Genomic DNA, 57450 nt, shown 5'->3' with positions numbered 1-57450 from the left:
GCGTTCGCCGGTGCCGGTGCTGCCGGCGTGGGCGGCGACACCTGCGAGGCCGCGTGCGCGAGGTTGGAGAGACCCCAGGTGGCTTGCGCGTTCGGCAAGTTCGCGACCGGCACGCCCTCGTGCGCCGCCTTCATGAAGCGTGTCCAGACTTCCACCGGCAGGCCGCCGCCGGTTGCCTTCTTGGTCGGCGAGTTGTCGTCGTTGCCGAGCCAGACGCCGGTGACGAGGTTGGCGGTGTAGCCGATGAACCAGGCGTCGCGATAATCCTGGCTGGTCCCGGTCTTGCCGGCGGCCGACCAGCCGGGAATCTCGGCCTTCTTGGCGGTGCCCGATATCAGCGTCTCCCGCATCATCGCGTTCATCATGCCGACATAGCGGGGCTCGATGACCTGGTTGCGCTCTTCAGGCTGGCGCATGTAGAGCAGCTTGCCGCCGAGCGTCCTGATCCGCGTCACGACGTGCGGCGCCACCGCGAAGCCGCCATTGGCGAAGGGCGCATAGGCGCCGACCAGCTCGACCACGGAGACCTCCGACGTGCCGAGCGCGATCGAGGCGTTGGGTTCGAGCTTGGAGGAGATGCCGAGCCGGTGCGCGGTGCGTACCACGTTCTTCGGCCCGACCTCGAGGCCAAGGCGGATCGCGACCGTGTTGAGCGACATCGCCAGCGCCTGCGTCAGCGTCACCGCGCCGAAATATTCGTGGGTGTAGTTCTCGGGTCTCCAGCCCTTCACCTCGATGGGCGCGTCCTGGCGCATCGTATCGGGCGTCAGCCCCTGCTCGAGCGCGGTGAGGTAGACGAACGGCTTGAACGAGGAGCCCGGCTGCCGCTTGGCGGTCACCGCCCGGTTGTACTGGCTGTCCGAATAATTCCGCCCGCCGACCATGGCGCGCACGGCCCCGTCGGGCGTCATCGCCACCAGCGCGCCCTGGCTGACATTGAACTTCACGCTCTTGGCCGCGAGCTCGTCGATGATCGCGGCTTCCGCCACGCTCTGCAGCTTCGGATCGATCGTGGTTTCGACCTTGATGCTCTCGTCGATCTGGCCGACCAGGTCGTCCAGCACCTCGCCGATCCAGTCCGCGACGTAATTGACCGTGCCGGCGCCGGCCGGCTTCACGTTGTAGGAGGGATGGCCGATCGAGGCCTTGGCCTGCGCGTCGGTGATGAATTTTGCATCCGCCATCGCCCCGAGCACGATTTGCGCGCGCGCTTCGGCGCCTTCCGGATTGCGGTTCGGCGCAAGGCGGGACGGCGACTTGACGAGGCCGGCCAGCATCGCGGCTTCCGCAAGGGTGACGTTCTTCGCCGACTTGCCGAAATATTTCTGCGCGGCGGCTTCGACTCCGTAGGCGCCGGAGCCGAAATAGACGCGATTGAGATAGAGCTCCAGGATTTCGTCCTTGGAGTGCTTGCGCTCCAGCCAGATCGCGAGCTCCGCCTCCTGCAGCTTGCGCTGCATGGTGCGCTCCTGGGTCAGGAACAGGTTTTTCGCGAGCTGCTGCGTCAGGGTCGAGCCGCCCTGCGACACGCCGCGATGGAGCACGTTGGTGACGAGGGCGCGCAGGATGCCGACGGGATCGATGCCGAAATGCGAATAGAAGCGGCGGTCCTCGATGGCGATGAACGCCTTCGGCAAGTATGGCGGGAGGTCCTTCAGCGACACGTTGGCGCCGGCCATCTCGCCGCGCTGCGCCAGCATGCTGCCGTCCATGCCGACGATCTGGATCGTCGGTGGCCGCTTGGGGATCTCCAGCGATTGAATCGGAGGCAGATGGGCGCCGACATAGACCACGACGGCGATCACGGCGATGCCGCCCCACAGGCTCAGCACCGCGCCCCAATAGACGAGGCGGCCGAGACTGAAGCCGCCGCGCGACTTCGAGCGGCGCTTGGCACCGCTGCGGCTGGCAGGTGCCTTCCGTTCGCGGGGCGGCTCGTCGCCGGCATCGCCGCTCTTGCGCTTGGCGGATGTCTTCGCAGATTTCTTCGGCTTGTCGTCGCCGCCGGGAACGCGGTCCGCAGCGGTCAGGCGCAGGTCGGCGAGCGCCGCGGGCAAGCCGAACAGCGGCTCCTTTCGCGTACCCTTTTTCTTTCCCCACGCCATACGCAATACGCCCGGTCAGCCCGCCCCGCCGCACGCTAGCGGTCGCTGTTTAAGGCCCGGTTACCCCTGACGTTAACACGTGATTAGGAGGTGGGGCATTCGCCCGCCGCAGTTCCGCTCGCTTGGTGCCGGGGCTAGGATTGACCGCATAAACAATGAGGGAACTCGCATGGGCCACATCGATCCGACCAAGCAGATCTTCGCGCAATTCCGGGAGAACTACCGCCCGGGCCCGATCCACATGCTCAATCTGGTGCGCTTGCGGAAAGAGGCGGCCTATCCCGATGGCCGCAAGGCGAGCGGCGCGGAGGCCTATGCGGCCTATGGCCGCGAGAGCGGCCCGGTGTTCGAACGCCTCGGCGGCCGCATCGTCTGGCAGGGCAAATTCGAGCTGATGCTGATCGGCCCGCAGGAGGAGCGCTGGGACCATTGCTTCATCGCCGAATATCCCAGCGTCGCTGCCTTCGTCGAGATGGTCCGCGATCCCGTCTATCGCGAGGCGGTGAAGCACCGCCAGGCCGCGGTGGAGGATTCGCGGCTGATCCGGCATGCCGTGCTGCCGGTGGGGAAGAATTTTGGCGAGATACCCGTCTGAATGTCACGCGGCGAATTTCTCTCCATCGTCATGGCCGGGCTTGACCCGGCCACGACGTCGTTGAGGCAGACGCGTCCTGGCTTCGCCTAACCCGACGGGCCGGTGTCCTCGATGATCGGTCCGAACAGCTCCCAGCGTTCGCCGTTGAACTTCATCATCTGCATCTGTTTGTTGACGCGATAGTCGTTCGGCCCGGTGGTGATCTTGATGCCGGGCAGCGCCAGGCTCGGCGTGTAGCCCTTGATGTTGGCGACCTGTTTCATCACGTTCTCGCGCGTGACGTCGTCGCCGCATTGCTTCAGCACCTGCACCAGCAGCTCGGCCACCGAATAGGCATAGGTGTTGATGGTGTTGAGCTTGTCGCCCTCCGGGAAATACTTGTCCATGAAGGCGAAGAAGGCCTTCACGCCCGGATCGTCCTTCCACTGGGGATCGCCGGGGTCCTTGCCGTAATTGGTCGAGATGATGCCCTTGGAGATGTCGAGGCCGGCCGGCTTCAGCGTTGCCGACACCGGGCTCGCATTGATGTCGAGGATGTGCACCGGGGTCCAGCCGAGATCGGCAAGCTTCTTGATCGCCTGCGCCGCGAATTTCGGCGTCGAGGCATCAAAGAACAGATCGACCCCCATCGACTTCAGCTTGACCACCTGGGAATCGACGGTCGGGTCGGTGACTTCGTAGGAGACCTCGCCGACGATCATGCTGGCGGCCTTGTCGCCGAGGCCGCTCTTGAGGCCCGCGAGATAGTCGCGGCCCATGTCGTCGTTCTGGTAGAGCACGCCGATCTTGGCGTTGGGATGCTCCTTGAGAATGTACTTGGCGTAGATCCGCCCCTCGGACACGTAATTGGGATTGTAGGCGATGGTCCAGGGATAGTTCTGCGGATCGTTGAAGCGCGCGGCGCCGGTCGAGGCGAGGAGTTGCGGGACCTTCTTGCCGTTGAGGTACTTCTGCACGGCCGCGTTCGCGGCGGTGCCGATCAGCTGGAAGGTGAACAGCACTTCGTCGCCTTCAACGAGCTTGCGCACCTGCTCGACGGTCTTCGGTGGCGAATAGGCGTCGTCATACTGGATCAGGTTGATCTTGCGGCCGTTGATGCCGCCCTGATCGTTGATCATCTTAAAATAGGCGGCCTGGGTCTTGCCGATATTGGCGTAGACGGAATAGGCGCCGGAGAACGGCACGGTCTGGCCGATCTTGATCTCGGTGTCGCTTGCGCCGATGTCGTATTTCTTCTGGGCGAGGGCCTGGCTGGCCGAGACCGCGAAGGCGAAAGCCGCCGTGGCAGTTATGAAGGCTCTGCGATTATTCATCTTGGGTTGTTCCTCCTGACGGAATTTTCGGCCGACGGTCTTTCTCCGTTGATTGCAACGGCCGCCATCGCTGCCGAAGATTGTGGAGGAAGGTTCGCCGCGGCGCAAGGATCGCGGCGCTGCGCCGTAGCGCCTCAGGCTGGAGAGTCTTAGGTCAGGCGTGTCAGGCCAGGAACAACGCAACCAGCGCGACCGCCGCCGGCAGCGCCTGCACCATCAGGATGCGGGTGCTGACGGTCGCGGCGCCATAGACGCCGGCTACGATCACACACAACAGAAAGAACGTCTTGATCTGGAGCGCGAAGGCGGGGTTGCCGTGCACGAGGCCCCAGACCAGGCCGGCAGCGAGGAAGCCGTTATACAGGCCCTGATTGGCGGCCAGCACTTTCGTGATCTCGGCCTTCTCCGGCGAATTCCGAAACACTTTCAGGCCCAGCGGCCTGTCCCAGAGAAACATCTCCAGGATCAGGAAGAAAACGTGCAGTGCCGCGACCAGCGCCACCAGCACATTGGCGATCAGGATCAAGGTGAGCTCCCCCAAAAGCGTCAGCTTTCGGGTGGACGTTAGCACGGCCGGCATGGCAAGTGCGACGGGTGTGTTTCGATTGCCTGGTGCCGCGATGCCCGCTCGATCAACCAACCCGTCCGTACGCTTCGGCCTCGATCGCCTGACGACGCCGATCGGGATCGCGCTGCTCGTGACCGATGTCGACGGCGCGCTACGCGCGCTCGACTGGGAGGATTACGAGCACCGCATGCGCGAACTGTTGCGCCTGCATTACGGTGCCGTGGATCTGAGAAATCAGCCTGCGCCCGCGGATATGCGGACGGCGTTGTCCGGCTATTTCGAAGGCGAGCTCGGTCAGCTCTCGGCCATCGTGTGGCGCATCGCCGGCACACCGTTCCAGCAGAAGGTCTGGACCGCGCTTGCACAAATCCCGGCGGGTACCACGCTGAGCTACGGCGCGCTCGCCGCAAGGATCGGCATGCCCAAAGCCATTCGTGCGGTCGGCCATGCCAACGGCTCCAATCCAATCAGCGTCGTGCTGCCCTGTCACCGACTGATCGGCGCGGATGGCTCGCTGGTGAAGTACGGCGGCGGCCTGGAGCGCAAGCGCTGGCTGCTGCGGCATGAGGGGGTGGAGATTTAGGTCTCTCCCCATCGTCATTCCGGGGCGCGCGAAGCGCGAGCCCGGAATGACGGGTGGAGAGACACGCGCGCGGCCCTCACGCCGCCGGCTGCACCGCCTTGTCGCCGGCCATGACATGGGTCAGCGCGCTCTTGATCGCGGCCTGCCGCGTCGGGGCGTTGATCTGCGCGCCCAGGAGGTCGGTGACGTAGAACACGTCGCGCGCGCGCTCGCCGAAGGTCGCGACATGAGCCGAGGCGATGTTGAGATTGAGCTTGGAGATGGACGTGGTCAGCTCGTAGAGCAGGCCGGGCCGGTCGAGGCCCGAGACCTCGATCACGGTGTAACGGTCGGACCACTGGTTGTTGATGGTCACTTCCGGCTCGATCACGAACGGCTTCGCCTTGCTGCGTACGGTGCGCCGCGCCACGGCTTCGGGCAGGCGCAGCTTGCCCTCCAGCACGTCTTCGATCATCTCGCCGATGCGCGTGGCGCGCCGACCCTCGTCCTCGTCGCGGTCGTATTCACGGGAGATTGAGATCGTGTCGAGCGCGCGGCCGTCGGTCGTGGTGTAAATCTGGGCATCGACGATGTTGGCGCCGGCCGAGGCACAGGCGCCCGCGATGATCGACAGCAGCCAGGGATGGTCGGCGGCAAAGATCGTCAGCTCGGTGACGCCGCGCACCTCGTCGAAGCCGACATTGATCGCCAGCTTGTGGCCGGCCTGCTCGCTGGAGCGGACGAAGCGGGCGTGGCGGATCTTGCGCGGCAGCTCGACCTTGAGCCAGTAGGCGGGATAGTGCCGGGCGATATAGGCGTCGAGCTCGTCCTTCGGCCATTCGGCGAAGGCCATGCGGAATTCGGCGTGCGCGGCCGCAAGACGTTTTCCCCGGTCGACCTCCGAGAACCCGCCTGTGAGCACCGGTTCCGTCTCATAATATAGAGAGCGCAAGAGCTGCGCCTTCCAGCCGTTCCACACGCCCGGGCCGACGCCGCGGATGTCGGCCGTGGTCAGGATGGTCAAGAGCTTCATCTGCTCGACCGACTGCACCACGGCGGCGAAATTCTCGATGGTCTTGCGATCCGAGAGGTCGCGCGACTGCGCGACCGTGGACATCGTCAGATGCTCCTCGATCAGCCACGCCACGAGCTCCGTGTCGGCAGGGCTGAAGCCGAGCCGCGGGCAGAGCCGCCGGGCCACCTTCGCCCCGGCGATCGAGTGATCTTCGGGCCGACCCTTGGCGACGTCGTGCAGCAATGTCGCGATGTAGATCACCGCGCGGTGCTCGGGCCGGCTCTTGCGCATGAGATCGCTGGCGAGGGTGAACTCCTCGATGCCGCCGCGCTCGATGTCCTGGAGGAAGCCGATGCAGCGGATCAGGTGCTCGTCGACCGTGTAGTGATGATACATGTTGAACTGCATCATCGAGACGATCTTGCCGAAAGCGCGGATGAAGTGGCCGAGCACGCCGGTCTCGTTCATCCGCCGCAGCACGATCTCCGCGTTTTCGGAGGTCAGGATCTCCATGAACAGCCGGTTGGCCTCGGGGTTCTCGCGGAGTTGCGCGTTGATCAGGCCCAGCGACCGCGTCACGTCGCGCATCGCATCCGGGTGGAAGGCGAGGTTGTTCTTCTGCGCGAGTCGGAAGATGCGGATCAGGTTGACCGGATCGTGCTTGAAGACGTCGGGCGCGGCGACGTTGATGCGGTTGTTGTCGACGATGAAGTCGTCGCTGTCAGGGACGCGCCGCTTCGCCGCGGTCGGTCGCAAGCGCGCCATCATCCGGCTCAGCACCGGGGCGGGCTTGGCCTGCTGGTCCTCGAGCTTGGCGCAGAGGATGGCGGTGAGGTTGCCGACCTCCTTGGCGACCAGGAAGTAGTGCTTCATGAAGCGCTCGACGTCCTGCATGCCGGGATGCGAGGTGTAGCCGAGCCGCACCGCGATCTCGCGCTGGAGGTCGAAGGAGAGGCGCTCTTCGGCGCGGTTGCAATGGAAATGCAGATTGCAGCGGACCGACCAGAGGAAATCGGCGCAGCGGCGGAAGGAGCGATACTCCTGCGCATCGAACACGCCGCGCACGACCAGCTCGTTCGTATCGCGGACGCGGTAGACGTATTTGGCGATCCAGAACAGCGTGTGCAGGTCGCGCAAGGCCCCCTTGCCGTCCTTGACGTTGGGCTCGACCAGATAGCGCGACTGGCCGCCGCGGCGGTGCCGCTCCTCGCGCTCGGCGAGCTTCGCGGTGACGAATTCAGACGCGGTGCCCTGCACGACTTCCTTGTCGAAGCGCTCGACCAGTTCCTCATAGAGCGGCTTGTCGCCGGTGAGGAAGCGCGTCTCGAGGATCGCGGTGCGGATCGTCATGTCGCCGCGCGCCTGCCGGATCGATTCGTCGACCGAGCGCGTGGCGTGACCGACCTTCAGCCCCATGTCCCAGAGGCAATAGAGGATCGCTTCGGCGACCTGCTCGCCCCAGGCGGTCTGCTTGTAGGGCAGGATGAAGAGCAGATCGATGTCCGATTCCGGCGCCATCAGGCCGCGGCCATAGCCCCCGGTCGCCACGACTGCCATGCGCTCGGCGCCGCTCGGGATCGGCGACCGGTAGAGATGGCGGGTCGCCGCCGAATACAGGATGCGGATGATCTCGTCCTGCACGTGGCAGAGCCGCTCGGCGCAGCGCCGGCCGTGGCGGTCCTTCAGCAGGATCGCCTGCGCGGCGTCGCGCGCTGCGATAAGTTCCGCCTTGAGCAATTGCGCCATAGCCGTGCGGAACGCGTCCTCGCGTCCCTGATACTGTTCGGCAAGCGCATCGACCGCGGCGGTGATCCGCGCGGTGTCGAAACGATCGTCCACCCCGGCCTTCTGCTCAGTCGCGATGCTGTCCATGTCTCTCCGGATATAAGAGGTGACAGGCGCTGTCACGAGACATTCGCAAGCCAGCGACCGACGAGCTCGGTCATGCAGATCGGACAGTCTGTGGCGCTGCTCGTGAATTCAAGCGTAACATCATGAAAATACGTTTGTTTTTTGGCTCGATTCCGGTCGCTCATGGCAGATCCCATCAATCATGAGCTGACACGAAGCCGGCCGCCTTCTATACCGCTCGTGAGAAACGACATGCCGGGAGAGAACAAGATGGACGCTGTCCAACTGCGCCAGATGCAGGCCCCGATCAAGGAGCGCTACAAGACCGATCCCAAGGCCGCGCTGATCACGCTGAAGGCCAAGGGCTCCACGGATGGCGAAGGCATCGCCTGCAAGGTCGAGACCAGCCGCGCCATCGCGATGGCCGGTCTGCATCCGGGCACCGGCGGCTCCGGCCTCGAGCTCTGCTCCGGCGACATGCTTCTGGAAGCGCTGGTCGCCTGTGCCGGCGTCACGCTGAAGTCGGTCGCGACTGCGATCGAGGTGCCGCTCAAGACCGGCAACGTCTACGCCGAAGGCGATCTCGACTTCCGCGGCACGCTCGGCATCGACAAGGAGACCCCGGTCGGCTTCGCCGAGATTCGCCTGCGCTTCGAAGTCGACACCGACGCGCCGCAGGACAAGCTCGACCTGCTGCTCAAGCTCACCGAGCGTTATTGCGTGGTCTATCAGACCATCAAGAACGGCCCGAAAGTGTCGGTGTCGATGCAGCGGATGTGATTCTTCTGACCCTCCCCTGGAGGGGCAGGGTCGATCGCGCTCTGCGCGAGCGGGGTGGGGTGATCTCTCCACGCGGGCACTGCTTACGTCGAGAGACCGTCACCCCACCCCGTCTCATATTTCGCTACGCTCCATATGAGCCGACCCTCCCCCTCCAGGGGAGGGTAAGAAGCCAAAAATGTCCCTCGACCCCCATTTCATCCTCTTCCTCCTCCTGCGCATGGCGATCGCGGCGGCGTTCGTGGTGTCGGCGTCGATCATCACCGAACGCGCAGGGCCTGTGATCGGCGCGCTGGTTGCGACCCTGCCGGTGTCGGCCGGTCCCTCCTACGTCTTCCTCGCGATCGATCATGACGCCGCCTTCATCGCGCAGGGTGCGCTGGCGAGCCTGCCGGTGAATGCTGCGACGATCGTCCTCGCGCTCACCTATGTGGTGCTGGCGCAGCGACATGGTCTTCTGGTGAGTTGTGGAAGCGCAGTCGCGGTCTGGATCGTGCTTGCATCGATCATCCGCCAGTTCGACTGGTCGCTCGCCGCGGGGCTTGCTGCCAACCTGATCGCGTTCGGCATCTGCATCCCGCTCCTGGCAGGCTATCGCCACGTGAAAATGCCGCTGGTGACGCGCCGCTGGTATGACATTCCGATGCGGGCTGCGCTGGTTGCGACCCTCGTCGCCATCGTGGTCTCGACGTCGAGCTGGGTCGGCCCTCGCATCAGCGGCATCATCGCGCTCTATCCCGTGGTGTTCTCCAGCATCATGGTGATCCTGCATCCGCGGATTGGTGGACCGCCGACCGCCGCCGTGCTTGCCAACTCCGCCTGGGGCCTGCTCGGATTTGGCATGGCGATCGCAGTTCTGCACGTTGCAGTCGTGTGGTTCGGCTCCGCGGTCGGCTTGTGCCTCGCGCTCGGGACCTGCGTGGTGTGGAACCTGACGCTGTGGGGAATTGGCAGGCGCGCGGTACGCAAGGCGCGGCCGATTCCGTGAGACTACGGATATGCGCGACACGACGTCGCGAAAGCCGATGCGGCACGCTCAACTCACGCTAACTCATAAGTGACGAGGCGTCCTCCCCAAGCCGTTGAATGAGAAGCATCATTTCAAGTCCCGCTGTACTCTTCAGGTCTGAGCTCCGGCGTCCCTCGCTTGGATGCGCTCATCCGCCGCCGTCGAATTCCCGTCAGTAAAATTAGAACTTTCTTCGAGCTTTTCCCGTACGGAATCAGGCTGCGCACTCGCTTCCGTTACTGTCCGCACGAATATCGACGGACCTGCACGCAAGTCATCGGATCTGCGGGGCGCCGGTTTTGGAATACGGCAGCACTGCCGCACGATTAGTTACTTGATCCCGACGGGCATATCCCCGTTGGCGCCATTTCGAGATGGAGATTTCCAGATGTTTGGTCGCAAGTCCCGCGGTGATACCGACGCAATGCTCGCGGCCATTGATCGTTCACAAGCCATGATCGAGTTCGCGATGGATGGCACGATCCTGACGGCCAATCAGAACTTCCTCAACGCGCTCGGCTACTCCCTCGACGAGATCAAGGGGAAGAAGCACGCCATGTTCGTGCCGGCCGATCAGCGTGATAGTGACGCGTACAATGCGTTCTGGGCGCAGCTGGGTCGCGGCGAGTTTCAGGCCGCCGAATTCAAGCGGGTCGCCAAGGGCGGCCGCGAAATCTGGATCGAGGGGTCCTACAATCCGGTGCTCGACGAGGCCGGCAAGCCCGTCAAGGTCGTGAAGATCGCGACCGACATCACCGCGAAGAAGATCCGCGGCATGACCGAAGCATCCAAGATCGCCGCCATCGGCCGCGCCCAGGCCGTCATCGAATTCAAACTCGACGGCACCGTGGTCACGGCCAACGAGAATTTCTGCAAGGCGCTCGGCTATTCGCTGGCCGAGATCGAGGGCAAGCATCACAGCCTGTTCGTCGCCCAGGCCGACCGCGATGGCGTCGCCTATCGCGAGTTCTGGGCCGCGCTCAACCGAGGCGAATACCAGGCCGGTGAATACAAGCGCATCGGCAAGGGCGGCCGCGAGGTGTGGATCCTCGCGTCCTACAATCCGCTGCTCGACGAGAACGGCAAGCCGTTCGGCGTCGTCAAGTTCGCAACCGATGTCACGGCGGAGAAGCTGAAGAATGCGGATCTCGCCGGCCAGATCGCGGCAATCGACAAGGCCCAGGCGGTGATCGAGTTCAACATGGACGGCTCGATCATCACCGCCAACGCCAACTTCCTCGGCACGCTCGGCTATTCGCTGGCCGAGATCAAGGGCAAGCATCACAGCATGTTCGTCGATCCCTCGGAGCGCGACGGTGCCGCCTATCGCGAGTTCTGGGCCGCGCTCAATCGCGGCGAATACCAGGCGGCCGAATACAAGCGTATCGGTAAGGGCGGCAAGGAGGTCTACATCCAGGCCTCCTACAATCCGATCCTCGATCTCAACGGCAAGCCGTTCAAGGTGGTGAAATACGCCACCGACACCACGAAACAGGTGCTGGTCCGCATGGGCAATGAGCGCGTCCGCGGCATGATGGAATCGGTCGCTGCCGGCTCGGAGGAGCTCAACGCCTCGGTGCGGGAGATCTCCGAGGCGATGACCAAATCCCGCGAAACCGCGATGAGCGCGGTTGACCAGGTCTCCTCCGCCGACGCGCAGGCCCAGCGCCTCACTGAAGCTGCGCAGGCGATGAGCGGCATCGTCGAGATGATCAACAACATCACGGGACAGATCAACCTGCTCGCGCTCAACGCCACGATCGAGTCGGCCCGCGCCGGTGAAGCCGGCCGCGGCTTCGCGGTGGTCGCTTCCGAAGTCAAGAGCCTCGCCAACCAGGCCAAGCAGGCAACCGACAAGATCGGCGAGGAGATCGGCAGCCTCAACAGCATTTCCGGCGACGTCGTCAGCGCGCTCGGTTCGATCAAGCAGGCGATCAACAATGTCAGCGAGTACGTCACGTCCACCGCCGCGGCGATCGAGGAGCAGAGCACGGTGACGAACGAGATGTCGACCAGCATGCAGCGCGCGGCCGCGGAAGCCGCGGCGATCGCGGCGCGGGCGTAGCCAGGCGTTTCTCTTTCGGCGCAGAAACTATCGTAGCCCGCATCAGCGAAGCGATATGCGGCGACAGTTGTCCCGGATGTGGCTTCGCTTATCCGGGCTACGGCACCATCACTGCTTCGGCAGCTTGGCCTTCAACGCATAGAGCGCGTCCAATGCCTCGCGCGGCGACATCTCGTCGGGGTGCAGCGCCTTCACCGCCTCCATCAGCAACTCGGCCTCGCTCGGCGGCGCGGCTTCCGCGGCAGCGCGCGAGGGGACGGCGAACAGCGGCAGGTCGTCCACCAAGGCTCGCGCGGTCTGGCCGCGGTCCTGCGCCTCCAGCTTGGAGAGCACGGATTTGGCGCGCGTGATCACCGCCGGCGGCAGGCCGGCGAGTTTCGCCACCTGGATGCCGTAGGAGCGGTCGGCCGAGCCCGGCAGCACCTCGTGCAGGAACACGACGTTGCCCTGCCATTCCTTCACCCGCACCGTCGCATTGAACATCCGCGGCAGCTTGGCCGAGAGCGCGGTCAGCTCGTGATAATGCGTGGCGAACAGCGTGCGGCAGCGGTTGCTCTCGTGCAGATGCTCGATCGCGGCCCAGGCGATCGAAAGGCCGTCGAAGGTCGCGGTGCCGCGGCCGATCTCGTCGAGGATGACGAGCGCGCGCTCGCCGGCCTGGTTCAGGATCGCCGCGGTCTCGACCATCTCCACCATGAAGGTGGAGCGGCCGCGGGCGAGGTCGTCGGCGGCGCCGACGCGGGAGAACAGGCGGTCGACGATGCCGATCCGCGCGCGCGTGGCCGGCACGAAACTGCCGATCTGCGCCAAGAGGGCAATCAGCGCGTTCTGGCGCAGGAAGGTCGATTTACCGGCCATGTTCGGGCCGGTCAGCAGCCAGAGCTGACCGGACTTCTGCGCTGGTGCGGGCGACAGGTCGCATGCATTGGCGATGAACGGCTCGCCGTTGCGCTTCAGGGCCTGCTCGACCACGGGATGGCGGCCGGCCTCGATCGCAAAGCTGAGCGAGCCATCGACTTCGGGCCGCACATAGTTCTCGTCGACCGCGAGCTTGGCCAGCGACGTCGCGACGTCCAGCAGCGCAAAACCTTGCGCCGCGGCGCGCAAATCGTCGCTGATCTCGAGCGCCTTGGCACAGAGCCGCTCGAAGATATCGAGCTCGAGCCCGAGCGCACGGTCGCCGGCATTGGCGATCTTGGCTTCGATCTCGCCGAGCTCGGAGGTGGTGAAGCGCACCTGCCCGGCCAGCGTCTGACGGTGGATGAAGGTCGCGTTCAGCGGCGGCGACATCAGCTTGTCGCCGTGCTGGGCGGTGACCTCGACGAAATAGCCGAGCACGTTGTTGTGCCGGATCTTCAGAGCCTTGACGCCGGTGTCGTCGGCGTAGCGCGCCTGCATCGAGGCCACCACGAGGCGTGAGGCGTCGCGCAGGTTCCGTGCTTCGTCGAGGGCGGGCTCAAAGCCGGGACGAACGAAGCCGCCGTCGCGCTTGATCAGGGGCAGCTGCTCGTCGAGCGCACGGGCGAATTCGGATGCGAGCTCGCGCGACGGCCGTTGCAGCGCCGCCATCACGGCCGTGATCTCCTGCGCCGGCTCGTCCAGTTCGGAGAGCCGCGTCAGCACCTGGTCGGCGGCGATGATGCCGTCGCGGATGCCGGCGAGGTCGCGCGGTCCGCCGCGGCCGACCGAGAGCCGGGCCAATGCGCGCGACATGTCGGGCGCGCCGCGCAATATGCTGCGGATGTCCTCGCGTGCGGCTGAGTCGGCAACGAAGGCGCTGACCGCGTCGAGCCGGCGGGCGATCGCCGGGGCATCGGTCAGCGGCGCCGCCAGCCGCTGCGCGAGCAGGCGCGAGCCGGCGGAGGTCACCGTGCAGTCGATGGCGTCAAGCAGCGAGCCGCGACGCTCGCCGGCCAGCGTCCGCGTCAGCTCGAGATTGGCGCGGGTGGCCGGATCGATCGCCATGGTCGCGCCCGAGGCTTCGCGCGCGGGCGGCGACAGCGGCGGATGCCTGCCGACCTGGGTACGGTCGACATAGGTGACGGCGGCGGCCGCGGCGGTGGCCTCCAGGCGCGTGAGCTGGGAGAGCCCGTCCATGGTCGCGACGGCGAAGTAGTCGCACAGCCGCTTCTCGGCGGTCGCACCGTCGAAGACGTCGCGGGTCAGCGGCGTCACGGCCGGCAGCTCGCGCAGGGTCTGTCCGAGCTCGCCGTCGTTGTAGAGCGCGTCGGCGACGATCGCCTCGTTCGGGTTGATGCGCGCCAGCGTCGCGGCCAGCTCGCCGCTGGAGCATTCGGTCACCATGAATTCGGCGGTCGAGATGTCGATCCAGGCGAGGCCGAAGCGGTCGCCGCCGGCGGAGGACCGCGCCCGCGCAATCGCCAGCAGGTAATTGTTGGCGCGCGCGTCGAGCAGCGTATCCTCGGTCAGCGTGCCCGGCGTCACTAGCCGCACCACGCCGCGGCGCACCACGCTCTTGTTGCCGCGCGCCTTGGCCGCAGCGGGATCCTCGGTCTGCTCGCAGACCGCGACCCTGTGGCCGGCGCTGATGAGGCGATGCAGATAATCCTCGGAGCGCTCGACCGGCACGCCGCACATCGGGATATCCATGCCCTGGTGCTTGCCGCGCTTGGTCAGGACGATGCCGAGTGTTTTCGAGGCGATCTCCGCGTCTTCGAAGAACAGCTCGTAAAAGTCGCCCATCCGGTAGAACAGCAGCAAGCCCTGATGCGCCGCCTTGATCTCAAGGTACTGTTCCATCATCGGCGTGACGCGCGCGGCGGCTTCGGCCTGCAGCGCGGGCGTGTTCTCGGGGGGCGGGACAGGTATCGGCTGTTGCATCGTCATGGGCGGCGCAACCTACAAAATTTCGGCACCTGCTCCTATCGCTTTGGCCGGAGAGGCGAGGTTTTCCACGTTGTCCGCACGGTGGCATGCGCTTGCGGCGTGCGGACCCCTCGGAACACGCGCGCATCAGTCAATTGACCTGCCGCGAGCGCCCTCCTAAAACTCCGCCGACATTGAAGAATTTGGCCGGACCGCGGCATTCAGGGAGAACAACGATGCGTGACGTCTTTATCTGCGATGCCGTGCGGACCCCGATCGGCCGTTTCGGCGGCTCGCTCGCCAAGGTGCGCGCCGACGATCTGGCCGCCGCTCCCATCAAGGCGCTGATGGCAAAACACCCCAATCTCGACTGGGCGCAGGTGGACGAAGTGTTCTTCGGCTGCGCCAACCAGGCCGGCGAGGACAACCGCAACGTCGCGCGCATGGCGCTGCTGCTGGCGGGCCTGCCGGATTCGGTTCCCGGCCAGACCCTGAACCGGCTCTGCGCCTCGGGCCTTGATGCGGTCGGCGCCGCGGGCCGCGCCATTCGCGCCGGCGAGATCGAGCTCGCCATTGCAGGCGGCGTCGAGTCGATGACGCGCGCACCCTTCGTGATGGGCAAGGCGCAGGAAGCCTTCTCGCGTTCGGCCGAAATTTTCGACACCACCATCGGTTGGCGCTTCATCAATCCGCTGCTGAAGGCGCAGTACGGCGTCGATGCCATGCCTGAGACCGGCGAGAACGTCGCCGAGGAATTCCAGGTTTCGCGCGCCGACCAGGACGCCTTCGCCATCCGCTCGCAGCAGCGCGCGGGTGCGGCGATCGCGGCGGGCTATTTCGCCGAGGAAATCACGCCGATCACCATCCCCGGCGGCAAGGCCGGCCCCATCACGGTCGACAAGGACGAGCATCCGCGTCCCGAGACCACGCTGGAAGGTCTCGCCAAGCTGAGGCCGATCGTGCGCAATCCCGGCACGGTGACGGCCGGCAATGCCTCCGGCGTCAATGACGGTGCCGCCGCCATGATCCTGGCCTCGGAAGCTGCGGTGAAGAAGCACGGCCTGACGCCGCGGGCGCGCATCCTCGGGCTCGCTTCGGCCGGCGTGCCGCCGCGCATCATGGGCATTGGTCCCGTGCCGGCCACCCGCAAGCTGATGGAGCGGCTCGGCAAGAAGATCAGCGATTTCGACTTGATCGAGCTGAACGAAGCCTTCGCCTCGCAGGGCATCGCCTGCCTGCGCCAGCTCGGGGTCAAGGACGATGCCGATTTCGTCAATCCGCATGGCGGCGCGATCGCGCTCGGCCATCCGCTCGGCATGAGTGGCGCCCGCCTCGCGCTCACCGCCGTGCACGGCATGGAAAAGCGCGGCGGCAAGCTTGCGCTCGCCACCATGTGCGTCGGTGTCGGGCAGGGCGTCGCGGTTGCGATCGAGAAACTGAACTGACGAGACGCGCAGCGTCCCGTCATCCCGGGGCGGTGCACTTGCACCGAACCCGGGATCTCGAGATTCCGGGTTCAGCCCTGCGGGCTGCCCCGGAATGACAGCTTTGGGAGGCTCCGAAACCCGCTTCCCCAGATTAGTTATATCATATAATGATTGGCGAAGCGTTGACCGGCCGGACCACAACGGCTGGGGAGGAGTTCGCCATGACATTCATCTATCCCACGGACAGCAACAAGGCGCATCCGCTGCCGCTGTCGCCCGACTACAAGAGCTCGATCAAGCGCGCGCCGAACAAGCCCCTGATTCCGATGCGCCACACCTTGTCGGAGCTGACCGGCCCGGTCTACGGCCACGAGACCGTGCGCGAGGGCGACAACGACCTCACCCGCCAGCACAGCGGCGAGCCGCTCGGCGAGCGCATCATCGTGCATGGCCATGTGCGGGACGAGGACGGCCGCGGCGTGCCGAACTCATTGATCGAGATCTGGCAGGCCAATTCCTGCGGCCGCTATGTTCACGTCCGTGATCAGCACCCGGCGCCGCTCGATCCGAATTTCACCGGTGCGGGCCGCACCGTGAGCGATGCTTCCGGCTATTATCGCTTCGTCACCATCAAGCCCGGCGCCTATCCCTGGGGCAATCACCACAACGCCTGGCGCCCCGCGCATATCCACCTTTCGGTGTTCGGCTATTCCTTCGTCACGCGCCTCGTGACGCAGATGTACTTCCCGAACGATCCCTTGTTCCCGTTCGACCCGATCTTCAACTCGGTGCCGGACGAGAAGGCTCGCGCGCGGATGGTCTCGTCGTTCGATCTCGAGAACACAAAGCCCGAATGGGCGCTGTGCTACCGCTTCGACATCGTGCTGCGGGGCAAGAACGCCACCCCCATGGAGAACCATTAAGTGCAAGAGTCTGTGAAATCCAACGGGATCACCCCATCGCAGACGGTCGGTCCGTTCTTCAAATACGGCCTGACACCGAACGGCGAATACGCCTGGAACGACGCGTTCACCAACTCGACGCTGACCCCCGACGTGTCGGGCGATCGCATCCGCATCGAGGGTCGCGTGTTCGATGGCGACGGCGTTGCCGTGCCGGATTGCATGCTGGAGATCTGGCAGCCGGATGCGCAGGGACGCTTTGCCGACCCGCAGGACAAGCGTGCGCTGCCGAATGCGAGCTTCCGCGGCTTTGCCCGCTGCGGCACCGACAAGGACGGCAACTACGCCTTCGACACCATCAAGCCGGGCGCGGTGCCGGATCCCGACGGCAAGCCGCAGGCGCCGCACATCCTGCTTGCAGTGTTCGGTCGCGGCATGCTGCGGCATCTCTACACCCGCATCTATTTCAGCGACGAGGCCGGCAATGCGGCCGATCCGGTGCTCGCGCTGGTGCCGGCTGACCGCCGCGCCACGCTGACCGCGGTGCGCGAGGCCGGCAAGCCGGTCTATCGGCTCGACCTGCGGCTCCAGGGTGACGACGAGACGGTGTTCTTCGAGGTCTGAGCGAATATGTGCCGACGACGCTAGGTCGTCGGCACCACGTTTCTCATCCAGCGCAATCGCAGTCGGCGTTGCCTTGCATCCGGCCTGATTCTCTCCAGGCTCCTGTGCGTCAGTTCCACTGACCCAAATCCGATTGACCGACGCTATTTTCCGTAATTTTTCGGAGCGTTTCTTTCGAGACTTCCCCGCAGGGCAATCCCGCATTTACCACATTGATCTAGGCTCCTCGCGATTTCAGCGCGCGCCCTGGATTATTTCATGAAGATTCGCCTGTCATTGTCCTCCGCGATCGTCGCCTTCGGGATCGTTCTTGCCATTGGCTTTACTGCGGTCGTTTCCACCAGCCTCTATGCGCTGCGCGAGCTCAAGGTCGGCGGCCCGCTCTATTCCGACATCAAGCTCGGCAACGACCTCATCGCCGACATCCTGCCGCCGCCCGAATACGTCATCGAGGCCTATCTCGAGGCGACGCTGGCCATGCGCGAGCCGGACCAGCTGGCCGCCCATGGCGAGCGCCTGGTCCAGCTCCGCAAGGATTATGACGAGCGCAAGGCGTTCTGGGTCTCCTCCAGCCTCTCGGCCGACCTCAAGACTGCGCTGGTGTCGAAGTCCGATGCGGAGGTGCAGAAATTCTGGAAGGCGTCCGACCAGCTCCTGCCGGCCCTCAAGGCCAAGGATGCAGCTGGGTCCGAGCGCGCCTATGCGCAGCTCAAGGACGCCTATACCGCGCATCGCGCCGTCATCGACAGCATCGTCGAGAACGCCAACAAGCGGAATGCCGCGATGGAGAAGCTGGCCGCGGACCGCGACAGCTCCATGCTTTATATCCTCCTCGGCGTCTCCGCCGCCGTTCTGGCCTTCATTGCCGCCGGTCTGCTCGGTGTTGCCCTCGGCGTGGTGCGTCCGATCGTGCGCATGACGGATGCGATGCAGAAGCTCGCGACCGGCGATCTCGCCGCCGACATTCCGTTCGCGCACCGCCAGGACGAGGTCGGCTCGATGGCGGGTGCGCTTGTGGTGTTCAAGCAGGCGGCGGTCGAGAATTCCCGGCTGCGTGAGGAACAGTTGCGGCAGGAGCAGGAGGCGGCGCTTGCCAAACGCTCCGCCCTGCACCAGATGGCCGAAACTGTCGAGCGCGAGACCGGCCGCTCGGTCGATACCGCGACCGCGGCGACGGCAGGCATCGAGCGGGCCGCCTCCGGCCTGTCGGAGATCGCGAAGTCGCTCTCTGCGCAGTCTCAGGCGGTCGCGGCGGCCTCCACGCAGGCCCTCGGCAGCTCGCAGGCCGTCTCGGCCGCAGCCGAAGAATTGAGCGCCTCGATCCGCGAGATCGCAAGCCAGGTCGCACGCACCAGCACGGTCACCAAGTCGGCGGTCGCCGGCCGCGAGCAGGCGCGCTCGACCATTCAGACGCTGGCCGGATCGGTGAAGAAGATCGCCGAGGTCTCCGACCTCATCGGCGGCATCGCGGGCCAGACCAACCTCCTCGCGCTCAACGCGACGATCGAGGCGGCGCGCGCCGGCGAAGCCGGCCGCGGCTTCGCCGTGGTCGCCGCCGAAGTGAAATCCCTGTCCGACCAGACCGCCAAATCCACCGATGAGATCGGGCGGCTGATTGCGGAAATCCAGAGTTCGACGCAGGCCGCGGTCGAAGCCGTCGAGGCCATGGGGGGCCACATCGTCGAGATCGATGGCGTGGCGACCTCGGTCGCCGCCGCGATGGAAGAGCAGGACGCTGCGACGCGGGAGATCACGCGGTCGATCTCCGAATCCGCCTCCGCGGCGAAGGAGGTCTCGGCCAAGATCGGCGATGTCAGCCGCGACGCCGCCTCCGTCGACCAGCGCGCCGCGGACGTCAGGCAGGCGATCGCCGGGATGGCGGCCAATCTCGAACAGCTGCGGTCGGTCGTGGTGCGAACCGTGCGCGACTCGACGGCGGCGGCTTGAGCCTGGCATCAGCTCGGCCGCTGGTGCCCGGGAGTGTGATCGTGCAGTATGGCGCGGGACAGGGGCATCGTGGTTCATGACACCTCCACAATTGCCGGCGGTCGTTGAGCCCGCCCGACTGACGGCCGCGCTGCGCCGGGGCGGCGTGCTGGACGCCGGCGCGGTGCGCGAAGTGAAGGTGCTGCATCAGCGCGACACCGTCGTGTCGCATATCATCCGTCTCGGCCTGCGTTATGTCGGCGAATCCGCCGGCGCCCCGCAGTCGCTGATCCTCAAGATGCCCAATTCAGCCTTCGCCGAGCGCCTCGCCAATGGCGGCAGGCGCGAGCTGGACTACTACATGCAGCTCGCATCGAGAATGCCGCCGGGACTCGTGCCACGATGCTTCGACGGACATTTCGACGAGCAGAGCCTTGCCTGGCATCTTCTGCTCGAAGATCTCACCGACAGCCATGCGACCGCGACCCAATGGCCGCTGCCGCCGTCGCGCGGTCAGGCGGTCGCGATCGTCACGACGCTCGCACGTTGGCATGCGGCGTGGTGGGACCATCCCGATCTTGGCGACACCGTCGGCACGCTGGCGAGTGCCGAGGACAGCGCGCAGCGTATGGAGACCTTTGCCGGCCACTACGATCGTTTCGCCGATCTGCTCGGTGATCGCCTCAGCGAAGAACGGCGCATTCTCTACCGCCGTCTCATCGATCAGTCGGAACCGCTATCCCAGCGCTACCATTCGCGCCGTCATCTCAGCATCACCCATGGCGACGCTCATATCTGGAATTTCCTGCTGCCGCGCCCAGGCGTCGCCGACAGCGTGCGGATCTTCGATTTCGATCTTTGGAGTATCAACGTTCCGACTCACGACCTCGCCTATATGATGGCCATGCATTGGTATCCGGAACGCCGGCAGGCACTCGAACGCCCGCTGCTCAATGTCTACCACGATACGTTGATCGAAAGCGGCATCACCGGCTATACGCGCGGCGCGCTCGATCGCGACTACCGCTGGGCAGTGCTCTGGCAGATCACGAGGCCAGTCTGGCAGTGGAGCATCGACATCCCGCCGGTGATCTGGTGGAACAATCTGGAGCGGGTGTTTGCGGCAGTGGACGATTTAGGCTGCGAGGAGCTGTTGGGGTGATCTCTCGTGCCCCGGACGCAGCGCAGCACGTCGTGATGCGCTGCTGAGCCGGGGCGCAGGTCTGACAGCAGCATGTGTCCCGGTTCTGCGGCGCATCGCTGCGCGCTGCACCGCGCCCGGGACACGAGATCGCGCGAAGTCGACCCTACTCCATCACCGCGTGCTCCGGCCCCGCGGCCTGCTTGCGCAGCGTGGCCTTGGTTGAGCCGATCAGGAAAGCGAGCGGGATGGTGCAGAGGATGAAGACCATCACCAGCTGGTAGTCGTGCGCGAAGGCAATGATCTGCGCCTGCACGCTGACCATTCTGTCGGCCATGGCGCGGCCGAGGTCGGTGGACAGATTGATCAACCCGCTGACGCTGGGCATCTGAAGTGCCTGGTTGAACGGATTGATGTGCTCGGAGAGGATCGCATAGGTCCGCCGCGTGCCCTGCGTCAGCTCGGCGATGACGACGGAAATGCCGACCGAGCTCGCGACGTTGCGCATCAAGGTCAGCATCGCGGTGCCGTCGGTGCGCAGCTCGTTCGACAGCGTCAGGAACGCCACGGTCGAGAGCGGCACGAAGACGAGGCCGAAGCCGAAGCCCTGGATGACGCTCACGGTGACGATCTCCGGCACCTGGGTCAGGTCGGTCCAGCCGGTCATCTGGAACAGCGAGCCGGCGGTCAGCGTCAGGCCGGAGATGATCAGCGTGCGCGCCTCGAAATAGCGCATCATGCGGCCGACCAGCATCATGGCGAAGAAGGTGCCGATGCCGCGGCTCGCCAGCAGCAAGCCGGCGGTGATGATGGGATAGCCGATCACGTTCTGCATGTAGGGCGAGGCCAGCGCCATGGTCGAGAACAGCACGAGCCCCATCACGATCATGAACACGCAGCCGGTGACGAAATTGCGATCCCGGAACAGCGCGAAGCGGATGAACGGGGTCGAGGTCGTGAACGAATGCGCGAGGAAGAAATAGAACGCGGCGGCCGAGACGATGAACTCCGCCAGGATCTCATTGGATTCCAGCCAGCCCAATTGCTCGCCGCGGTCGAGCGCGAGCTGAAGCGCGCCGATCGCGATCGCCAGCGCGGCGAAGCCGAACCAGTCGAATCTGAGGCTGAGGTCCTTCCTGGTTTCGTCCATGAAGACGATCAAGCCTAGCACGGTAATGGCGCCGAACGGCAGATTGACGAAGAACACCCAATGCCAGGAATAGGTCTCGGTGAGCCAGGCACCCAGAGACGGCCCCATGATCGGGCCCATCATCACGCCCATGCCCCAGATCGACATCGCCTTGGCGCGCTCCTGGAGCGTGTAATAATCGAGCATGACCGACTGTGACAGCGGCACCAGGGCCGCGCCGAACACGCCTTGCAGCAGGCGGAACAGCACCATCTGGTTGATGTCCTGCGCGAGGCCGCACAGCACCGACGCCATGGTGAAGCCGGCCGAGCAGATGATGAAGATGCGCTTGCGGCCAAAGCGGTTGGCGATCCAGCCCACCGGCGCGGTCATGATCGCTGCGGCGACGATGTAGGAGGTCAGCACCCAGTTGATCTGATCCTGCGAGGCCGACAGCGTGCCCTGCATGTAGGGCAGGGCGACGTTGGCGATGGTGGTGTCCAGCGCCTGCATGATGGTCGCGGTCATGGCGCAGATCGTCACCATGTTCCGGCGCAGGCCGGGCACCATCAGGCTGGCATTGGCGTCGGACATCGGATCAGTCCTTGTCGCAGTCTCTCTTAGTCTTTGTCGTTGTCCTGGCCTGCGGTCGCCGACAGGCCGAACAAGCCGGCCAGCGAGCGCTTGTGGCCGGTGTCGATGGTGGCATAGACGCTCATGCCGGCTTTCAGCTTCCGCACATACTTGTCGGTCTCGTCGAAATAGATGCGGATCGGCACGCGCTGCACCACTTTGACGAAATTGCCGGTGGCGTTCTGCGGCGGCAGGATCGCGAATTGCGCGCCGGTACCGGGCGAGAGCGAGCCGATCTTGCCCTTGAACACGTGGTTCGGGAACGCGTCGACGACGAGCGTCACCGGCTGTCCTTCGGTCACATAAGTGAGGTCGCTCTCCTTCGGATTGGCGTCGACCCAGGGATGGGCGACGTCGATGATGGAAAATACCGGCGTGCCGGCGGCGACATAGCGGCCGAGCTGGATCTGCTCGACCTGCGTCGCCACACCGTCCATCGGCGCGCGCAGTACGGTGTGATCGAGGTTGCGCTGGGCGTCGTCCAGCTTGGCTTTCGCCTGAGCGTAGGGCGGAAATTGCTCGAGCGGCAGGTCAGGGTTGCCGAGCAATTGGGTCTTTGCGTTCGAGAGCTGCTGCTTGATGTATTGCGCCTGCGCCCCGGCGGTGACCAGGGCATTCGACGCATTGTCGAGATCGAGCTGCGAGCCGAAATTGTTCTTCACCAGCGCCTGCTTGCGCTCGACGTCGCGCTGCTTCAAATCAATGCCCTGTTGGGCCAGATTGAGCATGTCGCCGTAGATCTTGATGTTGGCGACCAAGTTGTCGTAGGTCGTGCGCGCCTGCGCGAGCTGCGCCTTGGCCTCCACCACCGCCAGGCGGAACGGAACCGGGTCGATCTCGAACAGCTCGTCGCCCCGCTTGACGACCTGGCCTTCCTTCACCACCACCTTCAGGATCTTGCCGGAGATGTCGGGCGTCACCAGCACCTTCTGCGCGCCGACATAGGCGTCGTCGGTGCCGACATAGCGCCCGCCATTGAGATAGAAGGTGAGGCCGCCGATGACGGCGACGACAGGCAGCACGACCAGGAGCAGGAAACGGCGATAGCGGCGCAAGCCCGCCACCAGGCGCCGGCGCGGATCGGTGCCGGCTTTCTTCGCCGGCTTGCCGCTATCGCTCTTCTGCTCAGGCTGGAACTTGATGACCTGATCAGCCATAGCGCTGCTCCTTGCGCGCTTGTTCCGCACCGCTGGCCTGGCTCGCGGTCCGCACGTTTTCCTTGATGGTTTCGAGCTGGGTGAGGAGACGGTGGGCATCCGCCGGATTGATGCCGTCGAGCGCGTTGGCGGTGATTTCGGACCTGAGCCCGCTCATCCGGCCGAGCAGCTGCCGGCCGGCCTTCTTCAGGTAGAGGCGCTTGACGCGGCGGTCCGAGGCGTCGCTGCGCCGTTCGAGCCAGTCATTGTCGCAGAGCTTGTCGATCAGGCGGGTTAGCGTGATCGGCTGCACCTCCAGGAGTTCGGCAAGCTCCGACTGCTTCATGCCCTCGCTGCGCTCCACCTTGGCAAGCACCGCCCATTGCGCGCGTGTTATGCCGAACCGAGACGCCTCCTTGTCGGCATAGACGCGCAGCAGGCGGTAGAGTTCGGAGAGCGTAAACAGGAAGTTCTGGTCGACGGACCCGCGGGTCATGAGCTTTGTCTCCAATAAGCAGGAGATATAATAAGCAAGCTTATGATTGTTTCCTGGCGGATTATCGGGTGGCTGTCCCGCAATGCCGGCATGGCTGGCAGCCGTTCGCAGTGTCGTGCTTTGGGTTCCCGAGCCGAAATGCTAAAAGGTCGGTCGCATGACCCTCGCAAACCCGGTATTTCCCGCGCCCGATCACGATCACCGCCGCTGCACCGCGGATGCGCTCGCGCATGCCGAGGCGGTCTGCGAGCAGCGCGCGCAGAAATTCACGCCAATTCGCCGTCAGGTGCTGGGGGCGCTGCTCTCCAGCCATCGCCCGCTCGGCGCCTATGAGGTGATCGACGAGCTCGCCAAGTCGATGGCGCGGCCGGCACCGATCACGGTCTATCGTGCCCTCGATTTCCTGATGGCCAACGGCCTCGTGCACCGCATCGAGAGCCGCAATGCCTATCTCGCCTGCGCCGCCCACGACCACGACGTGACCTCCGCGGTGGCGTTCCTGATCTGCGAGCGCTGCGGCCTGGTCGGTGAGATCCCGTCGGCGTCCTTTGCCGGGGACCTCAACGCCGCCGCGCGCAGTTCAGGCTTCGCACCAAAGCTGTCCGTGGTGGAGATCACCGGCGTCTGCGCCCATTGTCAGAAAATGTCTTGAAGCAACAACGGCGCAAAGCCGGCATTCGGGAAGAAATGTCCTCAGCTCAAATCGTGCCCTCCGCCGCACGTCCTCTCAGTGCCGGCGCCATCGCCCTCATGCTCATGCTGTGCCTGACGTGGGGGTTCAACCAGATCGCGGTGAAGCTGGTGCTGCCGGACATTCCGCCGATGCTCCAGGCCACCATCCGCTCGATGGGCGCGCTGCCCGTGCTGTTCATCATCGGAACCCTGCGTGGCGTCAATTTCTTCGAACGTGACGGCACCTGGAAGCCCGGCCTGATAGCCGGGCTGATGTTCGGTATCGAATTCGTGCTGATCTTCCAGGGGCTGCGCTTCACGTCTGCGTCGCGTGCGGTGGTGTTCCTCTACACGGCGCCGTTCTTCGTGGCGCTCGGCTCCTATCAGGTGCTCGGCGAACGTCTTGGCGCCTCGCAATGGCTGGGATTGGCCATCAGCTTTGCCGGCGTTGCTCTCGCGATCGGGGTGCCGCAGCCCAATGTCGATTCGCATGTTCTCCTCGGCGATCTCATGATCGTCGGCGGCGCCGCGCTGTGGGCCGCGACGACGCTGGTTGCCAAGGGCACGCGGCTGCGCTTCGCCGCGCCCGAGAAGGCGTTGGGCTATCAGGTCGCCACCTCGATCCCGATTCTGGGGATGGCGGCCTGGCTGTTTGGCGAATCAATCACGCACATGCCGGCGCCGCTTTCGCTCGGCTTGATGGCATTCCAGGCGATCTGGGTGGTGGGAACCACGTTCACGCTTTGGTTTGCGTTGGTGAAGGCCTATTCCGCCAGCAAATTGTCGGCTTTTACCTTCATCACCCCTTTGTTTGGCGTGGTGGGTAGCTATTTCATCATGCACGACACCCTAAGCTTGGCATTCGGAGCCGCCGCCCTCCTTGTAATTGCTGGGCTTTTTCTGGTTAACCGTCCCAGCTCAGCGGCTGCGGCGCCGCGTGATGCATTGCTGAACGTCACCAAAACCTGATATTTGGACCCCATGAACAAGCTCGAAAACCCTCTCGATTCAGACATTGCGGGCCCGGCGCCCCGGCACCGGACCACCCAGGTTAAGGTCGGCAACGTCGCCGTGGGTGGCGGTGCGCCGATCGTCGTGCAGTCGATGACCAACACCGACACCGCCGACATCGACGGTACCATCGCCCAGGTCGCAGCGCTTGCGCGCGCCGGCTCCGAAATGGTCCGCATCACCGTGGACCGCGAGGAGGCTGCAGCCGCCGTTCCGCACATCCGCGATGGCCTCGCCAAGCGTGGCATCACCACGCCTTTGATCGGCGACTTTCATTATATTGGTCACAAGCTGCTCGCGGCCTATCCGGCCTGCGCCGAGGCGCTGGCCAAATATCGCATCAATCCCGGCAATGTCGGCTTCAAGGACAAGCGCGACACCCAGTTCGCCGACATCATCGAGATCGCGAACAAGAACGACAAGCCGGTCCGCATCGGTGCCAATTGGGGCTCGCTCGACCAGGAGCTTTTGACCAAGCTGATGGACGAGAACGCCGCGTCTGCCAATCCGCGCGACGTGCGCGCGGTGACGCGCGAGGCCATGGTGCAATCGGCCCTCTTGTCGGCCGCGCGCGCCGAAGAGCTCGGCATGCCCAAGGACCGCATCATCCTGTCGGCCAAGGTGTCGGCGGTGCAGGATCTGATCGCGGTGTATCAGGATCTCGCGTCCCGTTCCGACTACGCCATCCATCTCGGCCTCACCGAGGCCGGCATGGGCTCGAAAGGCATCGTGGCGTCCTCGGCCGCGCTCGGCATCCTGCTGCAGCAGGGCATCGGCGACACCATCCGTATCTCGCTGACTCCGGAGCCTGGCGGCGACCGCACCCGTGAGGTGCAGGTCGGCCAGGAGCTGCTGCAAACCATGGGCTTCCGCACCTTCGTGCCGCTGGTTGCGGCCTGCCCCGGCTGCGGCCGCACCACCTCGACCACGTTCCAGGAGCTGGCGCGCTCGATCCAGGATTTCATCCGCGACGAGATGCCAAACTGGAAGACGAAATATCCCGGCGTGGAAGAGCTCAATGTCGCGGTGATGGGCTGCATCGTCAACGGCCCCGGCGAGTCCAAGCATGCCAATATCGGCATCTCCTTGCCCGGTACCGGCGAAGCGCCGGCCGCGCCTGTCTTCGTCGACGGCAAGAAGTTCCGCACGCTGCGTGGCCCCACCATCTCCGCCGACTTCAAGGCGCTGGTGATCGACTACATCGACCAGCGCTACGGCCAGGGCGCCAAGGTGCCGGTATCAGCGGCGGAGTGATTTCACTCCGCCAGCACTCCATGCTCCGCTGTCGTCCCTGCGAAAGTAGGGACCCATAACCACAAGGAGTGGTTTGGCGACGATTCGGAGTTACCAAATCTCTTCTTGTGGTTGAGATCCCGGATCTGCGCTGCGCTTGTCCGGGACGACGAATGTGTTTGCAGCGCAGATTGCGTATCTGCCACCGCGCGCTACGATGTCCCCAATCAACAAAGATCGGGAGACACGCCATGAGCTCACTCGCCGGCAAGCAGGGTCCGCGCTACCGCCACACGGCTGAAGACGGCGCGCCCTACGAGACGCTTCAGGTCGAAAAGCTCACCCCCATCATCGGTGCGGAAATCTCCGGCGTCGACATTGGTGCGCTCGTCGAGGGCGACACCCGCTCCAACCGGCAAATGGACGAGATCCACCGCGCTCTCGCCGAGAACCTCGTCATCTTCTTCCGCGACCAGCACATCACGCCGCAGCAGCAGCTCGCGTTCGGGCGCAAATTCGGCGATCTGCATGTCCATCCCGCCGCCCCGCACGAGGACGAAGACCCGGCGCTGATGAAGATCTACGCCGACAAGAACTCGCCGCGCGCCAATGGCGAGGGCTGGCATTCCGACGTGTCCTGCGACCTCGAGCCGCCGATGGGCTCGATCCTCTACATCAAGCAGTGCCCGCCGCGTGGCGGCGACACTCTGTTCGCCAATATGTATGCAGCCTATGAGGCGCTGTCGGACCGCATGAAGGCCTATCTCGATGGGCTCACCGCGCTGCATGATGGCGAACCGATCTATCGCGGACTCTACGCCAATTACGGCGTCGCCGACCGTCCCTCGTATCCGCATGCCGAGCATCCCGTCGTACGCACGCATCCGGTCACCGGCAGGAAGGCGCTCTACGTCAACCGCGGCTTCACCCGCCACATCAACGGCATCCCGCGCGACGAGAGCGATGCGATGCTGGCCTATCTCTACCAGCACGCCGAGAACCCGCTGTTCCAGTGCCGTTTCCGCTGGACCGAGAACGCCATCGCCTTCTGGGACAACCGCTGCACCCAGCACCGCGCGATGTGGGACTACTGGCCGCACACGCGCTCGGGCACGCGCGTGACGGTGAAGGGAGAGCGGCCGGTTTGAACCTCTCGTGCCCCGGACGCAGCGGGGGCGCTTTCCTGGCGATGCGAAGCATTGTCCAGTTGAGCGTTGCGCTGCAGAACCGGGCTCATTCTTGCGGCAACTGGGTCCTGGCTCTGCGTCGCGTCATGCCGCGCCGGGACACGAGCGTTATCTTGCGTTGACGCACTCCAATTCCCGCGCCAATCTTCCCGAAAACAAATCGCGGGCTTCGTCGTCGTCCCGCGGGTCGCGGCAGCGGAGTAGAGCTTGGGGCAATCGCGCAGCATCATCGCCGGGCTGGTCGCGTCGATCCTGCTGTCGTCGCTCGCCCTTGTCGATGCCGGCGAGGCTGCTGCCGCGCGAAAGATTACAAGACCTAGGCCGAAGCCGTCGCCGCCGGCCAAATGCGAGATGCCGAAATTCAAGATCGTCGTGGATGTCGGGCACACCCCGGACTCATACGGTGCGCTGAGCGCGCGCAATGATCCGGAGTTCGGCTTCAATTTCGTTCTCGCAAAACTCATCACGGCGAAGCTCAAGTCTGAAGGTTTTGCCGAAACCCGCCTGCTTGTCACGGACGGCAAGGCACGGCCGAGCCTGTTCAAGCGCATCAGTGCCGCGAACGAAGGCCGGGCTGATCTGTTCCTGTCGGTCCATCATGATTCGGTGCCGGACAAGCTGCTCGAGACCTGGGAGTTCGATGGCGCAAAGAGCTATTTCAGCGACCGTTTTTCGGGGCACTCGCTGTTCGTGTCGCAGCAGAATCCGTACTTCGCCACCAGCCTGATGCTGGCCCGGATGATCGGCAGGCAGTTGAAGGAGCAGGGCCTGCGCTATGCCAGCCAGTACACCCTGCCGGTGATGGGCCGCTACCGGCGCCAGCTGCTCGACAGGGACGTCGGCGTCTATCGCTATGACGGGCTCATTGTGCTGTCGCGGACGAGGAGCGCCGCCGTGCTGCTCGAGGCGGGCTCGATCATCAATCGCGACGAGGAAATGGAGATGAACTCGGCGGAGCGGCACGAGGCCGTCGCGGGAGCCGTCGCGGCTGCAATGAGGGAGTTTTGCGACAAGCGGTAGCTTGCCTGGCCGCTTCAGGCGAAGACGACGCGAAGCTACAGCGGCGCGCCCCGATACTCCCGGTTCGCCAGGCTCGCCTCCTCCAGATCGAGGTCCCGCTCGATCCGCCGTCGCGTCTCGTCGGTGATCTGGCCGTCACGCAGGAGGTTGTGGATGAATTTGCGTTCGGCGGCGATCAGGTCGCGGGTCAGCGCGGTGCCGGCGGCGGAGACGTCGTGGTGGTTGGGATCGAGCGAGTCCGGGAGCTGGTTGACGCGGATATCGTGTCGTGCGCGCAGCAGCCGCATCACTTCTTCGGATACTTCCTTATGCGCGGTCAGCGCATCGAGCGATTTCAGCGCGGCATCGAGCGCCTGGCGGCGGGCGGCGATCTCGGCTTCGTGCTCCGCGGCATGCTCGTGGCGGCCGGCCTCGGCGACGCCGAGCCAGCGCACGACCGGCGGCAGCGTCAGGCCGACGCCGATCAGCGTCACGAAGATGACACCGAAGGCGACGAACAGGATCAGGTCGCGATATGGAAAGGCCTCGCCGTCAGGCAGCGCGAACGGCAGAGCCAGTGCGGCCGCCAGCGACACGGCGCCACGCACGCCGGTGAAGGCGAGCACGAACGGCCATTGCCATGGCGGCGACGGATCGCGCTTGCGCAGCGACTTGCTGAGCATCCGCGGCAGATAGGTCGCGGGATAGAGCCAGGCGAAGCGCGCGAGCACGACGATCACCAGCACCACCGCGGTAGCAATGAGGATGTCGTCGAGTGGAAACGCCTTCGACTTCTCGTAGAGCGCGCGCATCTGGAAGCCCGTGAGCAGGAACAGCATGCCCTCGATCAGGTAGATCACGAGATCCCAGAAGAAGATGCCTTGCAGGCGCGTTGCCGACGAGATCAGCAGCGGCCCGTTCCAGCTCACATAGAGGCCGCAGGCGACGGTCGCGATCACGCCGGAGCCGCCGACATGTTCGGGCAGCCAGTAGGAGACGTAGGGTGTGATCAGCGACAACGTCAGCTCGACCTGCGGATCCCCCGACCATTTGCGGAAGCGCAAGGAGAGCCAGCCGACGCCGATGCCGAAGGTGATCTCGCTGGCGACGATGAGGAGGAACTCGCCGGCCGCGAGCGGCAGCGAAAAGTTCCCGACCATGATCGCGGCGAGCGCAAAGCGGTAGAGGATCAGCGCGGTGGCATCATTGGCGAGCCCTTCACCCTCGAGGATGACCAGGAGCCGGCGCGGCATGTTGAGCCGGCGCGCGATCGCGAGCGGCGCCACCACGTCGGGCGGCGCAACGATGGCCCCCAGCAGGAAGGCGACGGTCCAGGGCAGGCCGATCATGTAGTGCGTGGCGGCTGCCACCGTTGCCGCGGTGAAGATCACCGCGCCGACCGCGAGCAGCACGATCGGGCGCAAATTGTTCCTGAACTCGCGCCAGCTCATCGCGACGCTCGCCGAGTAGATCAGCGGCGGCAGCACCATCAAGAGGATCAGCTCCGGCGGCAGCTCGACCGGCGGCATGCCCGGCACGAAGGCCAGGCCGACACCGGCCAGCATCAGCAGAATGGCCGGGGCGACGTTGAAGCGGCGCGCGGCCAGCGCCACGCCCGCCAGAACGGCAAGCAGGATCAGAAAGGTCTGAAATTTCGCTTCCATGATGGCCTGTCTTGACCCGGAAGCGCGCGCAAGGTCAATGCGGCGCTGCTCACGCCAGCTGGCCGGCTACCATCCGTCCAATCTGCGCGAACAAAGCCGCGATCTGCGCCGCATTCGGCGTGCCGCCCTGGGTATAGGCCACGATCAGGATCGGCGTATCCGGTTTCGGCCAGACGACTGCGATATCGCCCGATGCGTCCTTCCCGTTATTGCCGGTCTTGTCGCCGATCTTCCAGCCTGCCGGCAGGCCACCACGCAGCCGGTTCGCACCGGTCTTGCAATTCACCATCCAGTCGGTGAGCTGGAGGCGCGATTGCGCCGACAAGGCTTCGCCCAGCACCAGCCGCCGCAGATTGCCCGCCATTGCCGCCGGCGTCGTGGTGTCCCGCGGATCGCCGGGCGGTGAGCGGTTGAGCTCTGGCTCGTTGTGGTCGAGCCGCGAGGTGGTGTCACCGAGCGACCGCCAGAATGCGGTCAGCGCGGCGGGCCCGCCGATCCGCGCCAGCAGCAGATTGGCGCAGGTGTTGTCGCTGAGCTCGACGATCGCCTTGCACATCGCGCCGACGGACATCTTGCCGGCCGCGAGATTTTGCCTGGCAACCGGCGCATACTCCAGGAGGTCGGCCTGGCCGTAAGGGATCATGGCCGCGAGCTGCTCCTCACCGCGATCGACCCGCGCCAGCACGCAGGCGGCAAGCGAAGCCTTGAATGTCGAGCACATGACGAACCGCTCGTCGGCGCGCCAGGCAAGTTTCTTGCCGGTCGCTAGATTCTCCGCATAGAGCCCGATGCGCCCGCCACTGTCGCGCTCATAGGCTTCGAGCTCGGCCGGCGCCTCCGCGGCAAGCGCGGGAGAAGCGGCGATCCAACACAGGGAGGCGAGCAGGGAGCGGCGATCGAGAAGCATGGGAGACCTTTGGCGTGGGTCAGACGGGCGAGGGATGTAGCGGACGCTTTATCCGCACCGTCATTGCGAGCGGAGCAAAGCAATCCAGTCTGCCTCCGCGGCGAGATTCTTCGCTTCGCTCGCAACGACGAATGGCGAACGAGTGCGACAGATTTCAGGCAGCGGAGGATCGGGAGGACTCACTCCCGCAGGTCGTACCTGTACGATTTCGACACGATCTGCCAGCCGTCGGCGAGCTTCATCGCCACCAGATAGTCGGTGAAATAGCGCGGCGGCAGCTGGCAGCGCACCTTGATGAAGGCGGTCTTGTCGTCGGAACGGTCGATGGTGACGACGAAATCCTCGCGCGGCTTGCCCTCGGCTTTGGCTGAGGCGCGCTTGCGGACGCGATCGAGCCAGTCGGGTACGGTCAGAACCTGGAGCTCGCCCTTCTCGACCCAGCGCAGATCGGCGGAGGGATGGAAGATGGCGCCGAGTTTTTCGGCGTCGCCCTCATAGAGTCCGTCAAAATAGGATTGCACGACAGCTTCGACGCTCGATCGGTCCTGGTTCATGAGTCATTCCTTTGCGTGATGGCGGGGCGAACTTAGTCGTACACGTCCAAATGCGCTATGGGTCTGTGAGTCGTTTGCGCGAAGGCATCGTCATGACCGGATCAGACAATTCGAACGCTCGCATCCTCACCGGCGAATGCTGTTGCCGCGCTGTGCGCTATGAGGTGGCGGATGCGTTCTCCTATGCGATGAACTGCCACTGCTCGAACTGCCGTCGCACCACCGGAGCCGCCTTCAAGCCGTTCGCCGGCATCGCGCAAGACAAGCTCCGCATCGTCCAGGGCGAGGATCAGCGGATGTTTTTCGGCGACGACACCACCCATGATGTGCATTGCGCCCGCTGCGGCTCGTTGCTCTATTCCCGGGTGCGTGAAGGACAATGGGTCCATGTCGCCATGGGAACCCTGGTCGACGTCCCCACGATTCGGCCGAGCGCCCATATTTTCGTCGGCTCGAAGGCGCCCTGGCACGAGATTACGGACAATCTGCCGCAATATCGGGGGCACATCGGGGGTGTCTGAGGGAACCGGACCACGCGGCCGTCGGCGAACCGCGACCGGGCTGGCGCGACAAATAAAAGGGGACTTTCGGCCGTCGGCCGCGTCCCCTTCGTGACCTCCATCACAAGTGCCGGCGGTGGATGTTGCTAAACCGGTCCCAAAGGGCCCAAGCGGCCCGGAACCATCGGAAGTCGTGTCATGCGCAGCTTGCTCAGACTTTGTCCGCTTTTGGTCGCCCTCGGCCTGCTGTTCGCCGCCGGGCCCGCTCTTGCCGGAAAGCGCGCCGCGCTGGTGCTCGCCAATTCGGCCTATCAGCATGCGCCCTCGCTCGCCAATCCCGTCAATGACGGGGCGGTGATGGCGAAGACGTTGAAAGAGGCGGGCTTCGATGTCGTCGAGTCCCGGCACGATCTGTCGGCGCTGGATACGCGGCGCGTGCTGCGCGACTTCGCCGACGCGACCCGGGATGCCGATATCGCCGTGGTCTACTATGCCGGCCACGGCATCGAGGTCGAGGGCTCGAATTATCTGATTCCCGTCGACGCCAAGCTCGAGCGCGACACCGATGTCTACGACGAGGCGCTCTCGCTCGACCGTGTCCTGGTCGCGGTCGAGCCAGCAAAGCAGCTTCGCCTGGTGATCCTCGATGCCTGCCGCGACAATCCGTTCGGCAGGAGGATGAAGCGCACGGTGGCCTCGCGCAATATCGGCCGGGGCCTGGCCCAGGTCGAGCCGTCCAGCCCCAACACGCTGATCGCCTATTCGGCCAAGGCCGGCTTCACGGCGCAGGACGGCGACGGCGCCAACAGCCCGTTTACGGTTGCGCTGTCGAAGCATTTGACGACGCCGGGCCTCGACGTCCGCCGCGCCTTCGGCTTCGTGCGTGACGAGGTACTCAAATCGACCGGCAACAAGCAGGAGCCGTTCGTCTACGGTTCGCTCGGCGGCGAGGACGTGCCGCTGGTTCCGGTCAAGGTGGCGGCCGTCGCGCCCACGGCGAATCCCCAGGCTGATATCCGCCGCGACTATGAGCTCGCGCTCCAGGTCGGCAACAGGCCGGCGTGGGAAGCCTTCCTCGCCCAGCATCCCGACGGCTTCTATGCGAGCCTCGCCAAGCTCCAGCTTGAGAAAATCGGCGCCGAGCAGGCCCATGCGGCTGCCATCGCGAAGGCGAAGCAGGCCGAGGCCGAACGCGATCGACTTGCCGCTGTCGGCGCGCAGAAGGCCGCGCAGGCCAGGGCTGCGGCCGATGCGAAGGCCGCCGAGCAGGCGCAGCTCGCTGCCCAGAAGGCCAAGGAGCAGGCGCAGCAGCAGGCGGCCGCCGCCGAGCAGCAGCGCGTCAATCTCGCTGCCACGGCTCCGAGCACCGCGCCGGCCAGCACGACAAGCGATGCCGGCACCAACGTTGCCTCCCTGACCCCGGCGACCGCGCCGGCCGATCTCAACCGTTCGGTGCAGACCGAGCTCGGCCGCGTCGGCTGTTTCTCGGGGCAGGCCGACGGCAATTGGAATACGTCCTCGCAGCGATCGCTGTCGCAGTTCAACCGCTATGCCGGCACCAAGCTCGACGTGAAGGTGGCCAGCACCGACGCGCTCGATGCGGTCAAGTCAAAGCCGTCGCGGGTCTGTCCGCTGGTCTGTGAGCACGGCTTCAAGGTCGATGGCGACAAATGCAGCAGGATCGTCTGCCGTGATGGTTATGCGATCAACGACGACAATGAATGCGAGAAGCAGCGTGCCGTCAAGCCGGCCAAGCCTGCGACCGCGAAGCGCGACGACGGCGACGAGCGTCCCGCACGGCAGCGTCGTCAGTCTGGCGGCGCGGCTGTTGGGGCGGCGGGCGGCTATGGTGCCGCTGCCGGCATTGCTGCTGCCGCTGGTGCCGGCCGGCGTTCGAGTGGCGGGCAGGTCTACTGCAACAACACCGGTTGTCGTCCGGTCCATCGCGGTTGCCGTCTCGAATATCGCGGCGGCGGCGGCCCCGGCAACGACGCCAATGCCGAGGTGTGTTACTGACCCTGCTTTCTGGGGCTTCGCAGCGAAGGCCGGGACGACGGATTATTTCGAGATCGCGCTCGCCGCGATGTTCACCGTCAGCGCCAGCAACGCCGTGTTGTAGATAAAGGACACGATGCCGTGCGCCGTTGCGGTGCGGCGAATGGTCTTGTCGGTGATGCCGACGTCGGAGACCTGCGCAGTCATGCCGATCACGAACGAGAAATAGACGAAATCCCAATAGTCGGCGTGGTCTTCCTTGTCGCCGCTCGGAAACTGAAGGCCACCTGCCGTTCCGCTGCGATAGTAATCATGCGCGTAATGCAGCGCGAAGGTCGTGTGCACCGCAGCCCATGACAGTACGATGGTGATGATCGCGATCGTCAGCTCCAGGCCGCCGCGATGCGGCGTGCCGAGCTCGGAGACGATCGCCGCGATGCTGGCGAAGGCGCCGGTCGCTGTGACGAGCAGGATCACGAATCGGCCGTCGTCCTGCATCGCGGCGGCGCGCCGGATGTGCTGGTGGTCGTTGCAGAGCATCATCGCATAGACCAGCACGAGATAGACCGCGATCAGCGCGTCCCATCCGAGCAAGAGCCGCGTCACCAGCCGGGGCGTGCCCGGCAGAAGCAGGCAGACGAGGATGCCGACCGCGAGCGCAATGAACGTCCGCGGCCGAGCATAGAGCAGCCGCATCGGCCGCGACATCTGGCGGAAGCGGACAAGAGCGGGATCCTCTTTGCCGCGGGCCGCCATCGGCGCGCGTCAGTTTTTCCGTTCGGCGACGAAGCGCGCCGCGGCCTGCAATACGGCAGCGCGGTCGCCGAAGATCGAGACAGCGCCGTCGGCCCGCGCGAGCAGGTCGCGCACGCGTTGCTTGGCGCCTTCGATCCCGAGCTGGGTGACGAAGGTGGTCTTGCCGAGCGCGGCGTCCTGGCCCGCGGGCTTGCCCAGCGCGGCGGCATCGCCTTCGACGTCGAGCAGATCGTCGGCGATCTGGAATGCTTCGCCCAGCGCGCGGCCGTAATCGTCGAGCGCGTGATATTCCTTCTGCGACGCCTGGCCGAGGATCGCGCCGGCGATGCAGCCGTAGCGCAGCAGCGCGCCGGTCTTCATCTGCTGAATACGAGCGACATCGATCGGCTCGTTGCCGCCAAAACGGCCTTCGCCGGCGAGGTCGAGGATCTGTCCGCCGACCATGCCGCCGATGCCGGCGCAGCGCGCCAAAGCGCGCGTCAGCAGCAGCCGCACATTGGCGTCGCGATGGATCTCGTCGCGGGTGATGATGTCGAAGGCGAGCGTAAGCAGACCGTCGCCGGCGAGGATCGCGGTCGCGTCGTCGGTCTTCTTGTGCAGGGTGGGGCGGCCGCGGCGCAGGTCCGAATTGTCCATCGCCGGCAGGTCGTCGTGGATCAGCGAATAGCAGTGGATGCATTCGAGCGCCGCGCCGGCGAGCAGGGCCGCCTCGCGCGGCACGCCGAACACGGCGGCGCTCTCGACCACGAGGAACGGCCGCAGCCGCTTGCCGCCATTCAGGCTCGAATAGCGCATTGCGTCCATCAGTCGCTTGGGCCGGGCGATCTCGTCGTGCAGGATGTCGTCCGACAGCAGGCGCGCGAGCAGGGCCTCAGTGTCATCAGCGGTCTTGTCCAGACGTTTGGCGAAATCGGACGGGGACGTGCCGGTCATCAAGGAGGGCTCCAGAACTAAAATTCGGCGGGACAATCCTTTATGCGCCCGCCTCAGTCAATCGTTTGGAAGGCCTAAAAAGTGCTGGAAAAGGCCCGAATTATCACAGACTTAATGCTCCAGCCCATGGCCGCGTTTCATTTTGCGCCGGAAAGGTCGATTTGCGCATCGTCAAAATCCTGCTGGCAGCGCTCATGCTCGTGGCTCTCGCGCCCTATGCGATCGCGCCGTTCTATCGCGCCGGCCATCCCGTTTCGACGCTGATGGCCTGGCGTTCGCTCCGGGGCGCGCCGATGCAGCGGGAGTGGATCGATCTGGCTGATATGGCGCCCTATCTGCCGCGCGCGGTGGTGGCGGCCGAGGATGCCCATTTCTGCAAGCATCACGGCATCGATTGGGGCGCGTTGCGCGAGGCGATCGACGATGCGCAGGAGGATGGTACGCCGTTCCGGGGCGCCTCCACGATCACCCAGCAGGTGGCGAAAAACCTGTTCCTTTGGCAGGGGCGGGATTTCGTTCGCAAGGCGCTGGAATTCCCGCTGGCACTCTGGATCGACCTCGTCCTGCCCAAGCCGCGGATCCTGGAGATTTACCTCAACATCGCCGAGTTCGGTCCGCAGGGCCAGTTTGGCGTCGAGGCGGGCAGCGCCTATGCCTTTGGCAAATCGGCCGCCAGCCTCTCCCCGCGGGAGGCGGCCCTTCTGGCCTCGATCCTGCCGAATCCGGTCAAACGCAGCGCCAGGACCCCCGGGCGGGGCGTCCGGCGGCTGGCAGCAACCTACGTGGCGCGGGGGCAGGCGAGCTCGCTTGCGACCTGCTGGCGTGAAAATCGCTGATTTTTGGCCCGTTCCGGGCGCATTTTCCGGCCCAAGAGCCTAGCTTTACGGCCAGCCTTCCTCTATAAGCGCGGCCTTGATCGGCATTCAGCTCGCCTCGTATTGCGGGTGCTGAGCCGTCCCTTCGCGGACGATGCCCTGATGTCACCAATCCCTAGAGGATATTGAAATGGCCGTTCCGAGAAGAAAAACCTCGCCGTCGCGCCGTGGCATGCGCCGCTCGGCTGACGCCATCAAGAAGCCGACCTATGTGGAAGACAAGGACTCCGGTGAGCTCCGTCGTCCGCACCATCTCGACCTCAAGACCGGCATGTACAAGGGCCGTCAGGTCCTGAAGAAGAAAGAGTCCTGAAGGCAGGACCTTTCCTCAGGCGGGATGATTGAACCCGCGTGATTTCGGCCAAACCATGAGTTAGACGGTGACGGCGGCGGAGCAAATGCTTCGCCGCTGCATTGTTCTGTCCGGATATCTTGATCGAGAAGGCATCTCGCCGATGGTCGGTTTCCCGCTGCTTCTGATTCCGCTCGCGGTCTACAACATCATCGTCTTCCTGATGCCCGGCGTGTCCTTCTCGGACGTGCTGTTCAATGTGCCCATGATCACCGGCGAGAGCTGGCCGGTCACGCTCGCCGATCTCCTGCTCGCACTGGGCGTGGTGCTGCTGCTGCTCGAAGTGGTCAAGGGCGCGCGACCGGGCTCGAAATTCCTGATGGATCATTTGCTGTCGCTGATCGTCTTCGGCGCGGCCGCCGCCGAATTCGTGATGTGGCCCAAATTCGGCAACTCCACCTATTTCCTGCTGGTGCTGCTGGCGATGGCCGACTTCCTCGGCGGCATTGCCCAGCGCACGCGTCGTCGCGTCACCTATGTCGCCGAGACGACGGTGCCGGCGCCGCGCAAGGCCAAGCGCACGGCCGAAGCGCCGGCGGATGATGCGGAGGCCGCCTCAAAGTTCGAGCCGGTGATTGCGCAGCCGGCGCCGGCGGTGCCGCCCGCACCCTCGGCGCAATCCGTTGCCGAATCCGTGCTGATGGATCATCCCGCGCCAAAGCCGGCGCAGGGCTCACCCTCGCCGGAAATCCCCTCGCCGCATCTTCAGCCGGGCAACGGCACGCCGTCGCCACCCGATACGCCGCCGCGCTGACCGAGCATTCCCCTGTTGCCGCTCTGGCGGTGTGCTCCCTCTCCCGCAAGACGGGAGAGGTGCAGGGAGCGTGAGGCAACAATTGCCATTTTGGCTGGGCTACGCCACCTGCCGCGTCCGGGCGCTGACGCTTCCCAATGGCCGCTTGCTGCCATAGGCCGTCCGCGCATCTTCGGAAGAGGCGCGGCGGAGCCGGCTGGTCTGGGACAGATGTTCGGCATTGGCGATGAGCTGGGTGACGAAGCTCGGATCGGGGCGCGGCAGCGGCGCCTTGTGAACCCACTGCAACGTCGGCATCATCGGCACCAGGGCCGTGCCCATGCCGTTGTCCGCCGCGTCCGATCGATCAGTACTCAACATCGCAATCACCGTTGATCCGGCGAGAGTGTCGCGTTTAGGGACGCCAGCGCCGGTGCGAGCCTGTACTCGCAAGGCCTATGCCGCCCGCGCCGGTTTGGTTCCCCGCGCCAGCGAAACGTGGTTTCCAAATTGTTTATCAACTTTGCCTAGGGTCGGGGGCGAATCTGGCTCTATCCTGTGCCGGCTCAGGACTTCTCCACTGTCCCAGAACGAGGCGATCTTGACCCCCACACTGCCGCAAGCCTCCGACATCCTGGCCGCGCTCGGCCAGGCCGTGTTCGCCTGGGACATCGCCAGCGATGCCATCGTCTGGGGTGAGCAGGTTGCCGGCATCTTTCCCGGCATCCCGGCCGAGCGGCTCGCGACCGGCGCCGAATTCGCCAAGCTGATCGAGCCCGCGCAAACGCTGCGGACCGCAGCCCTGGCGCAGACCTCCGCCGTGCACGGCGCCGACGGTACCCCCTACCGGGTCGAGTACGGCGTGCGCATGAGCGCCTCCGATCCCGTGATCTGGGTCGAGGAGACCGGCCGCTGGTTCGCGGGCCCCGATGGCCGCCCCACACGCGCGATCGGCTCCGTCCGCATCAACAACGAGCGCCACGCCCGCGACGAGGAATTGGCCAAGCTGGCCCGGCTCGATCCACTGACCGGCGAGCTCAACCGCTCCCATCTGCTGGCGGCGCTGGCCGAGGCGATCGAGGAGACGAGCCGCTTCCGCTCGACCGCGGCCTTCATGCTGGTCGGCATCGACCATCTCGCCCGCGTCAACGACGCCTTCGGCTTCGACGTTGCCGACGCCGTGATCCTCGATGTCGCCAAGCGCATCCGCACCCGCCTGCGCGGCGGCGACGTGCTCGGGCGCTTCTCCGGCAACAAGTTCGGCCTGATCCTGAAGAACTGTACCGTCGACGACATGAACGTCGCCGCAGAGCGCTTTCTCACCGGCATCCGCGACGAGGTGGTGCCGACGAAATCCGGCCCGGTCTCGGTCACCGCGTCGATCGGCGCGGTCAGCCTGCCGCGCTATGCCCGCAACACCGATGAGGCGGTCAACCGCGCCCATGAAACGCTGGACGCCGCCAAGCGCCGCCGCGCCGGCTCGTTCGCCGCGTGGCGTCCGGATGCCGCGCGCGACGCGCAGCGCCGGGTCAACATCCGCGTGACCGACGAGATCGTCACTGCGCTGAACGAGCGCCGCATCAAGCTCGCCTATGAGCCGGTGGTCGCGGCCAGCTCGCGCGAACGCGCATTCCACGAATGCCTAGTGCGGATGGACCAGGGCGACGGCCAGGTGCTGCTCGCGCCCGACATCGTTCCGGTCGCTGAACGGCTCGGTCTGATCCGCCTGGTCGACCACCGCGTGCTCGAGCTCGTGGTCGCCGAGCTCGCCGCTGCGCCCGGCATCTGTCTCAGCCTCAACATCTCGCCTGATACGACGATGGATCCCGACTGGTGGGCAGGGATCGAATCGCTGATGCTGGCTCATCCCGGTGTTGCCGAGCGGCTGATCGTAGAGATCACAGAGACGGTGGCGATCCAGGACATCGACGACGTCCGCGGTTTCGTCACGCGGCTGAAGAATTTCGGCAGCCGCATCGCCATCGACGATTTCGGTGCCGGCTACACTTCGTTCCGAAACTTGCGCAAGCTCGGCGTGGATATCGTGAAGATCGACGGCGCCTTCGTGCAGAACATCACCCGCTCCGCCGACGATCGCGCCTTCGTGCAGACCCTGATCGACCTCGCCCGCCGCCTCGACATCAAGACCGTCGCCGAATGGGTGCAGGACGAGGAAGCCGCAAGCATGCTGCGTGAGTGGGGCTGCGACTACATCCAGGGCCGCCTGATCGGCCTCGCGTCAGCCGAGAGGCCATGGGGTACGCCGCCGGGCAGCGCCCTGCCTGCGGCAAGCTGAGGAATTGCAGGTTGGGTTAGCCGTAGGCGTAACCCACCACTTTTGGTCTCCGCGGAAGTGGAAGAGGTGGATTGCGCCTTCGGCCAATCCACCCTGCGAATCTCCTCACGCCCCCTCATCCAATGCCACCAGCTCGCGCTTCCTGCGCAGCGACGGCAGCAGCGGAGCGATCAGCAGCACGAGCGCCAGCGTCAGGCACACCCCCGAGATCGGCCGCTGCACGAAGGTCCAGAGATCGCCCTGCGACAGGATCAGCGACTTGCGCAGATTGTTCTCCATCATCGGCCCCAGCACGAAGGCGAGCACCAGTGGCGCCGGCTCATAGCCGAGCTTGCGCATGAAATAGCCGATGATCCCGAACGCGATCATCACATGGACGTCGAACACGTTGTTGCTCGAGCAGTAGACGCCGAGGATCGTGAACAGGATGATCAGGGGAAACAGGATGTTGTAGGGCAGCTTGAGCAGCTGCACCCACATGCCGATCATCGGCAGGTTCAGGATCAACAGCATGACGTTGCCGATATACATGCTGGCGACGATGCCCCAGAACAGGCCGGGGTTCTGCGTGATCAGCAGCGGTCCCGGCTGCAGGCCGTGAATGACGAATGCCCCTAGCAGCAGCGCCATCACGACGTTCGGCGGGATGCCGAGCGTCATCAGCGGAATGAAGGCGCCGCCCGCCGCGGCGTTGTTGGCCGACTCGGGCCCCGCGACGCCTTCGATCGCGCCATGGCCGAAACGCTCGGGCGTCTTCGACAGCCGCTTCTCCAGCGCGTAGGAGGCGAATGACGCCACCACCGCGCCGCCGCCCGGCAGGATGCCGAGGAAAAAGCCGAGGATCGTGCCGCGGCCGACCGGACCTGCGCTTGCCTTCCAGTCCTCTTTGGTGGGCAGGAGATGAGTGATCTTGGTGTTGATGATGTCGCGCTTGATCGCCTGCTCGGTGTTGAGCAGCACCTCGGCAACGCCGAACAGGCCCATCACGACGGGCACGAGGCCGATGCCGTCGATCAGCTCCATACGGCCGAAGGTCAGCCGCGGCCGCGCGGTGATGCTGTCGAGGCCGACCAGCCCGAGCACGACGCCGATGCACGCCATCAGCAGTGCCTTTGGCATCGATCCCTGGGTGAGGAAGGTGAGCACGACGAGGCCGAGCACCATCAGGCTGAAATACTCGGCCGGGCCGAAGGCGATGGCAATGCTGGCAAGCTTCGGTGCTACCAGCATCAAGGCGACCAGCGCAAACGTGCCGGCGGCGAAGGAGCCGAAGGCGGAGATGCCGAGCGCGGGGCCCGCACGGCCCTGTTTCGCCATCTGGTGGCCGTCGATGCAGGTGACGACGGAGGCTGCTTCGCCGGGGATGTTGACCAGGATCGAGGTGGTCGAGCCGCCATACATCGAGCCGTAGTAGATGCCGGCCATCATGATGATGCCGGATTCCGGCGTCCCCGACAGGGTCACGGGCAGCAACAGCGACATCGCCGAGATCGGCCCGATGCCCGGCAGCACGCCGACCAGCGTGCCGATGAAGACGCCGATGAAGCAGTAGAGCAGGTTGATCGGCAGCAGCGCGACGCCGAATCCATGCGCGACATTGACAAGCGTATCCATGCGGTCAACCGATCCCGAACAGGCCCGAGGGCAACTGGATCAACAGCAGCCGCTTGAGCACCCACCACATCCCGACCGGCGCCAGCACGGCGATCGGCACCGCCAGCGTCCAGCGCACGGGATCGATCAGCCTCAACAGCAGCAGCATCAGCGGGATCGATGACAACAGGAATCCCAACGGTTCCAGGGCGAAGGAGAACGCGGTGAGGCAAGCGATGAGGAGAAGCGGCTTGCTCCAGCGTACATTCTCCCAGCGCGAGGCCAGCGTCGGACCGCCCTCCGTGATCGCCGAGACGATGATCGCGCCTGCGAACACGCACATCAGGATGCCCGTATAGAACAGCACGTAGCCCGAACCGGGATCGTTGATGGTGCCGAGCCTGAGCTTCAAGCCCGACCAGATCACGAAGGCGCCAAGCGCGAGCCCGATCAATCCGCCCCAGAGCTCGGAATTGCTGAGGCGGAGCTTGACGTTGGTTTGGTTGCTCATCGATTCCCTCTCGTGCCCCGGACGCGGCGCAGCACCGTAAGTGCGTTCACTCGCGTCTTCAACGCGCTATGGTGATGCGCTGCCGAGCCGGGGCCCATGAAGTTAGGCAAAGGTGGTCCCGGCTCTGTGGCGCAGCGCTGACGAAGCGCTGCACCGCGTCCGGGACGCGTAAGTAGCTCAGCTCTACTTCTTCGCAAGCCCGAGCGTCTCGATCACCTTGCGCTCGGACGCCGTGACCTCGACGACGAACTTCTTGTAGTCCTCGGTGTTCTTGTAGTTCGGAACCATGTCGTATTTGGCGAGCGTCGCCACCACTGCCGGGTCCTCGATCGCCTTCTTGAAGGCATCGTGCAGCTTGGCGACGATCTTGGGATCCATGCCCTTCGGGCCAGCGATGCCGAACGGGGAATCATAGACCATGGGATAGCCGAGCTCCTTCAGCGTCGGCACATCCGGGTAGTTCGGCGAGCGTGCGCCGGTCCACACCATCAGCAGCCGCAGCTTGCCGGCGTCGACCAGCGGTCGCCATCCCGTTGAGTCGGCCTGCAGCATGGTGTGCTGTCCCAGCACGGCTGCATTGGTCTCTGCGCCGCCCTTGAACGGGACTTGCGTCAGCTTGATGCCGGACATCGCGGCGATCTGCTCCATGCCGATATGCAGCGACGTGCCGGCGCCCGGCGTGGCGTAGGTCACCTTGCCCGGGTTCGCCTTGGCGAACTCCACCACGTCCTTCCAGCTCTTGAACTGCGACTCCGCACTGGTCGTCACACCAAAGGTGTAGCCGGTGAGATGGACGATGTAGCTGAAGTCCTTCGCCGGATCCCATGATACCTCCTGCATCAGCGGCAGGCGGAAGACTGTGATCGGGATCTGCGAGATGGTGTAGCCGTCGGGCTTCGCTGCCGCGGCCATGGTCGCAGGTCCCACCGTGCCGCCGCCGCCGGCCTTGTTGTCGACCACGATCGGCTGACCCAGGATCTTCGAGGCGCTGTCGGCGATCGCGCGCATCGAGATATCGGTCGATCCGCCGGCCGGCCATGGCACGATCAAGGTGATCGGCTTGCTGGGATAGTCCTGCGCACTCGCAGCAGTAGAGAGCAATGCGCCCATGACAGCGTGCACCGCGGCAAATGCAATCGTCTTCAGCCCGTATCCTGACATCGAAACGCCTCCCTCGCAGCGGCCCCTTTGGACCGCCGCCTCTTGTTCTTGTGAGACGATTGTTCCTGAAATCGAGGGAGAAGAAAAGCGCATTGCGCGGACCGCGCGCGGCGGTCGGTCGGGCAATGCCGGCAAAGCCGGCACATGCGACAATTCGTCGTTCGGCCGCGTGCCGAGAGGCGGAATTTGAAACGGGGCGAAGCCGTTAGGCCACGCGCCGGACCATGTTCAGCGTCTCTATGGTACGGCCGACCTCCGATGCGAGACAGGGCTTGCCGAAATAGTAGCCTTGAACGGCAGTGCAGCCGCATTCGCGGACGAAATCGAGTTGCTCCTCGGTCTCCACCCCCTCCGCGGTCGTCTCGACGCCGAGCACGGAGCCGAGGCTTGCGATCGTTCGGACGATGGCAACGCTTTCCGGGCTTTCGCCGAGCGTGCCGACGAAGGAGCGGTCGATCTTGATGCGGTCGAAGGGAAACTTGCGCAAATAGCTCAGCGAGGAATAGCCAACGCCAAAATCGTCGAGGCTGACGCGCACCCCTAACGTGCGGAGCTGGTGCAGGATCTCGATCGTCGCCTCGCTGTCATCGAGCAGCGCCGTCTCCGTAAGCTCGAGCTCGAGCCGCTGCGGCGGCAGGCCGGCTTCCGCAAGTGCGCTCGTGACCATCGCGACCAGCCCGCGCGAGCGGAACTGCACCGGCGACAGGTTCACCGCGACGGTGACATCGGGCCAGGACGCAGCGGCCGCGCAGGCCGAGCGCAGCACCCATTCGCCGATCGGTACGATCAGCCCGTTTTCCTCCGCAATCGGAATGAACTCGGCTGGAGAGACGAAGCCGCGCGAGGGATGTTTCCAGCGCAGCAGTGCCTCGAAGCCGGTGAGCTCGGAGGAATCGAGCCGCATCTGCGGTTGGAACACCAGGTGGAATTCACGCCCTTCGAGCGCGCCGCCCAGATCCTGCTCCAGCGCGTGTCGGCTGCGCGCCTCTTCCTCCATCTCGGGCTCGAACAGCTGATAGGCTCCGCGCCCCCTGGCCTTGGCCTGGTACAGCGCGAGGTCGGCGCATTTCATCAGCTCGTCGGCATCGAGCCCATGGTCGGGTGCGATCGCGATACCGATGGAGACGCCGACATGGACCGACTGGCTTTCCAGTGGCGGGGGATGACCGATGAGGTCGATCAGGCGGTGGGCGAGCTCCTCAGCCGATTGCGGCTGCGGTCCGCGCTGGAGGATGGCGAACTCGTCGCCGCCGAGACGCGCGACGGTATCGTGCTCGCCGACATTCTCCTTCAGGCGCGCTGCGACCCACCGCAGCAGGCGGTCGCCTGCGGCGTGGCCGAGGCGATCGTTGACGGTCTTGAAGTTGTCGAGGTCGAAGCACAGCACGGCCATGGCGCCGCCGGCGATCGCGACCTGATTCAGGCCCTCGCCCATTTTCTCGCGGAACAGCGTGCGGTTGGGCAGGTCGGTGAGCGAATCGTGCCGTGCCATGTGCGCCACCCGGGCCTGGGCCTTGTGACGCTCGGTGACGTCCTCGTAAGTGACGACCCAGCCGCCGTGCTCCATCCGCTTGTGATTGAGCTTGATGATGCGGCCGTCGCTCAAGTGCCGGTGCAATGTGTGCTCGCCCTCGCGCAACCTCTCGACATAGTCGGCATAGAGCCTGGCGCCGGTCGTGTCCGGATGGATGCCGAGCTCGCAGCTGTACTCCATGATCTCTCGCATCGAGACGCCGGGCTTCACGATCTCCGGCGACAACCCGTACATCTCGAGATAGCGGCGATTGCAGACGATCACGCGCAGGCTCGCATCGAGCATGCACAGGCCCTGGCTCATGTTGTTCAGTGCCGCGTCGAAGCGGCGGTACTGTTCGCTCAGTTGCTCGATCGCGCGCTCGCGCTCGGTAATGTCTTCATAGGTGGCGACGAAGCCGCCCTCGGCGAGTGCGCAGTAGCGCACCGAGACCACGGTGTCGTTCGCCATGCGTCGGCGCATTGGCGAGGAATCGCGGTTCGCAATGCTCGTGCTGGCGGCTTCGAGGAGCTGTTGCGGACTGTATTCGGAGGAGAATGCACCCTTCGCCATCGAACGCTCGATCAGTTCGGCGAGATGCGTGCCGGGCCTGGTTTCCTCCGGCGACAGCCGGTAGATCCTGCGGTAGGTGGTGTTGCAGACCCGAAGGCGCATGTCGCTGTCGTAGAAGGCGAGCCCGTGCGCCATGTTCTCCAGCGCCGCATCGAGGATGAAGTTCTGCTGCCTCAGCGTCTCCTCGTATTGCAGCCGCTCCGTGACGTCCTCGTGCACCGTCACCCAGCCGCCGTCGGGCAGGAAACGGGAGACCGCCTGGACCATCCGTCCGTCGTAACGCATCACCAGCAAGGTTTTCGCCTTCCTGCGGCGCACATCTTCGAGCCGGCTTTCGTAGAATTCGTCGCTCGACATGCCCGGCAGGTTGCCGCGCGACATCCAGTGCTCGATCACCTTACAATGCGGGACGCCCGGCCTCACGATCTTGGAATCGAGGCCGTAGAGCTTCAGGAACCGTTCGTTGCAGACGACGACGCGGCTGTCGACGTCGTACATGATGAGGCCGTGCGACATGTTGGCGAGCGCGTGCTGGCTCCGTTCGGTCTGCACGTGCAATTCCGCTTCGAGCCGGGCGAGGCGGCTGACATCGTCACAGATCGTCATCCAGCCGCCGCCGGGCAGCGGCTTCAGCTCGAGCGACATGACGAGGCCGCTCGCCAGCCGCTGCTCGGTTCGGAACGGCTTGCCCGCGGCGATCTGTGCGATCCGCGCCGAATACAACGCGTCGAGCTCGCCTTGCGGAAAGTTGCCGCGTCTCGCGCTATGCGCGAGGACCTCGCGGTAGCTCGTGCCGACCCGCACGATGTCGGCCGACATGTCGAACAGCGTGAGGTACCGCTGGTTCACCAGCACGATCCGGTTGTCGGCATCGTAGACGCAGACGCCCTGCTCCATGTGGTCGAGCGCAAGCTGGCTCAGGACGACCAGGGCGTCCGGGCCATGCTCGCGGCGTGCACCAGGCTCGTTGTCGCGGGTCGACATCATGGGGTCGGCGGGACCTCGGCAGGCAATAGACTTAATGCAACCTAATTCAGCGGCCGAGGGTAGCGAAGAGGCCGGAAAATTCCCTTAAGCGCAGTAGTTTACGGAGGGTGACCGGCGATGGTGAGAGAGCGCGCAAATGGCCAGCTGGCAAGGCGATAGCCTGTAGCCGGATGCGCGGAGCGAGATTCGGGGCGACCGTTCCCGCATGTCGCCGCGCTCATGCGAGCTGCAGGGCCGAGCGCTGCCCTAGGGCCCGTACAGCACGAGTTCCGTGTCGGTGAGGTCGCCGAGTTGTGGCCGGTGCGGGCCCTTGAAATATTTGCGGCCGCGCCGCTCGGTGTAGATGCCGACGAGGCCGGCAACCGGACCGTTGGCATCGACGGCCACGGAGACCTTGCCGAGCCGCAGCAGCAACCGGCCGATGCGGCCGGCGCATTCGGCATATTCCGCGGCGTCCCGGCAATAGATCAGCTTCATCGCGGGCGGTGCGATAAAACCGCGGCGGATGCGAACCGGTTGCAGGATGAAGGGGAACGCTCCCTTCGGCGTGCGGCAGACGAGGCTGAGGCAATTGTAGCGCGCATGCCGCGTCAAGAGCTCGGTCTCGGCTTCGGAAAGCCCCATGATCTCCTTGGCGTGTGGCGGGATCACCTCGATCTCGCTCCAGCGCGGAGCGCGCGCCAGCACAGGGATCGAGAAGAATATGCCGCGGCAATAGGCGCCAAAGCCCTGCGTTTCGATGATCGGCCAGGTCCACGGCGCCGGGCTGATGTTGAAATAGGTGACGTCCTTGTGCCGCTGGGCGATCTTGGTCAACAGCGGGGCGTAGTTGCGGTAGGCCGGGTCGACATACCAGCTCGACAGGTTGCACCGGATGGCGGTCTCTTCGCCATCCTTGCGTGCCGTGTAGATCAAGAGCAGCACGCCGACCGGCGTGCCGTCGTCGTCCAGCATGTAGCCGAAGCGCGGATAACCCTCCGGCACCGGCCGGAAGGCCTGCCGGCGCAGGCCCTGAATCCAGTATTCGCGTGAACGCCCGACGAAGCCGCGCGTCAGCAAGTCCGCGATCTTCTCGACGTCGGACTCGGTGATTTCGCGGCATCGGATCTTGGTGTGGATCACGTTCGTCTTGCCCGTGGAAATGGTCGACCTCTTGCCCTAGCGCCAGCCTTCGCCATGAGCCTCGGCCGCGACATGCGGCTGCAGGCCCAGGACGTCCCGCACCTTGGTAGGCCAGTCGGAAAGATCGGTGCCGTGGGTGTGGAACATGGCGACGGCCAGACGGTCCATGCCGAAGGCGACGCAGCCGGTATGGGCCGGCTCGCCATTGGCGTCCTGGATTCCCCAGGTCGTGCCGAAATGCTCGCGGTGATAGTTGAAGCTCATGCAGGCGGTCGGCTGCTCTTCCGAGCGCAGCGGGATAAGGAGCTCGAACTTGAGCTGCTGCTGCTTCTGGCTCACCGCCTTCATCTGGCCGACCCGGCCGAAGAAAGGATCGCTGGCGTAGTCGACGCGGAAGGTGAGGCCGAGGTCGCGGGCGATCGCCTGCGCACGCACCATCCAGCGCTCGCGGAAATCGGCGACGTCGTCGGGGCTGCCGATGCAGACATATTCGCGCATCCGGAATGATTGCAGCCGGTCGAGATGTTTCGACGGCTCGCGGCGGAAGCAATCCGCGGCGACGTCGAAGCGCAGGCCGCCCTTCGGCAATTGGCCACGGCTCGCCGCGATCGGGTAGACCGGATAGCAGGCGGCCGGTGACAGCACGAGATCGGCGGGGGACAGCGAGGTCGTCCAGTCGCCGCCGGCATCGAAGCGGCTCACCGCGGCATTGATCTCGCGCTCGGTGCCATGCAGGCCGCAAACGCAGCCGAGCAGGTTCGGAAAGCTCTTGAGATAGCCGGATTTTTCCAGCTGGGCGCGGCTCATCACCGGCGGGAAGCGCATCACTTCGGTGCCGGTCTCGCGATGGCCAGTGATCAGCGCGGCAAGCTTCTCGACGATGCCTTCATAGAGTGCGGTGCGGGCATAGACGCCGTCGGCGCCCATGCGGTGGAACAGTTTGTCGGCGAGATGATCGAGCGGATCGATCATCTGCGGCGCGGTGGCGGGCGAGTCGGGGAGGACGGCAATATTCATGGTCGATGTCCTGCTATCTCAAAATTGTTCTTGTTGATTCAGTCGCCAAAGGCACGTCAGTCGCGAAGGCTTGTCGGCACCCCGCTCATCAGCGTCGATGTCGCGGCGTTGGCCAGGATGCGGTCATTGTTGATCATGATCGGCGACGACAGCACGTCGCGGAGGTGACGCCCCATGGTGAACTCGCCGTCGTTGCGGTAGCCGGAAAGACCCGCGGTGCGCATCGCATGCATCACGGTCTCGACTGCAAGCTCGGAGGCCTGCACCTTCAGCAGGGTGATCGAGGACTGGAAGTCGAGCGAGCTCAGCGCACGCTCGTCATGCTCGGCGCGGGCGAAAGCGTCGATGTTGGCAGCGATCAGCGCGCGCAGCTCGGCCAGCGACATCTTGGCGGCGGTGAAGTGCGCCGCGGCCGGAGGCATCTGGCCCCCGGAAGAGCGCGCCGCCTTGCGGATGAAGGCCTGCGCGCGGGTCACGGCCGCAGCGGCGATGCCGGCCCAGACCGACGACCAGCACAGATGCGCGAACGGCGTCATGGTCTGGGCGTGGATCTTGTCATAGGCTTCAGGGAAGACGCGGTCGGCAGGGCAGTCGACCTTCAGTTCGAACCCGGTCGAGCAGGTGCCACGCATGCCGAGCGTTTCCCAGCCCAGTGTCCGCTTCAGCGAATAATCGTCCTTGGCGAGCGCCAGCAGCACCTGGTCGGAGGCGGCGGCATCGGTGGCGCGGCGGGCGATGGTGACGAGACCGTCGGCCTCGGCGCCGTAGGAGATCACGGTGGCGTCGCGCACCAGCGAAACTGTGTCGCCGGCGTGGTCGACCGCGGCGGCGCTGGCGCGGATGTTGCCGCCATTCTGGCCCTCGGTGGTGGAGGAGGCGAGCAGCCACTGGTCGCGGGCGACCCGGCGCATCATGGTCTCCATCCAGGGAATGCCATGGCCGTGCCTGATGATGCAGGCGACCTTGGTCTGGTGCATCGCGTAGATCATCGCGGTGGACGCGCAGGCGCGTCCGAGCGTGTAGCAGATATCGGTGACGTCGTAGATCGAGGCGCCGAAGCCACCGAACTCGACGGGGATCATCACGCCGAGCAGCTTTTGCTCACGTGCGACCTCGAACGCCTTGTGCGGGAAACGGGCGTCGCGATCGACCCCGTCTGCATCGGCCGCCGCAGCGGCGGCGGTCCGGGCCGCACGCTCGACCAGGGAGGGACCCTGCTCGAGGAAGCTCGTCTGCGTTTCGTCGACAGTAAGGACCGCTTCACGCACGTTCATGCTCGTCCGTCTCCGGTTTGCCGTTCGAGATCGCCGGCATCATTCGTGATGCCGCCGGTGATCCTCCGGTCATCTTTGCTTGTGAGACGAGGCTACGGATTTAATTCAAATTCGTCGATGAAATACAGGGTAAACAAAGCCAAATTCCGAACGAACAGTTAAGGCCCGGTTGTTTGCATCACCCGATTCTCCAGCATCGCGTTAGGATTCTGGAAGAAGCCCGAATTCCAGACAATCTGAGTCATCGTTTACTAACAAACGCGAAGTATTGGTGTCGCCCATTGCAGGACCGGCAGGCCGTGCCCATCGTAGCCGGCAGTCCGATCCGACCCCGATAGACAGATGGGAATTTGCCGATGCAGGCCTTCGATACCGAATTGCGCAACCGCATCATCAAGCTGGTTAAGGGCATTCTCGAACAGAATTCACTCACCGCAGAGGTCACACCGTCGGCCAAGCTCGTCGATGTCGGCCTGACCTCGATGGACATGGTCAATCTGATGCTCGGCGTCGAAGCCGAGTTCGACTTCACCATCCCGCAGTCCGAGATCACGCCGGAGAATTTCCAGTCGGTCGAGACGCTGGAGCGGATGGTCGCCACCCAGCTGCAGCCGGCGACCGCGGCGTAAGGAAGGATGCAACTCCCCTCCCGGTGTCGTCCCTGCGTACACAGGGGATCATTCCGCGAATCTGTCGATTGTTGATCGAACTGCATCTTCGCCAAATCATGGCCTGTGGTTATAGGGCCCGCTTTCGCGGGGACGACACTGAGTGCGAGGCGGGCGCCTGCGCTGCTCACAACACCGGCATCGCTTCCGCCCCCGTTCCAAATCCGCCGCAAAACTGGCATAGCTTAACCATGTCACACGTGGCGGACATGGTGGAGCAGGAATGACGCAGGCGGTATTGGGTATCATCGGCGGCTCGGGCATCTATGACCTGCCCGGCCTCGAGGGTGCGCGCGAAGAGGTGATCAAGAGTCCCTGGGGCGAGCCGTCTGCGCCGTTGCGGCGTGGCTCCATCGCCGGCCTGCCGATCGTGTTCCTGCCGCGGCACGACAAGGGACACCGGCTGTCCCCCTCCGACATCAACTATCGCGCCAATATCGACGTGCTGAAGCGCGCCGGCGTCACCGACCTGATCTCGCTCTCGGCCTGCGGCTCCTTCAAAGAGGAACTGCCGCCCGGAACTTTCGTTCTCGTCGACCAGTTCGTCGACCGCACCTACAAGCGGGAGAGCTCGTTCTTCGGCCGCGGCTGCGTCGCGCATGTGTCGATGGCGCATCCGGTGTCGCCACGGCTGCGCATCCATCTCGCGGCGGCGGCCGAGGCCGAGGGCATCGCGATCGCGCGCGGCGGCACTTATGTCTGCATGGAGGGGCCGCAATTCTCCACCTATGCGGAAAGCATGACCTACAAGACCCTTGGCTATTCCGTGATCGGCATGACCAACATGCCGGAGGCCAAGCTCGCGCGCGAGGCGGAGATTTGTTACGCCACCGTCGCGATGGTGACGGATTTCGACTGCTGGCATCCCGATCATGACGCGGTCACCGTTCAGGACATCATCCGCGTGCTGACGTCGAACGCCGACAAGGCGAAGGCGCTGGTGGCGCGGCTGGCAAAGGATTTTCCGCGCGAGCACGAGCCGTGCCCGATCGGTTCGGACCGTGCGCTCGACACTGCGCTGATCACGGCGCCCGAGGCGCGCGATCCGGAGCTTCTGAAGAAGCTCGACGCTGTGGCAGGCCGCATCCTGCGGGCGTGATGTGAAAGGCAGAATGCCATGAAGGTCGACGGCAAGCATTTCCGCAGCATCTGGCGCGAGCGTGACGGCTGGTCGGTCGGCGCGATCGACCAGCGCAGGCTGCCGCATGAGTTCATCATCGCGCGCCTGACCTCCTGCGAAGACGCGGCCGTCGCGATCCGCGACATGCTGGTGCGCGGCGCGCCTTTGATCGGCGCGACTGCCGCTTATGGCATGGCGCTCGCAATGCGCGAGGATGCCTCGGATGCAGGCCTGAAGCGTGCCTATGACACGCTCGTCGTGGCGCGGCCGACCGCGATCAATCTGAAATGGGCGCTGGACGAGATGCGCGCGACGCTCGCGCCGATCGACCCCCTTGAAAGGGCGGAAGCGGCCTATGCGCGCGCCGACGAGATCGTCGAGCAGGACGTCGAGATCAACCGCGGCATCGCCGGCAACGGTCTGAGGCTGATCGAGGCGATCGCGGCGAGGAAGCCGGGGCAGGCGGTCAACGTGCTGACCCATTGCAACGCCGGCTGGCTCGCCACCGTCGATTGGGGCACGGCGACGGCGCCGATCTATCTCGCGCATGAGCGCGGCCTCAAGGTCCATGTCTGGGTCGACGAGACGCGGCCGCGCAACCAGGGCGCCTCGCTCACTGCGTGGGAGCTCGGCCATCACGGCGTGCCGCACACGGTGATCCCGGACAATACCGGCGGACACCTGATGCAGCACGGCATGGTCGATCTCGCCATCGTCGGCACCGACCGCGTCGCCGCCAACGGCGACGTCTGCAACAAGATCGGCACCTATCTGAAGGCACTCGCCGCGCATGACAATGGCGTGCCGTTCTACGTTGCGCTGCCGTCGCCGACGATCGACTTCGCCGTCCATGACGGCATTCGCGACATCCCGATCGAGCAGCGCAGCGGCACGGAGGTCACCGACATGACCGGCCGCACTGCCGACGGAAGGCTGGAGACGGTGCGCATCGTGCCGGCGAACTCGCCGGTCGCGAACTACGCGTTCGACGTGACGCCGGCGCGGCTCGTCACCGGTCTCATTACCGAACGCGGCGTCCTGAAGCCGGATCGTGAGTCGCTGGCGGCTGCGTTCCCGGAGCGGGTTGTTGCTGCGGCGGAGTAGGCGGTTTGCCAGGCGAGATGTCTCACGCCGTCATTGCGAGAGTGACGCGCCAGCTAGCTCAGCTTCAACCCTGTCGCCGCCTCAAGTTCCGCAATCGCCTGGGCGCCGCCTGTGACCTTGATCGTCGTCATGCCCATCTGACGCGCGGGTTTCAGGTTGACGCCGAGATCGTCGAGATAGACGCAATTGTTCGGATCGACCTTCAGCGTCTCGATCATCATCTGGTAGATGCGCGGGTCAGGCTTGCGCAGGCCGATCTTGGCGGATTCGATGACGTGATCGAACAACACCATCACTTCGGCGATGTAGAGGGATCGTCCCGTCAGGCTGCCGATGGCGTTCGCCGGCAAATTGTTGGTAATGCAGCCGGTCTTGAACTGCGCCTTGATGCGCTTCAGAGCCTCGACCATCTCCGGGCGCAGATCGCCCTGCAGCAGCGGCAGGACGTCACGGCCGCGCACTTCCGCGCCAAGCGCGAGCGATTCCGCGGCGAACAATTCGTCGAAGGTGTCGATGTCCACCTCGGCCCGCTCGAACTTGGCCCAGGCGTTTTCCAGGTGATTGGCGGCGTTGGTGCGCCGGATGATGTCGATGGGCAGGCCGCGCTCGGTCTCGAACCGCGTGAACGCCTCGAATGGTGAGCTCGTCAGCACGCCGCCAAAATCAAAGATCACAGCCTCGATCGTCAATGTCCTGCCCTCGTCAATTCCTTTCCAAGAGGGCTAGCATGCGCTATCGGCAAGGGCCAGTCCGAAGCCGTCCCCTCCTTCACCGATGCTGACGCCGAAGCGTGTTCCCATGAAGAAGCTTGCCACATTCATCGCAGCCGCGCTGCTGCTCGCTACGCCTGCCCACGCCATTGTCGGTGGCGGCACGCCGCAGGCCGATGGTGTCGCGCGTGCCGTCGTCACCATCGTCGGATCGCGCGGCAACTTCTGCACCGGCAGCCTGATCGCGCCGAGGCTGGTGTTGACGGTCGCACATTGCGTGCAGCCCGGCGCCGATTACAAGATCGTCGATCGCGGTGCCGACGGTCAGCCGCAATTGCTGAACGTCCGCACTGTCGCGATCCATCCGAACTTCAACATGCAGGCGATGCAGGCGCATCGTGCCACCGCCGACGTGGCGCTGCTGCAACTGGAAATTCCACTCAAGGGAAAATCCACGGTGATGGTCGGCATGCCGAATATTCCGATACGGGTCGGCGGCCGCTTCGTCATCGCCGGTATCGGCGTCACTGTTCGCGGCGACGGCAAGAGCGGCGGCACGACGCGCGTTGCCGGCCTCGTTGCGACCGGGCAGCCCGGCACGCTCCAGATTCGCCTGGTCGATCCCGTAACCAACGGTGTTCGCGACGGAATTGGCGCCTGCACCGGCGATTCCGGCGGCCCCGTGTTAGAGGACAAGCCGAATGGTCCCGTGCTCGTCGGGCTCATCAGCTGGTCGACAGGGCCGAACGGCGCCGCCGGTTGCGGCGGATTGACCGGCGTGACGCCGCTGACGCTCTACCGCGACTGGATTTTGCAGACGGCGCGGAGCTGGGGTGCGGCACTGTGATTTGACCCCGACTTGATCTATGTCATTTTGAAGCGGAGGCGCGGCGGGTGATCATGCCTGTCGCGGAGGAAACGCGCCGTTCGGTCGAGAGCGGCCACAAAAATAAGCAAGGCATAGAAGCAACAATGAATGTCGCGGTTCGCAGTCACGCCACCACCAAGCAGGCTTCAGAGCATTTCGACGTGCTGATCGTCGGCGCCGGCATCTCCGGCATCGGCAGCGCCTACCATCTCACACAGCAGCTTCCTGGCACGAGCTTCGTCATTCTGGAGACGCAGGCGAGCTTCGGCGGCACCTGGATCACGCATCGCTATCCCGGCATCCGCTCCGACAGCGATCTCCACACGTTCGGCTATCGCTTCAAGCCCTGGGTCGGCCCGCCGATCGCGACCGCCGAGGAGATCCTCGCCTACATGAACGAGGTGATCGAGGAGAACGATCTTGCGAAGCACATTCGCTACAAGCACAAGATCAATTCCGCCAGCTGGTCGAGCGAGCAGAATCTCTGGACCATCGAGGCGGTAACGACCGACACCGGTGAGTCCAGAACATTCACCGCCAACTTCCTCTGGATGTGCCAGGGCTACTATCGCCATTCCGAAGGCTACACGCCGGAATGGAAGGGCATGGATCGCTTTAAGGGCCGCGTCGTTCATCCGCAGACATGGCCCGACGACCTTGACCTCACGAACAAGAAGGTCGTCGTGATCGGCTCGGGCGCGACGGCGGCAACGCTGGTGCCAAACATCGCGGATACATGCGCACATGTCACGATGCTCCAGCGCTCGCCGACCTATTTCCGCCTCGGTCGCAATGCCATCGAGCTTGCGGAAGAGCTGCGCCGGCTTCAGGTTGACGAGACCTGGATCCACGAGATCGTGCGGCGGAAGATCCTGTTCGAACAGGATGCGTTCACGAAACTCTGCGTGTCCAAGCCCGAGCAGGTCAAGAAGGAGCTGATCGGCCAGATCAGCGCAGTCCTGGGACCCGACTACGACGTCGAGACGCACTTCACGCCGAATTACCGGCCGTGGCGGCAGCGCATCGCCTTCGTGCCGGATGCCGATCTGTTCAAGGGCATCGCCAGCGGCAAGGCCTCCGTCGTGACCGACGAGATCGAATGTTTCGTCGAGAATGGTATCCAGCTCAAATCTGGCAAGCTGCTGGAGGCCGATGTCATCGTCACTGCGACCGGGTTCAATCTCGCAGCGCTCGGCGACATCTCCTTCGAGATCGACGGCAAGCCGCTCGCCTTCGGCGACACCGTCACCTATCGCGGCATGATGTTCACGGGCGTTCCGAACATGGTCTGGGTGTTCGGCTACTTCCGCGCCAGCTGGACGTTGCGCGTCGACCTCGTCGCCGATTTCGTCTGCAGGCTGCTCGGACACATGAAGGCGAAAGGTGCAAGGAAGGTCGAGGTCAAGCTGCGTCCCGAAGACCACAACATGCCGATCCTGCCCTGGATCGATCCGGAAAACTTCAACCCCGGTTACATGATGCGCAACATGGATCTCTTGCCCAGGCGTGGCGACAAGCCGGAATGGCAGCACAGCCAGGATTACTGGACCGAGAAGGACGAGATCCCGAAGACGGACCTGGACGACAAGGCGTTCGTTTACGGGTGAGGGCGTTGTTCGTGTAAGGGGCAGTGGCGACCGCCGCACACTCCACTGTCGTCCCGGGGCGCGAAGCGAACCCGGGACCCAACCACAGGGAGTGGTTATGGAGTGAGCTGACCACCCCGAGTCTTCGCCAAACATCTCCCTGTGGCTGGGTCCCGGATCGGCGCGCGCCTGAGGGCGCGCTTGTCCGGGACGACACCGTTGATCGGGCGAGCGGCATCTCAACTCATTTGCGGCATGCTCACGAATTCCGCCTTGTGGCATTCGCCGCAATGGCCGCCGCGGCCGTCCGGTTCTCCACACCAAGCTTGGCGTAGATCTGCTCGAGATGCTTGTCGACCGTGCGCGGGCTGAGACCCAAGATTTGCGCGATGTCGCGGTTGGTCTTGCCCTTGCTGAGCCAGGCCAGAACCTCTCCCTCGCGGGTAGTGAGACCGAGCTCGCTGGTGAATTCGGGTGGCAGCGCGGTGCCGGATTCCCTGGAGAGCCGCAGCAGGAACTCGTTTGGCGCTGTTTCGCCCATGTAGTACAGCCGAAGTTGCGGATTGTCGGGCAAGGAAGCTCCTTGCGACTTCGAGCTGCCCTTGGCCTTGGCCTGTTCCAGCCATTGCAGCAGCGCCGGCGGCAGGACGAAATCGTCGGCCTGTGCACCGTGATGGTCGGACAGCAATCGCTGCGCCTGCGGCGTCGCCCATAGCACGTTGCCCTGGCGGTTGACCGCGAACAGGAAGCGGCCGGAGACGTCGAGTGCGGCGCGCGCGCTCTGAGTCAGCCGGGCATTGCCGAGATGGACGCGGATGCGCGCCAGCATCTCCTCGATCACGATCGGCTTGGTCACGTAGTCGACGCCGCCGG

Annotated in this window: 49 protein-coding genes (2 of these 49 only partly in view); 26 read left to right on the top strand and 23 right to left on the bottom strand. The window is 64.8% G+C overall.

Annotated elements, in window-relative coordinates; translation table 11 throughout:
- Positions 1-2105: the 5' portion of a transglycosylase domain-containing protein gene (locus tag ACSHT2_RS19520; protein ID WP_440635879.1), read on the bottom strand. The gene continues 106 nt to the left of window position 1, outside the view; only the first 2105 of its 2211 coding nucleotides appear in the window; it begins with the start codon at positions 2103-2105; its stop codon lies beyond the left edge, outside the window.
- Between the two features lie 169 nt (positions 2106-2274).
- Between ACSHT2_RS19520 and ACSHT2_RS19515 the strand changes: the two genes are divergently transcribed.
- Positions 2275-2700 carry a DUF1330 domain-containing protein gene (locus ACSHT2_RS19515; protein ID WP_440635877.1) on the top strand — a complete coding sequence of 142 codons (426 nt, stop codon included), beginning with the start codon at positions 2275-2277 and terminating at the stop codon, positions 2698-2700.
- A gap of 86 nt (positions 2701-2786) precedes the next feature.
- Here the strand turns inward: ACSHT2_RS19515 and ACSHT2_RS19510 are convergent, their stop codons facing one another.
- Positions 2787-4013, bottom strand: a complete 1227-nt coding sequence (locus tag ACSHT2_RS19510) for an ABC transporter substrate-binding protein (RefSeq protein ID WP_440635876.1) — start codon at positions 4011-4013, stop codon at positions 2787-2789.
- Between the two features lie 163 nt (positions 4014-4176).
- Positions 4177-4593, bottom strand: coding sequence for a DUF1304 domain-containing protein (locus ACSHT2_RS19505; protein WP_440635874.1), 417 nt, complete (start codon positions 4591-4593; stop codon positions 4177-4179).
- Positions 4594-4633: 40 nt separating this feature from the next.
- Here ACSHT2_RS19505 and ACSHT2_RS19500 point away from each other — a divergent pair, with 40 nt between their 5' ends.
- Positions 4634-5164: a methylated-DNA--[protein]-cysteine S-methyltransferase gene (locus ACSHT2_RS19500; protein WP_440642879.1), complete on the top strand. Its 531-nt coding sequence runs from the start codon at positions 4634-4636 to the stop codon at positions 5162-5164.
- Positions 5165-5240: 76 nt separating this feature from the next.
- Here the strand turns inward: ACSHT2_RS19500 and ACSHT2_RS19495 are convergent, their stop codons facing one another.
- A complete protein-coding gene (locus tag ACSHT2_RS19495) occupies positions 5241-8030 on the bottom strand; it encodes a [protein-PII] uridylyltransferase (RefSeq protein ID WP_440635872.1) in 2790 nt (929 codons plus the stop codon).
- A 249-nt stretch (positions 8031-8279) separates the two neighbouring features.
- Between ACSHT2_RS19495 and ACSHT2_RS19490 the strand changes: the two genes are divergently transcribed.
- From ACSHT2_RS19490 to ACSHT2_RS19480, 3 genes are all read left to right on the top strand, one after another.
- A complete protein-coding gene (locus tag ACSHT2_RS19490) occupies positions 8280-8789 on the top strand; it encodes an OsmC family protein (RefSeq protein WP_440635871.1) in 510 nt (169 codons plus the stop codon).
- 178 nt (positions 8790-8967) lie between these two features.
- Entirely contained in the window at positions 8968-9777 is an 810-nt protein-coding gene (locus ACSHT2_RS19485; protein WP_440635869.1) for a hypothetical protein, read from the top strand.
- Between the two features lie 409 nt (positions 9778-10186).
- Positions 10187-11863: a methyl-accepting chemotaxis protein gene (locus tag ACSHT2_RS19480; protein WP_440635867.1), complete on the top strand. Its 1677-nt coding sequence runs from the start codon at positions 10187-10189 to the stop codon at positions 11861-11863.
- A gap of 108 nt (positions 11864-11971) precedes the next feature.
- Here ACSHT2_RS19480 and mutS read toward each other — a convergent pair whose 3' ends face one another.
- A complete protein-coding gene (gene mutS / locus ACSHT2_RS19475; RefSeq protein ID WP_440635865.1) occupies positions 11972-14710 on the bottom strand; it encodes a DNA mismatch repair protein MutS in 2739 nt (912 codons plus the stop codon).
- Positions 14711-14925: 215 nt separating this feature from the next.
- Between mutS and pcaF the strand changes: the two genes are divergently transcribed.
- The 5 genes from pcaF to ACSHT2_RS19450 all read left to right on the top strand — a co-directional run bounded on the left by pcaF (position 14926) and on the right by ACSHT2_RS19450 (position 20730).
- On the top strand, positions 14926-16134 hold the full coding sequence (gene pcaF, locus ACSHT2_RS19470; RefSeq protein WP_440635863.1) for a 3-oxoadipyl-CoA thiolase: 1209 nt from the start codon (positions 14926-14928) through the stop codon (positions 16132-16134).
- A gap of 203 nt (positions 16135-16337) precedes the next feature.
- On the top strand, positions 16338-17039 hold the full coding sequence (gene pcaH, locus ACSHT2_RS19465; protein ID WP_440635861.1) for a protocatechuate 3,4-dioxygenase subunit beta: 702 nt from the start codon (positions 16338-16340) through the stop codon (positions 17037-17039).
- Complete coding sequence (gene pcaG / locus ACSHT2_RS19460; protein WP_370143720.1) at positions 17040-17642, top strand: protocatechuate 3,4-dioxygenase subunit alpha; 603 nt, start codon at positions 17040-17042, stop codon at positions 17640-17642.
- A gap of 258 nt (positions 17643-17900) precedes the next feature.
- Positions 17901-19589 (top strand): methyl-accepting chemotaxis protein, encoded by a 1689-nt coding sequence (locus tag ACSHT2_RS19455; protein ID WP_440635859.1) that lies wholly within the window; start codon positions 17901-17903, stop codon positions 19587-19589.
- 76 nt (positions 19590-19665) lie between these two features.
- Entirely contained in the window at positions 19666-20730 is a 1065-nt protein-coding gene (locus ACSHT2_RS19450) for a phosphotransferase (RefSeq protein ID WP_440635858.1), read from the top strand.
- A 145-nt stretch (positions 20731-20875) separates the two neighbouring features.
- On the opposite strand, the gene ACSHT2_RS19445 is transcribed toward ACSHT2_RS19450, so the two are convergent.
- From ACSHT2_RS19445 to ACSHT2_RS19435, 3 genes are read right to left on the bottom strand one after another with little or no spacing between them, the layout of a single operon-like run.
- Complete coding sequence (locus tag ACSHT2_RS19445) at positions 20876-22432, bottom strand: MDR family MFS transporter (RefSeq protein ID WP_440635856.1); 1557 nt, start codon at positions 22430-22432, stop codon at positions 20876-20878.
- 26 nt (positions 22433-22458) lie between these two features.
- Positions 22459-23628, bottom strand: a complete 1170-nt coding sequence (locus tag ACSHT2_RS19440) for an HlyD family secretion protein (RefSeq protein WP_440635854.1) — start codon at positions 23626-23628, stop codon at positions 22459-22461.
- Positions 23621-24103: a MarR family winged helix-turn-helix transcriptional regulator gene (locus ACSHT2_RS19435; RefSeq protein ID WP_271528024.1), complete on the bottom strand. Its 483-nt coding sequence runs from the start codon at positions 24101-24103 to the stop codon at positions 23621-23623. The genes ACSHT2_RS19440 and ACSHT2_RS19435 overlap by 8 nt, the downstream gene beginning before the upstream one ends.
- A 157-nt stretch (positions 24104-24260) precedes the next feature.
- Between ACSHT2_RS19435 and ACSHT2_RS19430 the strand changes: the two genes are divergently transcribed.
- From ACSHT2_RS19430 to ACSHT2_RS19410, 5 genes are all read left to right on the top strand, one after another.
- Positions 24261-24755 (top strand): Fur family transcriptional regulator, encoded by a 495-nt coding sequence (locus ACSHT2_RS19430; RefSeq protein ID WP_440635851.1) that lies wholly within the window; start codon positions 24261-24263, stop codon positions 24753-24755.
- 35 nt (positions 24756-24790) lie between these two features.
- A complete protein-coding gene (locus ACSHT2_RS19425; protein ID WP_440642878.1) occupies positions 24791-25744 on the top strand; it encodes a DMT family transporter in 954 nt (317 codons plus the stop codon).
- Between the two features lie 12 nt (positions 25745-25756).
- Positions 25757-27040 (top strand): flavodoxin-dependent (E)-4-hydroxy-3-methylbut-2-enyl-diphosphate synthase, encoded by a 1284-nt coding sequence (ispG, locus tag ACSHT2_RS19420; RefSeq protein WP_440635850.1) that lies wholly within the window; start codon positions 25757-25759, stop codon positions 27038-27040.
- Positions 27041-27270: 230 nt separating this feature from the next.
- Positions 27271-28167, top strand: coding sequence for a TauD/TfdA dioxygenase family protein (locus tag ACSHT2_RS19415; protein WP_440635849.1), 897 nt, complete (start codon positions 27271-27273; stop codon positions 28165-28167).
- Between the two features lie 246 nt (positions 28168-28413).
- Positions 28414-29226 carry an N-acetylmuramoyl-L-alanine amidase gene (locus tag ACSHT2_RS19410; RefSeq protein ID WP_440635847.1) on the top strand — a complete coding sequence of 271 codons (813 nt, stop codon included), beginning with the start codon at positions 28414-28416 and terminating at the stop codon, positions 29224-29226.
- A 35-nt stretch (positions 29227-29261) separates the two neighbouring features.
- On the opposite strand, the gene ACSHT2_RS19405 is transcribed toward ACSHT2_RS19410, so the two are convergent.
- From ACSHT2_RS19405 to ACSHT2_RS19395, 3 genes are all read right to left on the bottom strand, one after another.
- Positions 29262-30869: a Na+/H+ antiporter gene (locus ACSHT2_RS19405; RefSeq protein ID WP_440635845.1), complete on the bottom strand. Its 1608-nt coding sequence runs from the start codon at positions 30867-30869 to the stop codon at positions 29262-29264.
- Positions 30870-30918: 49 nt separating this feature from the next.
- Entirely contained in the window at positions 30919-31776 is an 858-nt protein-coding gene (gene bla, locus ACSHT2_RS19400; RefSeq protein WP_440635843.1) for a class A beta-lactamase, read from the bottom strand.
- 179 nt (positions 31777-31955) lie between these two features.
- Entirely contained in the window at positions 31956-32330 is a 375-nt protein-coding gene (locus tag ACSHT2_RS19395; RefSeq protein WP_061879813.1) for a nuclear transport factor 2 family protein, read from the bottom strand.
- A gap of 92 nt (positions 32331-32422) precedes the next feature.
- Between ACSHT2_RS19395 and ACSHT2_RS19390 the strand changes: the two genes are divergently transcribed.
- The gene (locus ACSHT2_RS19390; protein ID WP_440635841.1) at positions 32423-32851 is read left to right on the top strand and encodes a GFA family protein; all 429 of its coding nucleotides are present in this window, start codon (positions 32423-32425) and stop codon (positions 32849-32851) included.
- Between the two features lie 177 nt (positions 32852-33028).
- Positions 33029-34846 carry a caspase family protein gene (locus ACSHT2_RS19385; protein ID WP_440635839.1) on the top strand — a complete coding sequence of 606 codons (1818 nt, stop codon included), beginning with the start codon at positions 33029-33031 and terminating at the stop codon, positions 34844-34846.
- Between the two features lie 42 nt (positions 34847-34888).
- Here ACSHT2_RS19385 and ACSHT2_RS19380 read toward each other — a convergent pair whose 3' ends face one another.
- Both ACSHT2_RS19380 and ACSHT2_RS19375 read right to left on the bottom strand, forming a co-directional pair.
- Complete coding sequence (locus tag ACSHT2_RS19380; RefSeq protein ID WP_319326933.1) at positions 34889-35581, bottom strand: DUF1345 domain-containing protein; 693 nt, start codon at positions 35579-35581, stop codon at positions 34889-34891.
- A gap of 9 nt (positions 35582-35590) precedes the next feature.
- On the bottom strand, positions 35591-36514 hold the full coding sequence (locus ACSHT2_RS19375) for a polyprenyl synthetase family protein (RefSeq protein ID WP_440635837.1): 924 nt from the start codon (positions 36512-36514) through the stop codon (positions 35591-35593).
- Positions 36515-36675: 161 nt separating this feature from the next.
- Between ACSHT2_RS19375 and mtgA the strand changes: the two genes are divergently transcribed.
- The 3 genes from mtgA to ACSHT2_RS19360 all read left to right on the top strand — a co-directional run bounded on the left by mtgA (position 36676) and on the right by ACSHT2_RS19360 (position 38495).
- Entirely contained in the window at positions 36676-37350 is a 675-nt protein-coding gene (mtgA, locus tag ACSHT2_RS19370) for a monofunctional biosynthetic peptidoglycan transglycosylase (protein WP_440635835.1), read from the top strand.
- A 169-nt stretch (positions 37351-37519) separates the two neighbouring features.
- Positions 37520-37702, top strand: coding sequence for a 50S ribosomal protein L32 (gene rpmF, locus ACSHT2_RS19365; protein ID WP_007598106.1), 183 nt, complete (start codon positions 37520-37522; stop codon positions 37700-37702).
- A gap of 142 nt (positions 37703-37844) precedes the next feature.
- Positions 37845-38495: a hypothetical protein gene (locus ACSHT2_RS19360; protein ID WP_440635834.1), complete on the top strand. Its 651-nt coding sequence runs from the start codon at positions 37845-37847 to the stop codon at positions 38493-38495.
- Between the two features lie 99 nt (positions 38496-38594).
- On the opposite strand, the gene ACSHT2_RS19355 is transcribed toward ACSHT2_RS19360, so the two are convergent.
- Positions 38595-38855, bottom strand: coding sequence for a hypothetical protein (locus ACSHT2_RS19355; protein WP_440635832.1), 261 nt, complete (start codon positions 38853-38855; stop codon positions 38595-38597).
- A gap of 220 nt (positions 38856-39075) precedes the next feature.
- Between ACSHT2_RS19355 and ACSHT2_RS19350 the strand changes: the two genes are divergently transcribed.
- Positions 39076-40770, top strand: coding sequence for an EAL domain-containing protein (locus ACSHT2_RS19350; RefSeq protein ID WP_440635830.1), 1695 nt, complete (start codon positions 39076-39078; stop codon positions 40768-40770).
- A gap of 105 nt (positions 40771-40875) precedes the next feature.
- Here the strand turns inward: ACSHT2_RS19350 and ACSHT2_RS19345 are convergent, their stop codons facing one another.
- The 7 genes from ACSHT2_RS19345 to ACSHT2_RS19315 all read right to left on the bottom strand — a co-directional run bounded on the left by ACSHT2_RS19345 (position 40876) and on the right by ACSHT2_RS19315 (position 50521).
- A complete protein-coding gene (locus tag ACSHT2_RS19345; RefSeq protein ID WP_440635829.1) occupies positions 40876-42384 on the bottom strand; it encodes a tripartite tricarboxylate transporter permease in 1509 nt (502 codons plus the stop codon).
- A 4-nt stretch (positions 42385-42388) separates the two neighbouring features.
- Entirely contained in the window at positions 42389-42874 is a 486-nt protein-coding gene (locus ACSHT2_RS19340) for a tripartite tricarboxylate transporter TctB family protein (protein ID WP_440635827.1), read from the bottom strand.
- Positions 42875-43057: 183 nt separating this feature from the next.
- On the bottom strand, positions 43058-44035 hold the full coding sequence (locus ACSHT2_RS19335) for a tripartite tricarboxylate transporter substrate binding protein (protein WP_319326921.1): 978 nt from the start codon (positions 44033-44035) through the stop codon (positions 43058-43060).
- 205 nt (positions 44036-44240) lie between these two features.
- Positions 44241-47108, bottom strand: coding sequence for a PAS-domain containing protein (locus tag ACSHT2_RS19330; protein WP_440635824.1), 2868 nt, complete (start codon positions 47106-47108; stop codon positions 44241-44243).
- A 246-nt stretch (positions 47109-47354) separates the two neighbouring features.
- On the bottom strand, positions 47355-48230 hold the full coding sequence (locus ACSHT2_RS19325; RefSeq protein WP_440635822.1) for an acyl-CoA acyltransferase: 876 nt from the start codon (positions 48228-48230) through the stop codon (positions 47355-47357).
- A 36-nt stretch (positions 48231-48266) separates the two neighbouring features.
- Positions 48267-49247 carry an amino acid--[acyl-carrier-protein] ligase gene (locus tag ACSHT2_RS19320; RefSeq protein ID WP_440635820.1) on the bottom strand — a complete coding sequence of 327 codons (981 nt, stop codon included), beginning with the start codon at positions 49245-49247 and terminating at the stop codon, positions 48267-48269.
- A gap of 56 nt (positions 49248-49303) precedes the next feature.
- Positions 49304-50521 (bottom strand): acyl-CoA dehydrogenase family protein, encoded by a 1218-nt coding sequence (locus ACSHT2_RS19315; RefSeq protein WP_440635818.1) that lies wholly within the window; start codon positions 50519-50521, stop codon positions 49304-49306.
- A 356-nt stretch (positions 50522-50877) separates the two neighbouring features.
- Here ACSHT2_RS19315 and ACSHT2_RS19310 point away from each other — a divergent pair, with 356 nt between their 5' ends.
- From ACSHT2_RS19310 to mtnA, 3 genes are all read left to right on the top strand, one after another.
- Positions 50878-51150 (top strand): phosphopantetheine-binding protein, encoded by a 273-nt coding sequence (locus ACSHT2_RS19310; protein WP_440635817.1) that lies wholly within the window; start codon positions 50878-50880, stop codon positions 51148-51150.
- A gap of 262 nt (positions 51151-51412) precedes the next feature.
- Positions 51413-52288 (top strand): S-methyl-5'-thioadenosine phosphorylase, encoded by an 876-nt coding sequence (locus ACSHT2_RS19305; protein WP_440635815.1) that lies wholly within the window; start codon positions 51413-51415, stop codon positions 52286-52288.
- Positions 52289-52306: 18 nt separating this feature from the next.
- Positions 52307-53413, top strand: a complete 1107-nt coding sequence (gene mtnA / locus ACSHT2_RS19300; RefSeq protein WP_440635813.1) for an S-methyl-5-thioribose-1-phosphate isomerase — start codon at positions 52307-52309, stop codon at positions 53411-53413.
- A gap of 53 nt (positions 53414-53466) precedes the next feature.
- On the opposite strand, the gene ACSHT2_RS19295 is transcribed toward mtnA, so the two are convergent.
- Positions 53467-54102 carry an HAD-IA family hydrolase gene (locus tag ACSHT2_RS19295; protein WP_440635811.1) on the bottom strand — a complete coding sequence of 212 codons (636 nt, stop codon included), beginning with the start codon at positions 54100-54102 and terminating at the stop codon, positions 53467-53469.
- A gap of 109 nt (positions 54103-54211) precedes the next feature.
- On the opposite strand from ACSHT2_RS19295, the gene ACSHT2_RS19290 reads away from it, so the two are divergent.
- Together ACSHT2_RS19290 and ACSHT2_RS19285 are read left to right on the top strand one after the other, a co-directional pair.
- Positions 54212-54970 (top strand): S1 family peptidase, encoded by a 759-nt coding sequence (locus ACSHT2_RS19290; protein WP_440635810.1) that lies wholly within the window; start codon positions 54212-54214, stop codon positions 54968-54970.
- Positions 54971-55095: 125 nt separating this feature from the next.
- Positions 55096-56598 (top strand): flavin-containing monooxygenase, encoded by a 1503-nt coding sequence (locus tag ACSHT2_RS19285; protein WP_440635809.1) that lies wholly within the window; start codon positions 55096-55098, stop codon positions 56596-56598.
- 238 nt (positions 56599-56836) lie between these two features.
- Here ACSHT2_RS19285 and ACSHT2_RS19280 read toward each other — a convergent pair whose 3' ends face one another.
- A protein-coding gene (locus ACSHT2_RS19280; protein ID WP_440635808.1) for a response regulator crosses the window boundary here: on the bottom strand, positions 56837-57450 show its 3' portion. The gene runs 307 nt beyond the window's last position; the window shows 614 of its 921 coding nt (coding positions 308-921); the start codon falls outside the window, past its right edge; its stop codon occupies positions 56837-56839.

This window comes from Bradyrhizobium sp. PUT101 (assembly GCF_052043945.1).
In the GTDB taxonomy this organism is placed as follows: domain Bacteria; phylum Pseudomonadota; class Alphaproteobacteria; order Rhizobiales; family Xanthobacteraceae; genus Bradyrhizobium.
Note: the sequence above shows the minus strand (reverse complement) of the source record. Positions and strands in the feature narration are given on the sequence as shown.

Excerpts from the sequence above, each read along its gene's own strand:
- ACSHT2_RS19515 (WP_440635877.1), top strand. The coding sequence starts at position 2,275 with ATGGGCCACATCGATCCGACCAAGCAGATCTTCGCGCAATTCCGGGAG.
- ACSHT2_RS19510 (WP_440635876.1), bottom strand. The coding sequence starts at position 4,013 with ATGAATAATCGCAGAGCCTTCATAACTGCCACGGCGGCTTTCGCCTTC.
- ACSHT2_RS19505 (WP_440635874.1), bottom strand. The coding sequence starts at position 4,593 with ATGCCGGCCGTGCTAACGTCCACCCGAAAGCTGACGCTTTTGGGGGAG.
- ACSHT2_RS19500 (WP_440642879.1), top strand. The coding sequence starts at position 4,634 with ATGCCCGCTCGATCAACCAACCCGTCCGTACGCTTCGGCCTCGATCGC.
- ACSHT2_RS19495 (WP_440635872.1), bottom strand. The coding sequence starts at position 8,030 with ATGGACAGCATCGCGACTGAGCAGAAGGCCGGGGTGGACGATCGTTTC.
- ACSHT2_RS19490 (WP_440635871.1), top strand. The coding sequence starts at position 8,280 with ATGGACGCTGTCCAACTGCGCCAGATGCAGGCCCCGATCAAGGAGCGC.
- ACSHT2_RS19485 (WP_440635869.1), top strand. The coding sequence starts at position 8,968 with ATGTCCCTCGACCCCCATTTCATCCTCTTCCTCCTCCTGCGCATGGCG.
- ACSHT2_RS19480 (WP_440635867.1), top strand. The coding sequence starts at position 10,187 with ATGTTTGGTCGCAAGTCCCGCGGTGATACCGACGCAATGCTCGCGGCC.
- mutS (WP_440635865.1), bottom strand. The coding sequence starts at position 14,710 with ATGACGATGCAACAGCCGATACCTGTCCCGCCCCCCGAGAACACGCCC.
- pcaF (WP_440635863.1), top strand. The coding sequence starts at position 14,926 with ATGCGTGACGTCTTTATCTGCGATGCCGTGCGGACCCCGATCGGCCGT.
- pcaH (WP_440635861.1), top strand. The coding sequence starts at position 16,338 with ATGACATTCATCTATCCCACGGACAGCAACAAGGCGCATCCGCTGCCG.
- ACSHT2_RS19455 (WP_440635859.1), top strand. The coding sequence starts at position 17,901 with ATGAAGATTCGCCTGTCATTGTCCTCCGCGATCGTCGCCTTCGGGATC.
- ACSHT2_RS19450 (WP_440635858.1), top strand. The coding sequence starts at position 19,666 with ATGACACCTCCACAATTGCCGGCGGTCGTTGAGCCCGCCCGACTGACG.
- ACSHT2_RS19445 (WP_440635856.1), bottom strand. The coding sequence starts at position 22,432 with ATGTCCGACGCCAATGCCAGCCTGATGGTGCCCGGCCTGCGCCGGAAC.
- ACSHT2_RS19440 (WP_440635854.1), bottom strand. The coding sequence starts at position 23,628 with ATGGCTGATCAGGTCATCAAGTTCCAGCCTGAGCAGAAGAGCGATAGC.
- ACSHT2_RS19435 (WP_271528024.1), bottom strand. The coding sequence starts at position 24,103 with ATGACCCGCGGGTCCGTCGACCAGAACTTCCTGTTTACGCTCTCCGAA.
- ACSHT2_RS19430 (WP_440635851.1), top strand. The coding sequence starts at position 24,261 with ATGACCCTCGCAAACCCGGTATTTCCCGCGCCCGATCACGATCACCGC.
- ACSHT2_RS19425 (WP_440642878.1), top strand. The coding sequence starts at position 24,791 with ATGTCCTCAGCTCAAATCGTGCCCTCCGCCGCACGTCCTCTCAGTGCC.
- ispG (WP_440635850.1), top strand. The coding sequence starts at position 25,757 with ATGAACAAGCTCGAAAACCCTCTCGATTCAGACATTGCGGGCCCGGCG.
- ACSHT2_RS19415 (WP_440635849.1), top strand. The coding sequence starts at position 27,271 with ATGAGCTCACTCGCCGGCAAGCAGGGTCCGCGCTACCGCCACACGGCT.
- ACSHT2_RS19405 (WP_440635845.1), bottom strand. The coding sequence starts at position 30,869 with ATGGAAGCGAAATTTCAGACCTTTCTGATCCTGCTTGCCGTTCTGGCG.
- bla (WP_440635843.1), bottom strand. The coding sequence starts at position 31,776 with ATGCTTCTCGATCGCCGCTCCCTGCTCGCCTCCCTGTGTTGGATCGCC.
- ACSHT2_RS19395 (WP_061879813.1), bottom strand. The coding sequence starts at position 32,330 with ATGAACCAGGACCGATCGAGCGTCGAAGCTGTCGTGCAATCCTATTTT.
- ACSHT2_RS19390 (WP_440635841.1), top strand. The coding sequence starts at position 32,423 with ATGACCGGATCAGACAATTCGAACGCTCGCATCCTCACCGGCGAATGC.
- ACSHT2_RS19385 (WP_440635839.1), top strand. The coding sequence starts at position 33,029 with ATGCGCAGCTTGCTCAGACTTTGTCCGCTTTTGGTCGCCCTCGGCCTG.
- ACSHT2_RS19380 (WP_319326933.1), bottom strand. The coding sequence starts at position 35,581 with ATGGCGGCCCGCGGCAAAGAGGATCCCGCTCTTGTCCGCTTCCGCCAG.
- ACSHT2_RS19375 (WP_440635837.1), bottom strand. The coding sequence starts at position 36,514 with ATGACCGGCACGTCCCCGTCCGATTTCGCCAAACGTCTGGACAAGACC.
- rpmF (WP_007598106.1), top strand. The coding sequence starts at position 37,520 with ATGGCCGTTCCGAGAAGAAAAACCTCGCCGTCGCGCCGTGGCATGCGC.
- ACSHT2_RS19360 (WP_440635834.1), top strand. The coding sequence starts at position 37,845 with ATGGTCGGTTTCCCGCTGCTTCTGATTCCGCTCGCGGTCTACAACATC.
- ACSHT2_RS19355 (WP_440635832.1), bottom strand. The coding sequence starts at position 38,855 with ATGTTGAGTACTGATCGATCGGACGCGGCGGACAACGGCATGGGCACG.
- ACSHT2_RS19345 (WP_440635829.1), bottom strand. The coding sequence starts at position 42,384 with ATGGATACGCTTGTCAATGTCGCGCATGGATTCGGCGTCGCGCTGCTG.
- ACSHT2_RS19340 (WP_440635827.1), bottom strand. The coding sequence starts at position 42,874 with ATGAGCAACCAAACCAACGTCAAGCTCCGCCTCAGCAATTCCGAGCTC.
- ACSHT2_RS19335 (WP_319326921.1), bottom strand. The coding sequence starts at position 44,035 with ATGTCAGGATACGGGCTGAAGACGATTGCATTTGCCGCGGTGCACGCT.
- ACSHT2_RS19330 (WP_440635824.1), bottom strand. The coding sequence starts at position 47,108 with ATGATGTCGACCCGCGACAACGAGCCTGGTGCACGCCGCGAGCATGGC.
- ACSHT2_RS19320 (WP_440635820.1), bottom strand. The coding sequence starts at position 49,247 with ATGAATATTGCCGTCCTCCCCGACTCGCCCGCCACCGCGCCGCAGATG.
- ACSHT2_RS19315 (WP_440635818.1), bottom strand. The coding sequence starts at position 50,521 with ATGAACGTGCGTGAAGCGGTCCTTACTGTCGACGAAACGCAGACGAGC.
- ACSHT2_RS19310 (WP_440635817.1), top strand. The coding sequence starts at position 50,878 with ATGCAGGCCTTCGATACCGAATTGCGCAACCGCATCATCAAGCTGGTT.
- ACSHT2_RS19305 (WP_440635815.1), top strand. The coding sequence starts at position 51,413 with ATGACGCAGGCGGTATTGGGTATCATCGGCGGCTCGGGCATCTATGAC.
- mtnA (WP_440635813.1), top strand. The coding sequence starts at position 52,307 with ATGAAGGTCGACGGCAAGCATTTCCGCAGCATCTGGCGCGAGCGTGAC.
- ACSHT2_RS19290 (WP_440635810.1), top strand. The coding sequence starts at position 54,212 with ATGAAGAAGCTTGCCACATTCATCGCAGCCGCGCTGCTGCTCGCTACG.
- ACSHT2_RS19285 (WP_440635809.1), top strand. The coding sequence starts at position 55,096 with ATGAATGTCGCGGTTCGCAGTCACGCCACCACCAAGCAGGCTTCAGAG.